42 protein-coding genes (2 of these 42 running past the window's edge) are annotated in these 57,671 nt (G+C 46.3%); 4 read left to right on the top strand and 38 right to left on the bottom strand.

Going from position 1 to position 57,671, the window contains the following annotated elements; translation table 11 throughout:
* Nucleotides 1-881: the 3' portion of an MFS transporter gene (locus tag MHH82_RS29695; protein WP_340969111.1), read on the top strand. Its footprint begins 376 nt before the window's first position; 881 of the gene's 1,257 nt are visible here — the last part of the coding sequence; its start codon lies beyond the left edge, outside the window; it ends in the stop codon at nt 879-881.
* A gap of 57 nt (nt 882-938) precedes the next feature.
* Here the strand turns inward: MHH82_RS29695 and MHH82_RS29700 are convergent, their stop codons facing one another.
* From MHH82_RS29700 to MHH82_RS29835, 28 genes are all read right to left on the bottom strand, one after another.
* Complete coding sequence (locus MHH82_RS29700) at nt 939-1,130, bottom strand: hypothetical protein (RefSeq protein WP_015737648.1); 192 nt, start codon at nt 1,128-1,130, stop codon at nt 939-941.
* Between the two features lie 187 nt (nt 1,131-1,317).
* A complete protein-coding gene (locus MHH82_RS29705) occupies nt 1,318-5,775 on the bottom strand; it encodes a S8 family serine peptidase (protein ID WP_340969112.1) in 4,458 nt (1,485 codons plus the stop codon).
* A gap of 364 nt (nt 5,776-6,139) precedes the next feature.
* Nucleotides 6,140-8,152: an NAD-dependent DNA ligase LigA gene (ligA, locus tag MHH82_RS29710; protein ID WP_340969114.1), complete on the bottom strand. Its 2,013-nt coding sequence runs from the start codon at nt 8,150-8,152 to the stop codon at nt 6,140-6,142.
* A gap of 78 nt (nt 8,153-8,230) precedes the next feature.
* Nucleotides 8,231-10,561 carry a DNA helicase PcrA gene (gene pcrA / locus MHH82_RS29715; protein WP_340969116.1) on the bottom strand — a complete coding sequence of 777 codons (2,331 nt, stop codon included), beginning with the start codon at nt 10,559-10,561 and terminating at the stop codon, nt 8,231-8,233.
* Between the two features lie 302 nt (nt 10,562-10,863).
* Nucleotides 10,864-11,553 carry a heptaprenylglyceryl phosphate synthase gene (locus MHH82_RS29720; protein ID WP_036660285.1) on the bottom strand — a complete coding sequence of 230 codons (690 nt, stop codon included), beginning with the start codon at nt 11,551-11,553 and terminating at the stop codon, nt 10,864-10,866.
* Nucleotides 11,554-11,970: 417 nt separating this feature from the next.
* Nucleotides 11,971-12,852: a phosphatidylinositol-specific phospholipase C/glycerophosphodiester phosphodiesterase family protein gene (locus tag MHH82_RS29725; protein ID WP_340969118.1), complete on the bottom strand. Its 882-nt coding sequence runs from the start codon at nt 12,850-12,852 to the stop codon at nt 11,971-11,973.
* Between the two features lie 129 nt (nt 12,853-12,981).
* Nucleotides 12,982-13,587: a class I SAM-dependent methyltransferase gene (locus MHH82_RS29730; RefSeq protein WP_340969119.1), complete on the bottom strand. Its 606-nt coding sequence runs from the start codon at nt 13,585-13,587 to the stop codon at nt 12,982-12,984.
* Nucleotides 13,588-14,037: 450 nt separating this feature from the next.
* Complete coding sequence (locus tag MHH82_RS29735) at nt 14,038-15,438, bottom strand: undecaprenyl-phosphate glucose phosphotransferase (protein ID WP_036660288.1); 1,401 nt, start codon at nt 15,436-15,438, stop codon at nt 14,038-14,040.
* On the bottom strand, nt 15,435-16,346 hold the full coding sequence (locus tag MHH82_RS29740) for a glycosyltransferase family 2 protein (protein ID WP_036660290.1): 912 nt from the start codon (nt 16,344-16,346) through the stop codon (nt 15,435-15,437). The genes MHH82_RS29735 and MHH82_RS29740 overlap by 4 nt, the downstream gene beginning before the upstream one ends.
* Before the next feature lie 110 nt (nt 16,347-16,456).
* Nucleotides 16,457-17,386, bottom strand: coding sequence for a glycosyltransferase family 2 protein (locus MHH82_RS29745; RefSeq protein ID WP_340969120.1), 930 nt, complete (start codon nt 17,384-17,386; stop codon nt 16,457-16,459).
* A 129-nt stretch (nt 17,387-17,515) separates the two neighbouring features.
* The gene (rfbD, locus tag MHH82_RS29750) at nt 17,516-18,400 is read right to left on the bottom strand and encodes a dTDP-4-dehydrorhamnose reductase (protein ID WP_340969122.1); all 885 of its coding nucleotides are present in this window, start codon (nt 18,398-18,400) and stop codon (nt 17,516-17,518) included.
* On the bottom strand, nt 18,397-19,419 hold the full coding sequence (gene rfbB / locus MHH82_RS29755; protein ID WP_340969124.1) for a dTDP-glucose 4,6-dehydratase: 1,023 nt from the start codon (nt 19,417-19,419) through the stop codon (nt 18,397-18,399). Before rfbB ends, rfbD begins: the two co-directional genes overlap by 4 nt.
* Before the next feature lie 12 nt (nt 19,420-19,431).
* On the bottom strand, nt 19,432-19,980 hold the full coding sequence (gene rfbC / locus MHH82_RS29760; RefSeq protein WP_340969126.1) for a dTDP-4-dehydrorhamnose 3,5-epimerase: 549 nt from the start codon (nt 19,978-19,980) through the stop codon (nt 19,432-19,434).
* Between the two features lie 18 nt (nt 19,981-19,998).
* Nucleotides 19,999-20,742: a sugar phosphate nucleotidyltransferase gene (locus MHH82_RS29765; protein WP_340970193.1), complete on the bottom strand. Its 744-nt coding sequence runs from the start codon at nt 20,740-20,742 to the stop codon at nt 19,999-20,001.
* Nucleotides 20,743-20,901: 159 nt separating this feature from the next.
* Nucleotides 20,902-22,236 carry a UDP-glucose dehydrogenase family protein gene (locus MHH82_RS29770; protein WP_340969127.1) on the bottom strand — a complete coding sequence of 445 codons (1,335 nt, stop codon included), beginning with the start codon at nt 22,234-22,236 and terminating at the stop codon, nt 20,902-20,904.
* Nucleotides 22,237-22,249: 13 nt separating this feature from the next.
* A complete protein-coding gene (locus tag MHH82_RS29775) occupies nt 22,250-23,260 on the bottom strand; it encodes a glycosyltransferase family 2 protein (protein WP_340969129.1) in 1,011 nt (336 codons plus the stop codon).
* 23 nt (nt 23,261-23,283) lie between these two features.
* Complete coding sequence (locus tag MHH82_RS29780; RefSeq protein WP_340969131.1) at nt 23,284-24,426, bottom strand: glycosyltransferase family 4 protein; 1,143 nt, start codon at nt 24,424-24,426, stop codon at nt 23,284-23,286.
* Nucleotides 24,416-25,345: a lysylphosphatidylglycerol synthase transmembrane domain-containing protein gene (locus tag MHH82_RS29785; RefSeq protein ID WP_340970196.1), complete on the bottom strand. Its 930-nt coding sequence runs from the start codon at nt 25,343-25,345 to the stop codon at nt 24,416-24,418. The genes MHH82_RS29780 and MHH82_RS29785 overlap by 11 nt, the downstream gene beginning before the upstream one ends.
* Before the next feature lie 82 nt (nt 25,346-25,427).
* The gene (locus MHH82_RS29790) at nt 25,428-27,563 is read right to left on the bottom strand and encodes a hypothetical protein (protein WP_340969132.1); all 2,136 of its coding nucleotides are present in this window, start codon (nt 27,561-27,563) and stop codon (nt 25,428-25,430) included.
* 75 nt (nt 27,564-27,638) lie between these two features.
* On the bottom strand, nt 27,639-28,808 hold the full coding sequence (locus MHH82_RS29795) for a glycosyltransferase family 4 protein (protein ID WP_340969133.1): 1,170 nt from the start codon (nt 28,806-28,808) through the stop codon (nt 27,639-27,641).
* Nucleotides 28,809-28,832: 24 nt separating this feature from the next.
* Nucleotides 28,833-29,903 carry a glycosyltransferase family 4 protein gene (locus MHH82_RS29800; protein ID WP_340969134.1) on the bottom strand — a complete coding sequence of 357 codons (1,071 nt, stop codon included), beginning with the start codon at nt 29,901-29,903 and terminating at the stop codon, nt 28,833-28,835.
* A gap of 29 nt (nt 29,904-29,932) precedes the next feature.
* Nucleotides 29,933-30,397, bottom strand: a complete 465-nt coding sequence (locus MHH82_RS29805; protein ID WP_340969135.1) for a hypothetical protein — start codon at nt 30,395-30,397, stop codon at nt 29,933-29,935.
* A 15-nt stretch (nt 30,398-30,412) separates the two neighbouring features.
* The gene (locus tag MHH82_RS29810) at nt 30,413-31,609 is read right to left on the bottom strand and encodes an FkbM family methyltransferase (protein ID WP_340969136.1); all 1,197 of its coding nucleotides are present in this window, start codon (nt 31,607-31,609) and stop codon (nt 30,413-30,415) included.
* A gap of 31 nt (nt 31,610-31,640) precedes the next feature.
* The gene (locus MHH82_RS29815) at nt 31,641-32,900 is read right to left on the bottom strand and encodes an ABC transporter ATP-binding protein (RefSeq protein ID WP_340969138.1); all 1,260 of its coding nucleotides are present in this window, start codon (nt 32,898-32,900) and stop codon (nt 31,641-31,643) included.
* 2 nt (nt 32,901-32,902) lie between these two features.
* Nucleotides 32,903-33,679 carry an ABC transporter permease gene (locus MHH82_RS29820; protein WP_340969139.1) on the bottom strand — a complete coding sequence of 259 codons (777 nt, stop codon included), beginning with the start codon at nt 33,677-33,679 and terminating at the stop codon, nt 32,903-32,905.
* A 108-nt stretch (nt 33,680-33,787) separates the two neighbouring features.
* The gene (gene gmd, locus MHH82_RS29825) at nt 33,788-34,756 is read right to left on the bottom strand and encodes a GDP-mannose 4,6-dehydratase (RefSeq protein WP_340969140.1); all 969 of its coding nucleotides are present in this window, start codon (nt 34,754-34,756) and stop codon (nt 33,788-33,790) included.
* A gap of 45 nt (nt 34,757-34,801) precedes the next feature.
* A complete protein-coding gene (locus MHH82_RS29830) occupies nt 34,802-35,878 on the bottom strand; it encodes a mannose-1-phosphate guanylyltransferase (protein WP_340969142.1) in 1,077 nt (358 codons plus the stop codon).
* Nucleotide 35,879: 1 nt separating this feature from the next.
* On the bottom strand, nt 35,880-37,052 hold the full coding sequence (locus MHH82_RS29835; RefSeq protein ID WP_445661983.1) for a glycosyltransferase family 4 protein: 1,173 nt from the start codon (nt 37,050-37,052) through the stop codon (nt 35,880-35,882).
* Nucleotides 37,053-37,265: 213 nt separating this feature from the next.
* Between MHH82_RS29835 and MHH82_RS29840 the strand changes: the two genes are divergently transcribed.
* Nucleotides 37,266-39,725, top strand: a complete 2,460-nt coding sequence (locus MHH82_RS29840) for an O-antigen ligase family protein (protein ID WP_340969145.1) — start codon at nt 37,266-37,268, stop codon at nt 39,723-39,725.
* A gap of 72 nt (nt 39,726-39,797) precedes the next feature.
* Here the strand turns inward: MHH82_RS29840 and galU are convergent, their stop codons facing one another.
* Entirely contained in the window at nt 39,798-40,670 is an 873-nt protein-coding gene (galU, locus tag MHH82_RS29845) for a UTP--glucose-1-phosphate uridylyltransferase GalU (RefSeq protein WP_340969147.1), read from the bottom strand.
* A gap of 413 nt (nt 40,671-41,083) precedes the next feature.
* Here galU and MHH82_RS29850 point away from each other — a divergent pair, with 413 nt between their 5' ends.
* Nucleotides 41,084-42,130, top strand: a complete 1,047-nt coding sequence (locus MHH82_RS29850; RefSeq protein ID WP_340969148.1) for an acyltransferase family protein — start codon at nt 41,084-41,086, stop codon at nt 42,128-42,130.
* Nucleotides 42,131-42,186: 56 nt separating this feature from the next.
* Here MHH82_RS29850 and MHH82_RS29855 read toward each other — a convergent pair whose 3' ends face one another.
* Both MHH82_RS29855 and MHH82_RS29860 read right to left on the bottom strand, forming a co-directional pair.
* The gene (locus tag MHH82_RS29855) at nt 42,187-44,700 is read right to left on the bottom strand and encodes a U32 family peptidase (protein WP_340969149.1); all 2,514 of its coding nucleotides are present in this window, start codon (nt 44,698-44,700) and stop codon (nt 42,187-42,189) included.
* A gap of 642 nt (nt 44,701-45,342) precedes the next feature.
* Nucleotides 45,343-46,440 carry a DNA alkylation repair protein gene (locus MHH82_RS29860; RefSeq protein ID WP_340969150.1) on the bottom strand — a complete coding sequence of 366 codons (1,098 nt, stop codon included), beginning with the start codon at nt 46,438-46,440 and terminating at the stop codon, nt 45,343-45,345.
* 527 nt (nt 46,441-46,967) lie between these two features.
* On the opposite strand from MHH82_RS29860, the gene MHH82_RS29865 reads away from it, so the two are divergent.
* Nucleotides 46,968-48,176, top strand: coding sequence for an MFS transporter (locus MHH82_RS29865; protein ID WP_090909955.1), 1,209 nt, complete (start codon nt 46,968-46,970; stop codon nt 48,174-48,176).
* A gap of 223 nt (nt 48,177-48,399) precedes the next feature.
* Here MHH82_RS29865 and MHH82_RS29870 read toward each other — a convergent pair whose 3' ends face one another.
* From MHH82_RS29870 to uvrA, 7 genes are all read right to left on the bottom strand, one after another.
* Nucleotides 48,400-50,355: a GTP-binding protein gene (locus MHH82_RS29870; protein WP_251501474.1), complete on the bottom strand. Its 1,956-nt coding sequence runs from the start codon at nt 50,353-50,355 to the stop codon at nt 48,400-48,402.
* Nucleotides 50,356-50,600: 245 nt separating this feature from the next.
* Entirely contained in the window at nt 50,601-52,532 is a 1,932-nt protein-coding gene (locus tag MHH82_RS29875) for a stalk domain-containing protein (RefSeq protein ID WP_340969152.1), read from the bottom strand.
* Nucleotides 52,533-53,609, bottom strand: coding sequence for a S1C family serine protease (locus MHH82_RS29880; RefSeq protein WP_251501469.1), 1,077 nt, complete (start codon nt 53,607-53,609; stop codon nt 52,533-52,535).
* A gap of 244 nt (nt 53,610-53,853) precedes the next feature.
* A complete protein-coding gene (locus tag MHH82_RS29885; protein WP_009594213.1) occupies nt 53,854-54,063 on the bottom strand; it encodes a hypothetical protein in 210 nt (69 codons plus the stop codon).
* 218 nt (nt 54,064-54,281) lie between these two features.
* Nucleotides 54,282-55,868: an S-layer homology domain-containing protein gene (locus tag MHH82_RS29890; protein WP_340969155.1), complete on the bottom strand. Its 1,587-nt coding sequence runs from the start codon at nt 55,866-55,868 to the stop codon at nt 54,282-54,284.
* A gap of 115 nt (nt 55,869-55,983) precedes the next feature.
* On the bottom strand, nt 55,984-56,148 hold the full coding sequence (locus tag MHH82_RS29895) for a hypothetical protein (protein WP_187293005.1): 165 nt from the start codon (nt 56,146-56,148) through the stop codon (nt 55,984-55,986).
* Between the two features lie 54 nt (nt 56,149-56,202).
* Nucleotides 56,203-57,671, bottom strand: the 3' portion of a protein-coding gene (uvrA, locus tag MHH82_RS29900; protein WP_015737681.1) for an excinuclease ABC subunit UvrA. 1,399 nt of this gene lie beyond the right edge of the window; 1,469 of the gene's 2,868 nt are visible here — the last part of the coding sequence; its start codon lies beyond the right edge, outside the window; the stop codon is at nt 56,203-56,205.

The raw sequence follows: 57,671 nt of genomic DNA on the forward strand, positions 1-57,671 counted from the left end.
TGATCGGATTAGGCTCCGCTACCTTTCATCCTGAGGGAATGCGGGTCGCTCATATGGCTGCAGGCATGCGAAAAGGGTTGTCCCAATCGATCTTTCAAGTAGGGGGCAATGCCGGGCAGTCACTGGCTCCGCTTCTGACACGATACATTTTCGTACCGTTCGGACAATTTGGCGCCATCGGCTTCACCTTCGTTGCCGCTGCTGGTATCATCGTGCAATCCTATGTTGCCCATTGGTACCACGGCATGCTGAAAGCCGGTTACACGTTTAAAAAGAAAGCGGCCGGACGCATGCTTGATCCCGCTCGCCGGAAATGCGTACGCAATGCCACGCTGGTTCTCGTCATTCTGGTGTTTATCCGCTCCTGGTATGGCGCAGCCATTAGCAGCTATTATGCCTTCTACCTCATGGATGCATACAAAATCACGATTGATAATGCTCAGATCTATATTTTTCTGTTTCTTGCATCCGGAGCCGTGGGCACCTTCTTCGGCGGTCCGCTGGCCGACCGCTTTGGCCGTCGCAACATGATCATGCTCTCCATGATCGGCACGGCGCCCATTGCGTTGATTCTCCCGTTCGCCTCCCCGTTCTGGGCGGCTGTATTGCTGCTGATCGGCGGGTTTGTTCTATTGTCCAGTTTCTCGGTCACCGTTGTGTATGCCCAAATGCTGCATCCGGGGAATATCGGTACGGTATCCGGGCTGATCACCGGGTTTGCTTTTGGCATGGGCGGGGTCGGTTCGCTTGTGCTCGGTAATCTCGGGGATGCTTGGGGAATCGGCAATGTTATGATCGCCATCGGCTTCTTGCCGTTGCTAGGTCTGCTTGCCCTGCTTCTTCCGGGTGATGACAAGCTGGATCAGTGGTCAAGGGAATAGTCGTACTATGGAAAAAGACACTCATCGGGCTGCACAATGGTGCTGGTGAGTGTCTTTTTATTTCATTTTTTTGACGAGTTTTATGAACCAGTATAGGAATATCCATGGGAGCACGTATTTAGTCACCCACTCGAAGCTCAACTGAATAGCTCCGGCTTCTGATCCCTCAACCAGATTCCCCACTACAGAAACCATAACGAAAAATAGCACGATGGCAATGGTTGCATAGAACACTGTTCTATATCTCATGTCCTCCCCCTTCATCGAATTCAGTCGTTACCAAAATATTACACACCCCAGAATGTCGAATCAACCTATTTGTTGAATGTAAATAGCAGCGAGCGTATTAAAAAGAGGAGATGCCCCGTCACGTCGATGACATGGAGCAGCTCCTCTTTAGCTCAACCAGAATTGTATTGAAGCAGCTTAGCCTTCATTAGATTTTATTCAGATAATCCAGTAAACGGTACACAATGACGGATACCTGTGCCCGAGTGGAAGTCTCGCTCGGTGCGAAGCGGTTCCCGCTCACTCCCTTCACCAGACCTTCGTTTACGGCAAAGGCTACGGCCGCTCGTGCATCCTCCGAAATCAGATTCGTGTCGCTAAATGACAAGGATGCCGTTTCGGAATCCATCTTCAACGCTTCCGCAATCATGACTACCATGTCCTCGCGGGTCAGCGGATGCTTCGCCCCCGCTTCTTTGCTGCGTGTTTCCCAATCGATGCCTGTCTCGAAAATACGATCAAGGAGCGTCGCAAATTCGGCACGGGTTACCGCATTGTTCGGCGAGAAACGTCCCGCACCGGTACCGTTCGTGATATGCTGCGAGGCAGCAACCTCAATCTCATCCTTAGCCCAGTGGCTGACGATATCGTTAAAGGTCACGTTATTCTCGGCGGCCACATAAGAGCCCGGTCCTTCGATACGGAACGTGATCGATCCGCGCTCAGCCGATTGCAGCAATCCTGCGGATTGCAGGTCACCTTTTTCCGACTGAACGTAGGCACCCACCTTGCGGGCATCCTTCACTTTGGCCGGGTCGTAGTTCAATGTCAGTAAAAGCGGATGTTTGAACTTCTCCCCGTGTTTGACCGAAACGATCGAGGATACAGCGTTCAAGGTGTTTCCAGATCCCGCTTTGCTTGCAGCTACGGAAACCGTCAGGCTGAATCCGCTGCTCGTCGTGAAATCATCCAAAGCTTCGGCAGACACCGTCAAGGTAAAACCGTTACCCGTGATAACAAGCGGTTTGCCTGATGCTTTTAGCTTATCGACGGTTGCCTTGCCGAGGGTCAGAGCTACGTCGCTGTATTTGCTGAAATCCAGCTTGGATACGTCCAGTTTCACTTCCTTACTGTCACTAGTAATTCCTGTAGTAACCGCTGCTTCAGACAAAGCTGCCGTTGCGGATTCGGTTCCATCCGCATTTTTCTTCGCCGTTACTTTGGCATCGCCCGATACTACAGGTGCAGGAGTGGACGGGGTTCCCGTGGAACCGCCGCCGGATCCTCCGCCATTACCCGGGTCCGGGTTGCCCGGTCCAGGTGCGCCTGTCAATTGCAGGTTAACCGTCGCTTTACCTTCAAGGCCTTGGCGATCCTTGACGGAAAGCTCGACGGTATAGTTGCCCGAAGCCAATCCGTCCAGTGCGATGGTAAAGTCGCCATCCTGCTCGACATCAAAGCTGCCTTCCTTCGCTACCGTTTTATTGGCTCTTTTAATCACATAAGTGGCATCCAGCCATTCGCTGACGTCAAAATCAATCGTCCATTCATCCCACATTGCTGGAACTACCGTTACATAGAGGTCATCGATCGTGCCGGTTAGTGCAGGCTTGTTCTTGCCGGAGATTTTGACATCTGCATTCGTATTAATATTAGGTGCCTTGGTTTTGACTAAGAATGGAATAGTCGCGTAATCGGAATAAACGATTCCATCCGTACCAAGAGATAAAAGCTCAACCGAGTACAGACCGTCTTTAATCAACTCATATTTTAGAGTGGTATAGTTACCGAATACACCATCCCAAGGGAGCTCGAATTCAGTGTTTGCATCAAAATCTAGTTCATCATAATATATTCGCCCAATCCGCCCGTCACCATCTGGCCCTGATTCAGGATGAAGGCTATCGTATAGATCAATTTGTACAGCTAACATAGGATTATAGAATTCAAAACCTATATTCAGTTCGCCCAGCTCTCCTTGTTCGTTCAAAGGGAAATGCGGCAGATAGTTCTCGTTCTCACTATAGACCTTCGTATATTTGACGCCGGTCATCTCGAGATTGAAGTAAGCTACGTATGGTACAGAGTAAGTGCGGGTTTCGTTTTTAAAAGTAATGTAGCCTTGCTGTTCCGAAACTCCTGATACACCTGCCGGAACTTGAAGCGTTACAACCAGTTCTTTCTCTCCATTTAGATCAAAGGAAGATTGATCCACTGTAACAGCTACTCCAGGGGTTGATTGCGTTGTAGTAACCTCGACCTCAAACCGTCCGCCAATGTCACCAATCTGTTCTACTTTTACTTTCTTCTGAACGGTTTGTTCGGTTGCTCCTGTAAAATTACCAAAGTTAATGCTTCCAGTAATATTATCCTGCTCTTTACTTGTTCCGTTCTCTTGATACGAAGTCTTGTCCAACACCTTCACCAGCGCCTCTGCCTGGATGGTCTGGAGCGCCTGTACGCGTCCGGCCCCTTGATCTGTCACATCGTAAGATTCGGTATTCAGCACTTTGGCGTTATTCATCAAGGCGACTTTGACATCGAACGGAGTCCAGTCGTTGTGCTTCTCCAGGATGAGAGCCGCAAGCCCTGCCACATGCGGGGACGCCATACTGGTGCCTGTTAAACGGTCATAGGACTGACTGTAATCTGCACCAGCAATGTCCTTCCCGTATGCCGGAACGGATGACAAAATGCTCGTACCCGGCGCTACCACGTCAGGCTTGATATCCAGTGTCTTCTTGGCTGGGCCTCTGGAGCTGGAATCGTTGATTTCATCGCCTGCGGTTCGGTTCTTAATAAAGTCCGTGAAATTCACTTTCAGATCCGGGTTGGCATCGAGCAGCGATTTGATATAATCGCCGTCTTCTTTGCTCATACTAAAGGTTGGAATGAAGGCAAAGCTGTCACCGAGCAAGACGCCAATCGGGCCAGGGTTCTGGTTGAATACGATGGCCCCCGTCGCGCCTGCTGCCTTAGCATTCGCAATTTTTTCGACGAAGGCGAGTTCACCGCGTTTAATCAATGCGATTTTGCCCGCTACGTCTTTGCCAGCGAAATCCTCTGGTTTACCCAGATCCGCATAAATCAGTCCGAAATCCCCATCCAGGACGACTTCCGGGTCCTCGGCGAGATTCCACGCCATTAATTCAAGCTTATACGTAGCATCTACCACGGTAACCGGAGCGGCATCGTCAGCTTGAGGGGCTACTTCATCGTCGGCAGATTCAACAGGCACTTCATCAGTGGCTGGCTCTTCTGCTGCGCCGTCACTCGATTGAACTGACTCCTGCTCCGGATCGACGGAAGGTGCTGTCTCATCCATAGCAGCCGCATCGTCGGTCGATGCCGCCTGGGCAGCTTCATCGAGCTGTACTTCTGCCTGCTCGTCAGGCGTGACGGATGGTGTTGGCCCTGCTCCAAGCTCAACCGTTCCCTCATTTTTTTCAATGGGCTCGCCCGGCAATTCCGCGTCCGTGAAAAAGTGCGATGTTGCCGCCATTTCGTCGCTTGGACCCGTGGAGTTTCCTACCGTAATCGGAAATGCCGCCGCCCCCGGCGATCCAACCGTCCAGCGGTTTGGTCCTGTATTGCCGCTTGCAACAACCGGCGTGACACCAGCCAGCGCAGCATTGTTAAGTGCTACGGACGTTACATAATCCGGATCATTTCGGGAATTGCCCAGGGAGAGGTTGATTATATCCATTCCGTCCTGAACGGAACGGTCAATACCTCCAAGTACCCAGCTGGAATAGCCGCTTCCGTACGGCCCAAGAACGCGGTAAGCATAGATATCCGCTTCGGGTGCAATGCCCACGACTCCATATTCGCCGGCATCGCGGGCTCCGATGGTACCCGCTACGTGCGTTCCATGATCGGTCCAATACGTGCTCCCCCTGTCATCGACCTGCGGGGGATTGGAGGGATCATTCTCCCAGTCGAGCGGAGTCGTCTCATAAGGATCATTATCATTGTCGACAAAGTCGTACCCGCCCTTATAAGCATCCTTCAAAACCGGGTGAGCGTAGTCAATACCTGTATCAATAACGCCGACTTTAATGCCTTTGCCCGTATATCCGAGATCCCAGACATCAGGAGCACCGATGAACGGCCCCGTGTCTTTCATGTATGGATTCACTTCGCCCTTCGGGCCAACCGTTACCTCCAGATCGGGATAAACGCCTAGAACGCCAGGGATATCCAGCAGCGCTTCAACCTTGCTGCCATCGATCTCCATGGACACCCCGTTGAATGCGTAGCTATATTGATCGGAGATTTCATGCGTGATGTTCTTCGTGTTCAGGCTGCGTATAAAAGTCTGCTGCTCCAATTGTACCTGTGCCTCGACCTTCGCCTCCGCGGAAGAACTAAAGGATTGGCCCTGAATCGAGGAAAGCCCTTTGGCCAAAGCCACTGGTTCGGTCGACAATTCTACGATAACCCTTGTAGGACCCCCAGCCGATCTTTGCAGGCTTTCATCAAGCGTGGGAAATTCCGCAAGCTTAGCTCGCTGTTTCAGCATATCCTTTAACTGCCTAGCTTCTTCGGCACTGAGCGGATTGTCCAGCTCGATCTGCCGTTCTGACGGAGCCGCCCCGGCCGCTGGTGCAACCAATGATAGCGTTAAAACAAAACTTAGTAGTGCAGACCATAACTTTTTACTCAAGGCTTTGCCCCTCCCATAAGATAGATTTCCCAATCAAATTAGGGTCCGGGATGTCATCAGCATATCTGTGCTGCCTAACGATGGTATCCACTCCTTTCCGCAAAAGACTGACCCGTGGTAAATTATTCTAGAATTCAAAATTAGATTCCTTCATCCTTTTCTGTATGTTTTTGTTAAATTCAGTCGAAAGTTTAGGAGCTTTTGACGAATCATCGAAAACGTCATAGATTCAAGGAAAATATGGCTTACATCGCAAGTAAGGGAGGAGAAAGGAATTCGGGAAAAAGAAAAAACCGAGGCTATCGATAGCCTCGGTTCTTAGGGAGTTGCAACTGATATTGCAAAATATATCCAGGGTATGCTGTTATTCGTTCAACAACCGCACGAACTCTTCTTCATCCTCCAGGATGTCGATGCCGAGCTGCTGGGCTTTGGCCAGCTTGCTGCCGGCTTTTTCACCTGCAATGAGGAGGTCGGTTTTCTTGGACACGCTGCCGGTGACCTTCGCGCCAAGCGCTTCCAAGCGTTCAGTTGCCTCTTCGCGGGTCAGCAGATGGAGGGTGCCTGTCAGCACGACCGTTTTGCCGCTGAAGTAGGAATCCGTGCTGACCGGCTTCGGCGCTTCCGGCGCTTTCGCTTGGACGCCCAGCGAGAGCATCTTCTGGATGCTCGCTTGGGCAAACGGGTCGGCGAAGTATCCCGCGATGCTGTCGGCCACGATGCCGCCCACGTCCGGCAGCTCGACTAATTCTTCCGCGGTCGCGGCCATCACGCGGTTCAGATCACGGTAGTGATCGGCCAGCATTTTGGTTGTGGATTTGCCGGTATTCGGTATGCCCAGTGCAAATAGGAACGATGCAAGATCCCGCTCCTTGCTCTTCTCGATGGCATCCAGCAGATTCTGGGCTTTTTTCTCGCCGAAGCGCTCCAGCTTCAGCAAGCTGTCAAACGACAGCGTATAAAGATCAGCAGGTTCTCTCACGCTCAGTTCATCATATAACTGGATCGCGGTTTTATCGCTGAACGTCTCAATGTCCATGGCGTCCCTGGAGGCAAAATGCGTGATCCGGGCCACGATTTGCGGCTTGCACCCCGTCTTGTTGTTGCAGAAGAGGTGGGCGCCGCGCTGTTCCAGCGGAAATCCGCAGGATGGACACTGTTCCGGATACAGGATCTCTTCGCCATCCTGCTCCTCCGTCACTTTGCCGAGGATCTCGGGAATGACGTCATTCGAACGGCGAATGAAGACCCGCGAACCCAGCGCGAACTTGAGATTTTTGCGCTCAATATCCCCGATATTGTTCAGCGTACAATTTTGCACCGTAACTCCGGCAAGCTCAACAGGCTCTACACGGGCTAGTGGCGTGATTTTTCCGGTCCGTCCCACATTCCAGGTAACCGACTGCAGCACGGTCGTGGTTTCTTCCGCTTCGAATTTGTAAGCGACCGCCCAGCGCGGGAACTTGTCGGTATATCCGAGCACCTCGCGGATGCGGAAATCGGTCACCTTCACAACCGCCCCGTCAATGAGGTAATCGAGCTCGGAGCGGCGTTTTTCGATATCGGCCAGCTGCTCCATCACATCATCAAACTGCTCGAAATAGAAAATGTACGGGTTGACCTTCAGCCGGTTCTCGCGCAGGAAATCCATCATTTCCTTGTGGTCGGCAAAAGTGATTCCATCCGAGTAGCCGACATTGTAGAAGTACGCGTTCAGCTTACGCTCGGCCGTCACCTTCGGATTCAGATTGCGAAGCGCTCCTGCGGCAGCATTGCGCGCGTTCTTGAGCGGCTCGGCCGCGGTTTGATTGTATTGTTCCAGCACGGACAGGTTCATGATGCCCTCGCCCTGCACTTCGATCGTGCCTTCCGCGTACGGGATCGTCATTGGCACCGACTTGATGGTCTTCACCTGAGCCAAAATGCCTTCGCCTACCGTTCCGTTCCCCCGAGTCGATGCTTGAACCAGCTTGCCGTCCTGATAGGTCAGATTCAGCGTCAGCCCGTCAAACTTCAGCTCCAGTGCATAACAAGGCGACGGCAGAGGATTGCCGGGATTCTTCGTATTATAGTCATTGACCAGCCTGACCACGCGATCATGCCAGGTACGGAGCTGCTCGATGTTCTGGGCTTTATCGAGACTCCATAACGGAGCCAAATGGCGGTGCGGGGCAAAACCCTTCAGAATCTCCCCGCCCACCCGCTGGGTCGGAGAATCCGGGAGCGTCACTCCGGTCTCTGCCTCCAACGCTACCAGCTGGTCGTACAGGGCGTCATACTCCTTGTCGCTTACAAGCGGCTGATCCAGCGTGTAGTAATGGTAATTGTAATTGTTCAGCTCCGCAATGAGCTTCTCCATCTTTTCCTTGAAATCCATGCAGGGGCAATCCTCCTTCAATATAATAAGGCCATCGTGGGTTGCGTTTCGTTATGCATATTTACCTAGTTCTATCCCTTATTCCACCTTCGTAATCGGCGCAAAGCCGGCAAGCAGGCGTTTCACGCCCACAGGCGCCGGGAATGCAATCTGCAATTCCATGTCGTTGCCGCTGCCCTTCACCGCTACGATCGTGCCAGTCCCCCATTTGCCATGGGCGACTTTGTCGCCGGCCTTAAAATCGCCGCTGCCCGAGGCAGCCGCTGGACGGGATGACCCACCGGTTGTCATCGTCACCCGGCTCTTAGGCGCGGCTTGCGCGGAAGCGGTCGATCCGCTGAGGGAGAGGTCTACGCTGCGGCTGCCGCCAAAGTTGCTGCCTCCACCGCCGCCGAAGCCGCGTCCCGCATAGGATCCGCCCACATTGCTTCCGCCGCCTCGGCGGTAGCGGTCATGCGCCATCTGGGTGTCTTCCTTCAGCTCTTCCGGGATCTCCTCCAGGAATCGCGATGGCATGTTCGCCGTCGTGCGGCCAAATAAGGTACGCATGCGCGCACAGGATAAGAACAACTGCTTCTCGGCGCGCGTGATGCCTACATAAGCAAGTCGGCGTTCTTCTTCCAGCTCCTCGTTATCCATAAAGGCACGGCTGTGCGGGAATACTCCTTCCTCCATGCCGATGATGAATACCACCGGGAACTCCAGGCCTTTGGCGCTGTGCATGGTCATGAGCACGACAGCATCGTCACGGTCTTCCTCGTCATCGTTCATCGAGTCGATGTCCGCGATCAGCGCAAGATCCGTGAGGAAGGAGACGAGCGACTTATCCTCGTTGTTCTTCTCGAACTCTTGCGTCACCGACAGGAACTCGTCGATGTTCTCGAGGCGTGATCTGGATTCGATCGTATTCTCGTTTTGCAGTTCGAGCCGGTATTCGGACATCTCGAGAATTTTTTCCGTAAGCTCTGTCACCGACAGAAACTCGACCATTCGGCTGAGCGCGGCGATCATGTCGTAGAAGCCCACCAGCGCATTGCGCGTCCGACCGGCAAAACCGAGGTCGTCCACGATTTCCAGCACGCGGAAGATCGAGATGCCCCGCTCTCCGGCTGCAGCAGCCAGCTTCGCCACGGTTGTGTCGCCGATGCTTCTTTTGGGCACGTTAATGATCCGCGTCAAGCTGATATCGTCGTCCGGGTTGGAAATCAGGCGCAGATAAGCAAGCATGTCCTTGATCTCTTTGCGATCGTAGAACTTGATGCCGCCGACGATCTGGTACGGAATATCCGACTTGATCAGAATTTCCTCGATCACCCGGGACTGCGCGTTGGTCCGATACAGAATCGCGTGGTCCTGATAGCTCTTGCCGTCCTTGATGTTCTTGCTAATTTCCGAGGTGACAAAATACCCCTCATCATGCTCCGTATCCCCGCGGAACACTTTGATCTTCGGTCCTTCGCCCTGCTCGGTCCACAGATTCTTCGGCTTGCGGCCCGTGTTCAGGCCAATAACATTGTTGGCAGCGTTCAAAATGTTCGCTGTCGAACGGTAATTCTGCTCCAGCAGAATCGTTCGCGCCTCCGGGTAATCCTGCTCAAAATTCAGGATGTTCGTGATATCCGCGCCGCGCCAGCGGTAGATCGACTGATCGCTGTCCCCGACAACGCAGATGCGGTGGTGGCTGTCCGCGAGCATGCGGCAGAGCATGTACTGCGCCCGGTTGGTATCCTGGTATTCATCCACGTGGATGTACTGGAATTTGCGCTGGTAGAAGTCGAGTACCTCCGGCACTTCCTTAAACAGCTGGATCGTGGTCATGATCAGATCGTCGAAATCAAGCGAATTGTTGCTCTTCAAGCGTTTTTGGTATTCGGTGTAAACCTTGGCTACAAGGGTTTCAAAATAGTCTCCGGCTTTCTGTTCATACTGCTGCGGGGAGATCAGTTCATTCTTCGCGGCGCTCATGGCCGCTTGAACCGCCTTCGGCTCGAATTTCTTCGGATCGATGTTGTGATGTTTCATCACGTTCCGAATTACGGACAACTGATCGGTAGAGTCCAGAATACTGAAATTCGAGGTAAAGCCAATCCGTTCAATGTCTCTGCGCAAAATCCTCACACACATGGAGTGGAATGTTGATACCCAGATGTCCTGGCCTTCCCGGCCGACCAGCTTGGATACCCGCTCCTGCATCTCGCGGGCTGCCTTATTCGTAAACGTAATCGCCAGGATGCTCCATGGTGCGGCTTTGCGCGTGGCGATCAGGTACGCGATCCGGTGCGTCAGCACCCGCGTCTTGCCGGAACCGGCTCCGGCCATAATGAGCAGCGGTCCGTCGGTTGCTTCAACGGCCTGGCGCTGCTGTGGATTGAGACGTCTGACGGCGTCGTGTATGTCAATGGAATGCATAAACATTGCCTCCTAATAGATGTAGATTTGATAAGGGATAAGCTTGGGTAAAGGTGAAACGATCAAAAAGGTTTGAGTCTGGCATATAGATTACATTAAGGAGAATGGATACGGTATAGATTGCTACGTGTCTAAGACACCGTGAATTCTGCGTTGCTTGGTTTAATGGAACAAAAATTAAAACGAAATAAAGGCATACTTAACCGTCACAAGGCAGTTGGAATAATCACACTATTATAGAGCCTGAGCTGGCTGGCTTAACGCGACACTATATTTTTCAGCAGATCAGTTAATAGGACCCATCAGCCCTTAATTGCCTTGACTGTTTCGAGCGCCTGCTCCAGATGATCGTACACCACGTTGCCCACAACGATCGTGTCCGAAATAGTTGCAGCCTTCAGCGCCTGCTCGGCATTGGTTATTCCGCCGCCGTAGAACAAACGGGCGTTATCCAGCGATCTTCGAACCGTGCGGACCGTTTCCATGTCCCCGAACGCGCCGCTGTATTCCAGATACACGATCGGCAGATTCATCAGCTTGTCCGCAATCTGGGCATAAGCGGCAGCCGCGCTCGCTTCAATCGAAGTCTCTGCACCGGTCAATTTGGCCACTGCAGCGTTCTCGTTCAACACGATATACCCCTCGGTCACGACCAGATCCCACGGGATCATGTACCCGTAGCGTTCGATTCCCTCGCGATGCCGGCCCATGATCCAGGTCGGATCCTGCGTATTCATAACCATCGGGACCATATATAGATCAAATCCGGGTACAACGGCTTCCAGATCGGATACTTCCTGCACGCACGGCAGCTCATAACGCCGAACTCGGGACAACAGATCCACGGTATTTTCATAAGTGACTCCGGTTGAGCCTCCGACCATAATGGCATCGGTTCCTGACAAGCATACCGCATCAAGGGTCTCGTCATCGATCTCCTTGTCGGGGTCCAGCTTAAACACATGCCTCCAGGATTGTATCATCTCTTTCAAGCGTCATTCCTCCACGTTCACGGGTTACTATCATACTAAAATAAGTCTATGCTAGCACGGTAAGCAAGTCAATTTATGTTCGTATAAAATACGAACATTTTTTTGGTAATTGCGGTTTATCGGTTCAGTCGATATAATAACCACGCCTCTGGAAAGAGATTTGGGCGGATACCTCGTTAAGAAAAACGTCTACCGACGTACAATCCCAGACCACATGACGCACAATCCCAGACATATAAATGGTGCCTTCTGTGATATCAAGTAGGCCAAGCTTCGAAGTTTATGCTTTCTGATAGCTTGAAAAAGCCCGCGATCTCTTATGGAGATCACGGACTTCCATGCTCAGCATTATTATGGATGCAAACTCAAACTTTTCCACATACGGACGCGATATGAGGCGTGCCTTGTAAGGTACATCTACTCCAGTCGCTTTGTCATCGTATATCTCAAGCTGTTCCGCTCCAGCTCCGGCTCTGTCAGCAGATCCGAGTAGACGCCGTACACGCCCCATTTTTCATAATTGTTCACGGTGTTCGTGTCATTGATGGTGTGGACATAGGTCACGGCTCCGGCTTGCCTTAGCTTGGCTACGAAATTCGGACTGACCTTGTACTCCGGCATGGTAACCGCGTCAATGTGGTTCTCCTGTACGAAGGCCGTGATCTCAGCGGGTGAGTCCTGCGTGGCATACAGCGTATATATAATCGATTGAAACGGGTAGATGTCCTGAACCATATCAAGCATCGGCTCATTGTAAATTTGGACGACAACCCGATCCAGAAGCTTCGGATCCCGTTCTTTAGCAGCGTTTACAATCTCCGCGAATAGGTACTGTATATCCCGCTCCTTCTGCTCCTTCGTATCCGTCACGATGTAGATATCGGGATGACGCTCCATCATATCCATAATCCCCTCAATATCCATCGGCTGGTATTGTTCCAAAATCGGCGTGTTAATAAACTCCTCATGGCTCAGGCGGGCGGCCTGCTTATCGTCCGGAAGCTTCTCCTTCTGACCCAGCTGCTGCGTCATGCTCTCCGTCCACTCATGCCTGGCTACGACTTTGCGATCCTCCGTCAGCATCAAATCAATCTCGAACACCCTGGTGCCTTTCTCATAGTTAACAACCATGGCTTCATAAGCGTTCGTATAGGGCTGTTCACCGATGCTTCCCATGGCATGGGCAATCAAGCGATAGGCGGCGAATCCTTGCGGTGCTTCCTCCTCCATCTCCAGATGAGTCAGAAGCAGTATCATAATGGCGGAAAATAATAGAAGGACAGCTGCGATCCGTTTCATGGTATCCCCACCCTTTGTTTCGTTCATTGCTGTTGCTAGGTAAATACCCGCTTAATGGAGGGGCCAAACAAAAAAACGCCACTTGGCGGCTGCCAAATGACGGAACGATTTTTATGATGCTACGGATCACTAGCTCTTGGCCTTCAAAAGGTGAATATACCATTTCAATCCCGCGTTGTGGTTAAACACGCTGACTTTATCTACGACATCAAACCCATCACAGCTTTCGATTTCGCCGATCTTATGCTCTACCATGAGAAAATCGGGATCCTGGGTGTTCTTATGTGAATATAGGGAAGATATGATGACGCCATTCGGAGTCAGGAAACGCGCATATTCCAATAGCTTGCTAGCGGTATTAGGCACGTACTGCAGCGATTCATTAAAAACGATGACGTCGTAGCTTTTATGAGGAACGTAATGATTGATGTCCGCGCGCTGAAATAAGTTCCTTGACGTTTTGCCGGATGCGATTCTGATCGCTTCCTCGGACAGGTCTACGCCGGTATAATTCGATTTTTCATCGTCCAAGAGCATGTCATACAACAGGCCGGCCCCGCATCCCATATCCAGAATGCCCTCTTCCCCAAGAAACTTTCGGATGTATCCGTACACGACCGAGTATCTGGCATATTCCGTGATGTCCGATAAATAATCCCACATGCGGGATCTGTACTCTTCGTCCCATTGCTCTTGGCTGCTTTCGATGAAATCTTGGACCTTGGCGTTTTCCATATCGATTCCTCCCATAATGCGTATTGGATGTGATCCTTCCGTTAGGCAAATGAAGCGGCAAGATAAAAACACGGTTATTTCGAAAACATTAGAAATCTCCATAAGACTGAGATTGGACCACCATAACCAACCTGCGACTCTGCGAAATGAACAAACTCTAGCAAAGCAATGACAAGTCTAACATTTCATTATAATAGTATTACAGTTATATTTTGTAAATCATTCCAGACTACTATTGTCCGCTGTGTTGTACATGCATGTTGAAGTGAGCGGAGTGGATCGAATGTCCGAAGTTTTCTCGGCTATGTCACAAACTTACAGGAAGCGACAGCATTCGGTATCTTTACAACGGGACTTGGTAAGCAGCTTTAGTCGAAATATGCTTCTAGGACAGGTAAATAAAAGACGCCATCCGGCTCAAGCCGGATGACGTCATCATTTAAATTTCAATCAATATGCGTTTTTGAATCCGTTACGGATCGTGCGCAGAATGATTTTGATATCAAACAGAATGGACCAATTCTCGATGTAGAAAATATCGTGCTTGATCCGCTCTTCAATCGAAGTATCCCCGCGCAGGCCGTTGCTCTGCGCCCACCCCGTGATGCCCGGGCGTACGTGGTGTTTCACCATGTACTTCGGAATCTCCTCTTTGAACTGTTCAACGTAATAAGGTCGTTCCGGTCTTGGGCCCACAACGCTCATATGTCCGAACAGGACATTAAAGAACTGCGGCAGCTCATCCAGACTGGTCTTCCGGAGAAACGAACCGAACTTGGTGCGGCGCGGATCATTCTCCACCGTCCAGCCCGTATCCGGCGCCCCTTCCGGCAGCGGCTTCATCGAACGGAACTTATACATATAAAAGTTTCGGCGGTTCAGCCCGACCCGCTCCTGCTTAAAAATGACAGGGCCCCGGGAGGTCAATCGGACACCGAGGTAAATCCCGATCATCACCGGCAGGGTGAGGATAATCGCCACTAACGAGAATACGATATCAAACGCCCGCTTGAACAGTCGGTTTGCCGCCAGGTCCAGCGGAATATCGCGCACGTTGATCATCGGCATACCCGCAAAGTTATCAAACACCGGCCGTGCCGGGAGGTAATCGAAAAAGTCCGGGATAATTAGCGTTCGGACACCTGCTTTTTCACAAGCAGCAATGATCTCCGGATACTTGTGGTGCGCATTTAGAGGAAGTGCTAGCACGACCTCATCGACGAGCTTTTCGTTTAGCACCTTATGTAGATCGCCGACCGAACCCAAAATGGGTTTAAGCCTTCTCGCTTCGATCTCGTCCCACTGCTGGTAATCATCCAGGAAACCGATGACTTCATACCCCAGCTCCGGATACTGCTTCAGATTTTTGAAGAAGCGCTTGCCGAGCGACCCTGCACCCACGATGAGCACGAATTGGCGGTTGTAGCCTTTTTCCCGAAAATGCTTGAGGGATTTCTTAAGGAAATAACGGTATAGGATGATGATTGCTACATTGAGAATCATGTAGATGGCGAGATACCAACGGGAGATATCCACCTCTTTAACAAAAAACATAATACTGAGGAGAATGAACATCCCGATGAAATGCATCTGGAAGATCTTCATGAACTCGTCGGCAAAGCGCTTTTTCCGCTTCGGCGAGTACAAGGTAATCATGATGCCGACAACCACCGCAACCGCTCCGTACACCAGACTCCACAAAGCATAGGTTTCGAGAGGTAGCGGCTCTTCATAGGGAAACCAGCCACTCTCGAATTTCACCCACCATGCGAGCAGAAACGCCAACTGGATAAAGGCAAAATCGGTCAACATATACAATTTGGTCAGAAAGCCCTGATTCTGGCGGATCATGATTTCACCTCCACTCCACCTGAAGATTGCGTTATCGTTGCTGGACGAATGGGCTTAAGCCGGTTCGTGAGCAGGGACAGGAGCAATTTCAGACCAACGCCCGCATACACGGCTCCATTAACGAATATGTTGTATTTCTGCCGGTAATGCTTCCGATGAAAAAGAATCATCGCCCGATGGAACTCATAAATGATCTTGAACGGCCGGCGCCGGGCGCTGCCGCCTTTATAATGGATGATCGTCGTCCGTGGATAATAGTGAATGCCCCATCCCGCCTGCTTGATGCGATAACACCAGTCGATATCCTCCCCGTACATAAAAAACGTCTCGTCCAGCCCGCCCACCTGATCAATCGTCTCGCGGCGTACCAGCATGAACGCACCGACCAAACAATCCACCGGATACTCTACGTCCGGATTCAAATACCCCAGCTGATACTGGTTAAACTCCGGCTTGTTGGGGAACAGCTTGCTGAGACCAAAGGCATAATAGAAGGACGCCGAAGGCGTTGGGAACCCTCTTTTGCAGGCCTTATCCAGGGAACCGTCCGGAAGGACGATTTTGCAGCCGGAAGCCCCTATGATCGGGTTATAGTCCATAAAAGCGACCATCGTCTGGATCGTATCCTGCTGGATCATCGTGTCGGAATTTAGCAGCAGCATATAGCGGCCTTCCGCCACTTCCATCCCCTGATTGTTGGCTTTGGCAAAGCCGGTATTTTCCGCGTTCTCGATCAGCTTGACCTGCGGAAATAACTCTCGGATGGTCTGAACGGACTCGTCCTTCGAGTTGTTATCTATCAGAATCACTTCGTATGTATATTCCGTCTCCGATGCAAACACGGATCGCAAACAGTCCACCGTCAGCTGACAGGTATTGTAGTTCACGATTAAAATGCTTAAATCCATTGCATAACGTCTCCTGACAAATATAGTAATCTATCGACATTATAGCATAGTTCGTAGGGAAATAAGGAATATCAAGGAATAAGTTTGCTCTGTCCTCTTCCATTCAACTCTCATATAAAGCCGATCAAAATAAAGAACTTGAATAACAAACTCTCTGCCTTGGATTGTCTGTACAATTTGCTCTTGCGTGCATAATGTAATCTGTCCATGAATCTTGTTCGAGTTGCAAGAAATAAATCCAGCTGCTCTTTCTGTTCTCCAGTCAATCGCGATCCATAGATTCGATCAAACTCGCTCGCTTGTTTATGCAGCAAATCTTTGCCTGTATGTCTTTTAAAACTGGCCCATTTGCTCTTCAACTTACCCACGAGGGAGTTGCTGCCCCCTACCACATTATTATTGTGCTGACGGTATAACATGGATGGCTTGTTATCGTAGATTACGGTTCCAAATGCGGATACGAGCAGGTAGAACCACCAATCGTGCATAAGAACCTTTTGACTGTCCACCGATTGACTATTGATAAACAGGTTTCTCGCCGATCGATTCATCGTGATGGTCGCGCCAATGGCAATATTTTCGTACAACGCATTAAAGAAAGAGGGCTCCTGAGCAGGAGGCTTTGGCCATGCACCTTTCCGGTTTAACTCGTCATCCGTAAGGTAGGTTGATGTAAATACCATTGCCGGCACTTCCGTATATATAGAGGAGTCTAGGCGGGCTATAGCATGCTCTACCTTATGATCAAGCCACACGTCATCCTGGTCGCAAAAACAATAATAATCAGCCTCAGCATCTGCAGCACGCAGAAGTTCAAAGAAACTGGACACAACGCCAACATTCGTTCCTTTTATGAGCTTGATCTTATCGGGGTGTGTTGTCACCCATTGGTCGAGAAGCTGTATCGTTTTATCAGTCGATCCATCGTCTCTTATCAGGATGGAGACAGCAGCATGCGTCTGATTGAGAATACTCTGGATTTGCTCGGATATATATTGTTCGCCGTTGTAGGCGGATAACAATACTTGCACTTTTTTCATACGGGAACCTCCGAAAAAACACTTGAAATCAATAATCTCGTAGACCCAATACAGCTGAGAGGTCTATAGAGAAAGAAGCTAGCTAAAAAAGGCCAGATCATACAGATCAGGCCTTTCGAGTCGCTGTATTTATTTTAAGTATAGTTCAGGGTGCTGCTTCATATCCAGCATAAACTGCTTCAGCCCCTCGCGCCAATGTGGCAAATCCTCAAATTGGTTTAGTCGGATAGCTAAATGATCCATGACCGAATTGGCCGGACGTGGAGCGGGTCTGGGAAACTCTTCAGTAGTACAAGGCTGCAATTCAGCGGTTATGGTAAGTCCCAATTGTTCACGAGCCTCTTCAAAAATGGCGCTAGTAAACTCATACCAAGTGCAAGAACCACTGTTAGAGGCATGATATATACCGTATTTTTCGGTGGAAATTAAGTTTATCAAGAACTGTGCCAGATCTACCGTGTAGGTCGGCGAACCTTTTTGGTCGTTAACCACCTTTAACAGCGGCTTTTCTTGTCCTAGACGAAGCATCGTTTTTACAAAGTTGTTGCCATGCAGGCCGAACAACCATGAAGTTCGCACAATAAACCAACGAGAGCAAAAATGTTGAACCATCTGTTCCCCTGCAAGCTTGGACTTTCCATAAACGCTTTGCGGGTCGGGAGAATCATACTCGTTATATGGCCTTTCACTCGTACCACTAAAAACGTAGTCCGTGCTAATAAATACGATCTTGGCATCGATTTTTTCAGCGGCGAGAGCCATGTTTCTAGTACCTACTGCATTCACGAGATAAGCACCGTCCATATCCGTCTCTGCAGCATCAACCGCCGTATAAGCCGCACAATGAATGATCCAGTCGGGTCGGCGAGTTGAACTTACTTGGAGGCATTGATCTAAGTCCGTTATGTTTAGTTCTTCTCTACCGTAGCTAATAACTTCATGACCAGCTAGGTTAAATATCCTTGCAATATCCTGCCCTAACTGACCATGTGCCCCTGTGATTAATACCTTCATCCGTTCCCACCCAAACGGCTGCCATACTGCTGGGTCATATAATCACGATATGCGCCGGATTGAATTCTCGTCCACCACTCTTTGTTGCTCAAATACCACTGAATCGTTTCCTTAATACCTGTTTCGAAGTTGTGCTTTGGCTTCCAGCCCAGCTCATTCATGATTTTTGTAGGATCAATGCCATAACGTCGGTCATGACCTGGACGATCTGTCACGTAAGTGATCAGTGACTCCGGCTTACCAAGCTCGTTCAAAATGGTTTTGACGATATGAACATTGGTACGTTCATTGTTGCCCCCAATATTATAAACCTCACCTATTTTCCCCTGATGAATAACCAGATCGATCGCACTGCAATGATCCTCGACATACAGCCAATCACGGATATTGAGGCCATCGCCGTAGACCGGCAAAGATTCATCATTTAGGGCACGAGAAATAATCAGTGGGATCAGCTTTTCAGGGAATTGGTATGGACCGTAATTATTCGAGCAGCGGGTAATGTTTACCGGAAGACCAAAGGTCTCATGGTAAGCCCTTACGAGCAGATCCCCGCCTGCTTTGCTGGCTGAGTAAGGACTGTTAGGAGCAAGTGGTGTCGTTTCAGAGAACAAACCGGTTTCACCCAAGGACCCATATACTTCATCCGTGGAAACTTGGACAAATTTAGTCACGCCATATTTTTTGGCTGCATCCAGAAGAACCTGTGTACCCATGACATTGGTATTCACAAAGATCTCCGGTTCCAAAATGCTGCGATCCACGTGTGATTCTGCCGCGAAATTAACAACCACATCGATACCCTGTTGGAAAATCACGTCCACCGCTGGTTTGTCAGCTATATCTGCTTGCACGAAAGAATAGTTAGGGTGGTCTTGAACGGATTTTAAGTTTTCAAGGTTGCCCGCATACGTAAGTGCATCCATGTTGATGATCTGGTAATTCGGATGCTGCTGCATCATATATAAAATAAAGTTACTGCCGATAAAACCGGCGCCGCCGGTAACAAGAAGTTTCATCCTCACTGCCCCCTAGTCAAAATTCATCTCTGCGTCTTTCAGTAGCGGGTGCCGCTGGTCTTTATCCGACAATGTCGGATTCGACGTTGGCCAATCGATCCCCAAAGCCGGATCATTCCATAATATGCCGCGGTCATTCTCGGGGGAATAATATTCGTCCACTTTATAGAGGACCTGGGTATTGGGTACAAGCGTACAAAAACCATGTGCGAAGCCCTTAGGAACAAGTAGCTGACGATGGTTATGCTCGCTCAAAATGACGCCAACCCACTGACCAAAGGTAGGGGAGCTTTTTCTAATATCTACGATCACATCGTATATAGCGCCTGTTAGGGCACGTATGAGTTTGGTTTGAGCCTTAGGGTTGAGCTGATAATGAAGACCACGCAGAACCCCAGCTTCAGCGGATAAAGATTGGTTGTCTTGGATGAAGTTATAGGTAATGCCATGTTGCTTAAATAGCAAGTCGTTGTAACTCTCCATAAAAAAACCCCGGTGATCGCCGTGGACCACCGGTTCAAGTACAAAAGCGTCTGTGAGTTTTAAAGGAGTTACGTTCATCGTTCAATTCCTCCCTAACTACAGTTTAAGTTTTCCGAAATCATCACCGAATCGAATATCTCTAGCCAACTCATTGGCCCGAGCGAGCGACGCATGCGTTCCCGCATCCGTCCACCAGCCTTGAAGCGTATCAAAGGTAAGCTCTCCTCGTTCAATATATGCATTGTTGACGTCCGTGATTTCCAATTCGCCACGAGCTGACGGTTTCAATGTCTTAATAATATCAAAAACCGTATCATCATACATATATATTCCCGTAACAGCATAATTGGACTTAGGCTGTTCCGGTTTTTCTTCAATGGAAATGATTTGGTTGCCTTGGATTTCCGGAACACCAAAACGGTTAGGATCAATCACTTCTTTAATTAGTATCTTGGCACCGGACATTTGGCTCTGGAAGTTAGCCACATATGTGGAGATGTCATCCTCAAACACGTTATCGCCGAGGATGACCGCCACTGATTCGCCATTTGCAAATTGCTCTGCAAGGTTCAACGCTTGAGCAATGCCTCCTGCTTCATCCTGCACTTTATATGTGAAGGAAACCCCCATTTCGCTACCGCTACCTAATAGGTTTACTACATCCCCCATGTGGTCCTTCCCCGTCACAATGAGTACGTCTGTAAGGCCTGCTTGGCGGAGTTTATATACCGGGTGGAAGATCATCGGATAGGCTCCGACTGGCAGAAGGTGTTTATTGGTGACTTTGGTTAAGGGATAGAGGCGTGAACCTGTTCCGCCTGCTAGGATTATGGCTTTTATAGTAGTCACCTCCATTTAAGCGATGGTTAGTAAATCTCGGGTGTATCTTAGTTCATGCTCTTCAATTAGTTTACCTCTGAACGTGAGGGTACTCAGAATATTCAAGAAATAAAGACACACTAATTAAAATTGGTGATATGATTCAGTCAATCATTGAAATTATGAGATTACTGTCATCCTTTTATATTGCTGATCTCTTCCTATACTTCTATATACTATTCCTAACCCAATAGCCTCCTGTGGATCGTAGCAATTTCTTCCATCTATAATTATAGGTTGCTTTAGTAGCCCCTTATAATTTTCCAGTCCAAACGAAACGATATCAGGCCACTCTGTAACTATAACAGCTGCATTACTATCTTGAACAGCATTAGATATTGAGGTGCAGTACTCGACTTTATTTCCTATTTCATCTCTTGTAGGGCTTATTGCTACTGGATCATATACTTTTAAGTTAAGATGGGGGTATCTAACTAACAGTTCATTAATAATTTTAATTGAAGGCGCTTCCCTTATATCATCAGTATTCGGTTTAAAGCTCAAACCTAAGATAGCAACAGAACTATAATTTAGATCCCCAAGTTCTTCTTCGAGCTTAAAAATTATTTTTTTATATTGCTTTTCATTCACATTTACTACTTCCTGCAGAATATTAAATTCTAATCCAAGATGATCCGCAATTTTTATAAGACCCTTTGTGTCCTTTGGAAAGCATGCTCCACCGAAGCCAATTCCCGCCTTTAAAAATTTATCACCTATACGGGAGTCTGAACCAATACCTGCTGCAATCTCATTAATATTCGCTCCAACAAGCTCAGCAATGTTAGCAATTTCATTAATAAAAGATATTTTCATTGCAAGAAAAGAATTAGCTGCATATTTTATTAATTCAGCACTGCGAATATCGGTTATTTGGATCATTGTATTTAATGAATTGTGGAGTTCAATAAGAGCCTCCTTAGCCTTTAATGAATTGATACCTATAACTACCCGATCAGGATTGAAAAAATCTGAAATAGCCGAACCCTCTTTAAGAAATTCTGGCAAAGAAGCTACATCAAATTCAATTCTTTTATCCTTCATATTTTCAAAAATTAGATCATGCACATTGTCAGCAGTACCCACAGGAACCGTACTCTTATTAGCAATAATTTTGTAACCATTAATATACAAGCCAATTTGTTTAGCTACAGTAAATACGTAAGTCATATCAACATTACCATCTGGCAATGCGGGAGTACCAACAGCGATTATAATTATATCACTTATTTCGACAGCTGATTGAAGATCTGTTGTAAACTTCAATCTTCCTAAATTATAATTTTTTAATACAAGTCCTTCCATTCCTGGTTCATATATTGGTACTTTACCTCGGTTAAGTTGCTCAATTTTGACTGAGTCTATATCCACACAAATGACATCGTTTCCTAATTCCGCAAAACATACTCCCGATGTTAATCCAACATAGCCCGTACCAATTACCGCCAGTTTCATTTAGGTCACCACTTTACGAGATTTGTTTTTTGTTTTCCTTAATAGATAAAATGTTATATTCATTAATATCGTCTCCGATATCATTCTTATTTAACTCTATTTTTTTCACCCGATATAACGTTTCTTCGACCAATTTACGATTATTTGAAATTAAATCCGCAATAAGACCTAATGTACCGAGTTGAAAGCCCACAATCATCAATACAGCTGCTAATATTAATGATTGAATATGTCCGTCACCAGATCCCGATAAATAAAACCAAAGAAAACGAAGACCAATCAATATCCCTATATTTACGGATATAAAACCACTAATAATGAATACTTTCATCGGACGATACATTGTATATATTCTTATGATAGTTTTAGCAGATCTTCGCATATATCCTGTGATACTCTTAAATAATCGTGAATCTCTTAATTTTTCATTTGTACCAATTTCCACATGACCAACAGCTAGTTTTTTGTGCCCAGCTTGAATAATGGTTTCTAAAGTATATGTAAATTCTGAAACTACATTTAAACGCAGTGCAGCATCACGCGAATAAGCACGGAAGCCACTTGTAGTATCGGGTACATCAGTCTGTGACAATTTTCTTACAACACTGCTTCCAAATCTTTGAAAAAACTTTTTTACTTTTGAAAAATGTGGAATATCATCAGTTTTTCTATCTCCAATAATCATTTCATAGTGCCCACTCATAATTGGTGCTATTAATTTTGGAATATCTGCCCCTTTATATTGGTTATCAGCATCCGTATTTACAATAATATCAGCACCTAATTTTAAAGAAGCATCTATCCCTGCTTTAAATGCTTCAGCAAGACCCTTGTTCTTGGAAAATCTAACAATATGATCAACGCCTAGTGACTTGGCAACCTCAATAGTTTTATCAGTACTACCATCATCAATAATTAAGATTTCGACTTTGCTGATACCCGCAATTTTTCTAGGAATATCACGAATTGTGAGAGGCAAGGTTGATTCTTCATTAAGGCACGGTATTTGAATGATTAGTTTCAAAATATTCACTCCTATGTTACTTCTTATTTCTTATTTACACATCTTTCAATTATTGCATCGAAATGTTTAGCTACGATATTATGTGAAAATTCATCTTTTGCTCTCCTATGAGCATTATGAGCTATCTCTTTAGCTAGATTATGGTTAAGAAGGATATTAATTATTTTATTTGCAATGTCTATTGTATCTGTAGGATCAACTAGGATGCCTGTCTGACTATCCCCTACGGCTTCTGGTGCTCCACCACTATTTCCACCAATCACAACTTTTTTACACGCACCTGCTTCTAAATAAACGATACCAAATCCTTCGACGCTTCCTGTACTTTCTAAATACCTACTGGGCATCACAAAAACATCACCAATGTTATAGTGATCAACAAGTGCTGAATCTTCTACTTCACCTGCGAAAACTACGTAATCTTCCACTCCATATTCAACAACCAATTGCTCCAGTCTTCTTCTATGTTCACCATCCCCAACGATCAAATATTTAACATTGGGTATTTGCTCAATAATAATGGGCAGTGATTTTATAACAATATCATGTCCTTTTCGTTCTACTAGGCGCCCAATAGTATATAATATCGAACTATTCTCTAATCTGTATTTTCTCAATAACTGAACGTTTCTTTCCTTTGGTTCAAACTTTGAATCTACCCCTGGTAATACTGCATAAATTTTATTTTGAGTTACATTTAGATTGATAACAACACTCTTTGTATATTCACTGCAAGTAATGATTGCCCTTGATTTCTTAAGATTCGTTTTGACAAGCCATCGCAAAATCGGGTTGTGAAGAAATTCCAAGGTGTCTTTTCCATAGGTGATAATTAAAAAGGGCTTATTCATAAAAAATGAAAGTATTCTACCTATGGTTGCAACTAGTACATGATTGCAAATTATTAAATCGTATTTATTATTCTTAGTTAGTCGAAATACAGCCTTCAGAAGGTTTTTACCTGATGTTAAAAAGTTCCCCGAAAGAAATTTTTCTCTAATAATTTTAAAATTTTGTTTAGAGTCGAATTGAGCTGCTTCGTTCATATCAGGTGCTAATACAGTTATCTGATGGTTAGAATATTTACATAGATTATAAACATAATTCTGTATTCCTCCAACATCTGGAGGGAAGCTCCCAGTGATAACCAACACTTTATAATTCATGTTCAGAACCCCTGTTTCTTAGTTTAATGTCAGTATTCCTGTGAAGGGAAACGTTTTTTCTTCTCGCAAATATAAATACCGTCACATAAAGCACAACCTCCACCGCTATTAACCAAAATCTAGAAAACAATGATATTAGTAGTGCATCCGCATAAGGTAGCTGAATACTTAGTAAAGCTGTCATACTACCTTCCCTTACTCCAAGGCCGCCAGGAATAGGAGAGATAAATCCGACTATCCATGAAAATATTAAAACACCAATTGAAAAGACATAATTTACTTTGATATTGAGAATAATGGTTATAAAAAGATAAAAAGTAATGCTATAGAATAACCACGCTGCTACAAAATATAAAGTCCATCGGATAAGTTGCTTTCGTGAAACGTTAAGCGACACCTCCTCCTTTTTCCATTTTTTATATAAAGCAAGTGCAGGCTTTATAACTAACTCCGGTTTATAAAACCAAATCAAAATGAGAGCTATCATTGCTACAACTACATATGCATTTAAAGATAATACCGTATACCCCGTCAAAACAATTATGATAAAACCGGCGATCATATTTAACAATATCTCTAGAAATATAGAGGTTGTCACTCTGGCAATATTCATTCCCTGACTAGTACAGAGATATACTCTACCTAAAACGTTCCACATTCCTCCAGGTAAATATTTAGCGGCTTGAGAATAGTTATGGATAATCAGACCTTTCTTCCAATCAACATCTTCTCCACAACCATTTAAAATCTTCACCCAAATAAAACTGTTTATCACATAATATGATAAGAGCATCAATGAAACAAAAATCAGATGGTAGTAATTTATTTCTAGCTGAGTAATATCAAGTTGAGACCAATATTTAGATACTTCTATGCCAAGGAATGCACAGACAATAACTCCAACAGCAATATAAATCATCCTTTTCACATAATAAGCCACCATTCATTAAATAATTATAATTTTCTAAATAATGATGGAATAGTTGATTAACTATTCCATTCTAATTTTCTATTAGTTTTATCGACTTAATCCTCAATAAAGCCCCTTCATTTGTAAAAACGCGAAATTCAATGTTCCCCACCGATTGATTTAGATTTATTGACAAATCCATCTTTAGTTGCCTTTTATCAAATGAATCACCTATAATAATCTGCCTATCTAAGATAGTGCCACCACTAACTACCTCAAAGTAACCTATCTCACCTTTTGATTCTGAGAGCAACTCAAATGATCCCGATATATTGTACTTGCCTTGGTTTAATTCCATATAGGGCCCATAAAGCAAATAATTTGAAGACCCGTCTGAATCAATATACTCAATTTCACCGATACTCCTTACCCCATTGATACTATAGAACAAGGAAAGAGGTAAATTGAATACATTCTTTTCCTGAGAGAATTCAGGAGCATTGCTCCATAAATAGTTGGATCCTGAAGCATAAATTAATGAATACTCATTTTTATAGGGAAACAGTAGCGGGTTTGGATTACTAGTAATAATATATTTTTGTCCATTGATTTGTCCTAAATCCTCTTCAGTAAGGGAAATTAACTTCCTATCCATCAATAAAAATTGAAAAAAACCTTTATTTCTATCAATATTAAAGTTATTTTCAATCAAAAAATATATTGGGCGTAATTCCTTATCATCTTTAATATACTTGACTATATTATTTGAATTTAAATTTTTTTGATGGGAAGGGGCGAGATCATTACTAATTATTCGAACACCAGCATGCAAAAATAGTATACTAAGGAGGGATAAACCTATAAAAGGAATCCATTTATATTTCTTAGCCGCAAAACTAATACAACATACCAAAGCGCAAAAGCCAGAAATTAAAATAGCAAACTTAAACTGGAATATACCAGAAATGTAATATTGTTTGATACCAATAACTGTGATTCCATTAAATGAAGGATGCTCAAGTTGATTGATACCATAATTAGCAAATATACCAGTCAAAACCAACAGAATTAAACTTATAATAGTTGATAAACTCTTTTCAATCTTTGAAAAATTAAATAAACTTATAATTCCTATCAATAATAATGGTCCGATGAGCATGTCAATATAACGTCCATACAATATATGGTCTACCCTGTTAGCATTGTTCATGAACACTACACTAATTCCAAACGTAAAAATAAATGCAATTAGAAGGAATACAAGCGCATTGAAATAACTCGAAAAGTTATTCTCAGTTCCATCGTTATGTTTTTCTATCCGCAGTCTTATGATCATTTTACTTATACTGTAAATACCAATAAAAGCCAGGATAAATGAAGCTGCACCTACATAAAACAATTGTCCGCTCAGAACTTGTAGTGTTTTAATCAAACCTTCTAAGGAAAAAAAGCTAGCAATCTTTTGGAATTGTCCGGAATAATCGTTTGTTGAAGTAACGGCGTTTCTCCATACATTTGCAATGATATTTGATTTTATATAACCATGAGCAACAAAAAAAACAACAATGGAAGATATAAAGCCCAAGAATTGCCGCCAATTAATGTATCTAAATGCCTTCATAGTAATAACAACAATTATACCTGCTAATAATACACCTAAAGTTCTTTGATGAACTGTGTAAGCATATACTAACAAGAAACCTAATAGGAGAAATTTCCATGTGTGGGAAGTGCTATTCAATCTAATAAATACCCATAGAAGTAACCAACAGAGGAATATTAACAAACTCTCACTCCATGCAATGTTAGCATACACAACATATGAAGAATATAGTGATGCACAGAATGAGGCAGATACGAGAAAGACCCAGTTGTTTTTAGTGAAAATTCTCTTCACAATATCATAAGCAATAATTGGAATACAGCTCAGTAGAATTGAATTCAACACTAAAGCTGCTCGATACATCTTAATTGGATCATCAAAAAACCAGAATATGGGGGTCAATAATATGGAATAGCCATAAGAATAATAAGCAATATGCGATGTAGAGCTTGACCAATCTATTCCTGCCAAATAGGCTGCTATACTCCAATATCCAAATTCGTCGTCCAATACGTAAATAAGGTACATATCTTTGACGTACCAGACATGAATTATAAACAATGCTATTGTAAAAGTTATCAGTACTATCCATTCACTAGTGTTATGTTTGTTACGGTAAGCCATGCTAGTATTACTCCTCGCTCATAAAGTAAGCAACTAAAACAGTCTTTATATAGAGTCCATTAAGATCAAGAGTGATCATGACTCGATTGCATTTGAAATTTTTTCAATTACGCTACCCCATTGATAATTATCGGTTATATACTTATATCCTCTTTCCCCTAAAGATGCACTTAAAACTTTATTCTCTGTCAGCAATTTCATACAGTACTCAAATTCGCTATAGTTCTCGTAATACAATCCAGAATTACCTCTCCTACAATGACCAACCAAAACATCACATTGACCGTTCACTAAAACAGGCTTCTTTAGGTACATTCCCTCTAGCAATGCAATTGAGAAACTTTCAAATTTTGAAGGCATAACCAGCAACTCAGAAGAAGCAATTGCTCCAAACTTCTCTTCCTCTGTTACAAAACCTAACGAAATTATTGAAGGATCAACAGGAACATCCATTACACTTTTTCCAACTAGGACTAATTTTATGTCTTTATCCTTCTTCTTATACTTTATAAAGTAATCTATTAATTCCCTGCATCCTTTTGACTCATCAATTCTTCCAACATATACTATGAATGGACCATCAATGTTAAATCGCTGCCTAAACTCTTCTTCTGATAGGTATCTCTGAGGAATGTCTATTCCTAATCCAACAACCTCATTAGGAATATGTTCATTCCCAAAAGTCTTATGTACGAAATCCTTCTCTTCCTCTGTTAGGAACAGAAGGATTTGTGGCAAATGAAATAATGACTTAAACATCGACAAATAAATATATGGTTCATCATGCGCTGTGGGAACAAGAATGCTCTTTTCCGGAACTTGTTGAAGACCAAAAAACGTAGTGAAATAAAGATACGTAAAGAAAATAATCTTATCATATTGATGATGTGAAGTTTCCAAATATTTAAGTAATTCAAAAGAAGCTGGTCCTTGTGCTTTCATCCATTCGAGCTCATCATAAATAGATTTATTACCATTACTAAAAAGTTTGTTATTGATTTTCGAAAATTCTATTTGGCTTCTAGGGAAATCCGTTCTAAATCTTCTTACTGTAACTCCATTTATTTTTTCCACATCCTCCGAATAGTGGTTTTCCCAAGTGACATAATCTACTGCTTTGGTAGTAATAATTTCAATATCATAATAATCTTTTAGTTTCTCAGCAATTAATCGACAACTTAATTCCGATCCTCCATTAACTTCTAATCCATATCTCTGAACAACAAGAGCAATTTTCTTCTTCATCGTTCCTCCATACTTCTATATTTCTTATCCAAGAGAATCCACTATCTCTTGTTTAATTTTTTCTTTGAAGATTCTAGTGGTATTTTGTTTGGAATAAAATTCCAATCTTTGCTGCTGATTTCTAAGAATTTTTGCCTGTAGAACTTCGTCATCAATTACAACCTTTAATAAAGATGCAACAGACCGAAAATCCTTCTCTAATACTAAAATACCACCATTGCCTAACGTTTCTGGAACAGCACATTCTTTGTAAGATATTATAGGCAATTTAAATTTCATAGCCTCTAATAAAGGCACGCAAAAGCCCTCATGTTCACTCATACTTAAAAAAATGTCTGCATTCTTATAATAAGTAAGAATATCAGCAAACGGAACGTGCCCAGTAATATATACATCTGACAATTCCAACTGTTTTATTAAATCTTGCAATTGAGAGTAATATCGCTCCATTCTCACATAAGATCCAACCAGGAAAAGTCTGGCTTCCTGATCGAAATATTTTTTATAGTAGTAAAATGTTTTAATAATATCTTCTTGCTTTTTATTTGGTGCGATTCTCCCAACAAATAAAATATCCGTGCCCTTTTTATTTTTCTTAAGACTTGACAATAAATCATAGTTACAAGGCACGTCATACTCTTCAAAATCAATCATTATCGGGGTCACTGCCGTACATTTATATCCGATATCAATGAGCTCACTTCGATTATAATCTGAGTCAGCATAAGCAATATCTATATAATCTTTTAAAAACTCCAGCTCTTCCCTCCCTCTAACACATAACTCTGCTGATTGCTCATCATAGCCTCTGAAGAAATGTGGTGGGGTAATATTATGATATAAAAGCATTCTTCTATCAGTAAATTCAGGGACTATATAAGCTAAATCGCAGCCGATGGCCATATGATAAATAACCGCTTCGTCCTTTGGAATTTTGGATGCAGGCAATACTATATGTGAGAGTTTAGGATGTATATGCTCTGCATATATTTTTGAGTTACAGCCCATATCCTGTAAGCATTTTTGCATTGTAAGGGCAGAGTTACTTACTGCATCCCCATAACTCATTGTTGGTAATAACTGATTTACATTCAAGTTTTCCACCGCTCTTTTTGATAGTAATATTATTTAGTTCTGTTTATCTGTTTTTTTAAATTTTGATTAGATAGTTTAAGCTCACTTATTTCTTTTTTCATATCTTCGATGACTGCTTCATTCAACTTTAGTTGTGTTGACATTGCATTTATTGTTCTAGTTATACTTCCGTTAAATTCATTTTGGGAATAAACTATTGGATTAATGTACCATCTTAAACATTTTCTCATTATTTTTTTCGCGAAAACTATAACTTGTCCTATAAACTTACGATGTGAGGTTATTACATGTTCCGAAGGATTGTTCCACAGCCTATTAACAATCTCCAAGTTAGACTGTAATTGTGAGAAAGATTCCGAGTTGTTATGGTCTACTCGAAGAGGTAGCATCATATCGTCTATGTTTTCTTCAATTCCGTGCGTACTTAACTCACTTTTCATTCTGTTAATAATATCCTCAACATTTACATCAGGATCATTAAATTCAATTTTCATAACATATTTACCTCTCTATATATTTTTTTCTCGCTGACTGTCCAAATACCGTCGATCAATGAAGATTGAATTAATTCCGGTGAATGCATATTCATCATAATTTTGAGTCTCCATATATTGTTTAATAGCTTGCTTTTTAGTTTTGTAAGCCAAATTAACATTATAATCTATCATTTCAATAACAATAACAACCGGTCTATAATTATCCAAATCTATAGATCTTAGAATAGCCTCATCATTACCTTCAATATCAATAGATAACAATACAGGGGCCTTACCTAAGTATTTTTCAACAATATCGTTATACGAAATTGTCTTCACTCTCTTCTGATCTACTATTTCAAGAGAAGGATTTTTTTCACACACTAATAATGCTTCATCGTAATTTGGTGTGCTCAATCCATCCCCACTTAAGATATAAAAATTCACTTCCCGTCCTGATACTACATCTACACAAAAATTTAGAATTAAATCCCTGTGACGATAAAACGTTAACTCAGGAATTAGTTTAGGGTTTGCTTCAACCAATATTCCCTTTGCCCCGTTGTTGTAAAAGAAAAAGGTATTACTCATCTCTTTAGCATGATTTGCCCCCAGGTCAATATAATCAACTTTTTCTAATGGAATCCCTACCATTTTTAGAATGTATGCCAGGATACTATCTTCCCCTGATTGAGAATAAGTAGATTTAATAAAAAAATTTTCTTGTCTTGAAAATATGCCTGTCTTCTCCAACTCAGCTAGTTTATCGTTTGCCGCATTAATGAAATCACTATGAATTTTGTTTTCATCTTGCATTTGCAATAACTTCAATTCCAATTCTTGCTGTTTTTGTTCTACTAGATCGAATTTTTCAATGTAGCATTTTTCCATCATAGCCTTTTGTTCTAACGAATTAATCACTCTTCGCTCTAATTCACTTAATTTGTTCGCGTGGATATTTAATAACTCTCTTGTTTTGCCAAATGCAGGTGTTACTGCCGCATTATATTTTTCTTGATAGTTGGTCTTCGGATCAATATACCAACCGATACACTTCTTAATCACTTTCTTAAAAAAGGATAGTCTTGTTTTCTTTTTAATATTGGCATCTATATCAGAGCCATAACGGAGCATAATTTCAATATAATTGTTGATTTCTTCAATACTACTAGTGGAGTTCATAACATGATCATCTAGAGAATTAGGCTTTTTATTATCAATATCAACCATGGATCATTCCCCATCTATAATTTTATAAAAACTATATTTCCCAGTAATGTCTAACATTCATCAGACCAACAGCTTTGATGTCCGAAACCACTTCAAAATCCAAATAATATTTTATAAAATCCAGCGCCATCTCGTCACCATCTACTATTGCGACATTTAATCTGTATTTACCAGTGAGTAATTCACATTGGGGGATTATAAATTTCATTGTTCCTGTTTTTTTAATTTCTTTTAACTTGATCTTATCCAAACGTGTATTGCTTCCATACACCAAAATATTCTCTATACTATAGAAGCCCATACCAAATATATATTCTTCTTGAGCCTTGTGTACAAAATAATCAATTTCGATTGTTATCTGATCTCCTCCGGTAACAATATTCGTTTCTTCACCATTTCTGTTGATTATTCTGGCTCCGGTAATCTCGACCTCTCTTGACCCCCATCTTATATCTTCCGAGAATATATTTTCATTGTTGTTGCTAACTATTGAGCTCTCAGCATTTTCTCCATCTTTATCTTCAACAAATTCAATATGACGTTGCTTTATGAACTCTTTATTCATATGTTGTTGGTAAAAATTCACAACTCGATCTGGCTCTCCTTGTTTTACAATAGTTCCTTTATCTAACCAGATTACTCTATCGCATATTTTCTCAACTGTCCCTAAATCATGCGTTACAATAACAATCGTACTTCCGCTATTCTTAAAACCTTCAATTTTATCGAAACACTTCTTCTGAAAGTTTGCATCCCCTACCGATAATATCTCATCTATCAGTAAAATTTCTGGATCTACATTTATTGCGACTGAAAAAGCAAGTCTCATGTACATACCAGAAGAGTAAGTTCTAACAGGATTATCTATAAAATCTCCCAATTCAGAAAATCGAATTATTTCATCTAATTTTCTATCAATTTCTTTACGAGACAACCCAAATATTGAAGCATTTGTATAGATGTTTTCGCGCCCCGTAAAGTCGGGATGAAAACCTGCTCCAAGTTCTATAAGGCTAGATATTCTGCCATTTACAACTATTTCCCCATCATCAGGATAAAGTATTTTTGTTATAAGCTTTAACAGAGTACTCTTCCCACAACCGTTATGACCGATTAAAGCCACCGTCTCTCCCTTTTTAATATCTAGACTAACTCCATTAACTGCTTTAAATATGTTAAACTCGTTACTTCTAAGCTTTAATAATTTTTCTTTAAGAGTAAGCGGTTTATCTTGATATATTTTAAAGCCCTTACTAACACTTCTAATTGAGATAGCAATTTGATCCTGCATAATTAAAGTTCCTCCGCAAAAGTTCTTTCAAATTTACGGAATATAAAGGTTCCAACTATTAGAACCACAATCCCTACAATAAAAGAATAGGATAATGAAAACCAATCAGGGGCATTACCATATAATAAAATATCCCTAAAAGCATTAATTACTGGTACCATTGGGTTGTAGCTAATAAGATCAGCAATGTGCTTAGGAAAAATATCGATACTAAAAACAATGGGGGTCAAATAGAACCAGACCATTACCAATATGCCTACGATATGCTCAAGATCTCTAAATCTCACATATAATGCAGACATAAGCATTGAAAGACCGAGAGTGAAAATAAACATGATTATTAATACGATAGGAAGCCATAAAACATTATAAGTTAAACTTACACCAGTTAATAAAAGAGCAGGGAAAACTATTACTAACCCATAGATATAATTCATCAAATTAGTACAAACTACTGATAAAGGTAGTATTGACCGAGGAAAGTATATTTTTTTCACTAGATTGGCCCCACCAACAATGCTGGTAGTGGCACCCTGTAATGATGATGAAAAGAAAATCCATGGTAACAACGCTACGAATAAAAACATAGGGTAATTCTCTTGGTTAAATCTTAATAAATACGGAAATACTATCGAATATATGGTTAATTGAAGTAATGGGTTTATAAATGTCCATAGAAAACCCATAAAGGACCCCTTATAACGTGATCGCAAGTCTTTCCTGACAATGCTAATCAACATTTGCCTATACATGTAAATGTCTCTAAGCTCATTGATCATATATACTATTACCACCTATTAGAAAATCGCCTAAAATGGATTAAGCAAGTCGCGAATGTAAAGTATACATTGCGGCTTGCTCACTTTTCACAAAACTGCCAACTTAAATTATTTTATTTTTGATTGAAGAGCCAAATCACTTTCTACCATCATTTTAACTAGTTCTTCAAATCCAACCTCAAGCTCCCAGCCTAACTTTTCTTTCGCCTTCGAGCAGTCTCCTAAGAGCAAGTCAACTTCTGCAGGACGCACAAATTTAGGATCTATGACCACATAATCTCTCCAGTTCAAACCTACATGGCCAAACGCAACTTCAACCAACTCCTCGACGGTGTGAGTCTCACCTGTCGAGATTACGAAATCTTCAGGTTTATCTTGTTGAAGCATCAACCACATAGCCTTAACATAATCGCCCGCAAAGCCCCAATCCCGCTTGGCATCTAAATTCCCCATTCTGAGTTCTCTTTGTAGTCCTAGTTTTATTCTGGCAGCAGCCGTTGTAACTTTTCGAGTAACGAATTCGATACCGCGCCGAGGTGATTCATGATTAAAAAGAATACCTGAGCAAGCATATAGGTCATAGCTTTCTCTGTAATTTACAGTAATCCAATGGCCATAAACTTTGGCAACACCATATGGGCTTCTGGGATAAAATGGTGTAGACTCTTTTTGTGGTGTTTCCACTACTTTACCGAACATCTCACTACTTGATGCCTGATAAAATTTAGCTTCAGGTTTTCTTGATCGTACAGCCTCCAATAAATTTGTTACACCGATTCCTGTAATCTGACCAGTCAGAGAAGGCTGGTCCCAGGATGTACCTACGAATGATTGCGCAGCAAGATTGTAGACTTCATCAGGATTCGAGATTTTTATTGCGTTCACTAACGAACCATGATCGAGCAAATCTCCTTCAATAAATTCAATTTCATTCTTAATGTGTTCTATATTATCCATAACGGGTGTACTCGTTCTACGTCGTAATCCATAAACCTTATATCCCTTTTCAAGTAACAAATCTGCCAGATAGGACCCATCCTGTCCTGTAATCCCTGTAACTAGTGCACTTTTAGTCATTGTCATAATCTCCTTATTCTCTTTAAATATTTAAATGTAAAAACATTATAGATACTGCTCAAGTTTTTGCATTCTCAACTCTTTTAATAACATCTTTACTTCCTGTGCCTTATCCTTGGCACATATAAGAGTGACATCTTCTGTATCTACAACGATTAGGTCTTCAATGCCTAATGTTGCAATCAACTTGCCATTACTCTCGATAATACATCTCTTGGTGTCCAGATTTAAAATATTACCTTTAATAACATTTCCGTGTTCATCCAGATCATTTATTCGTTCAAGAGCAGTCCAGCTTCCGACATCATCCCAGCCAAAAACACATGGAATGACAAATATATCACTCACTTTTTCCATAATACCATAATCAATAGATTGATCAGGCATTTTTATGAATTCACTTTCTATTATCTCATTCCGATTCGAAAATTTAAAAGCAACTTTCATTGTTTCTAACAAATCATGAACTTCTGGCATCAAAATTTTGAAATAGTTCCTGATTACCTTTGTTCTCCAGATGAAAATCCCACTATTCCAGTAGAAATTCCCCGATGCTAAATAGTACTCAGCAGTTTTATAATCAGGTTTCTCTACAAACTTGTTAACTTTATATACTTCTAGTTCATTAATCAATAATTTTTCATCTGTGCCCTCAATATACCCATAACCCGTTTCAGGATACAACGGTTGTATCCCCAAAGTCACCAAACTCTTATCATCCTGAGCTGCCTCAATACCTGTATTAAGTATTTTAATAAATCCCTCTTCATTCTGGATAATATGATCAGAAGGCAGAACCACCATCGTACTATCTGGAAACCTCTCTTCGATTATGATCGAAGCCAGCCCGATACATGGTGCAGTATTTCTGCCAACGGGTTCAATAATTATATTATCATGCGGCAAATGAGGTACTTGAGCTTTGATTAATTCTGCATAAAGTCCATTTGTAACAACAAATACCTGAGTAATATTAACTAACTTTTCTAATCGCTCTATTGACTGCTGAATCATTGATTTATTGCCTGAGATATTTAGAAATTGTTTAGGAAGATTAGTGCGGCTTTTTGGCCAAAACCTCTCACCTTTTCCACCAGCCATCAATACACAAGTAATTGTCATGTTACCCTCCGAATTTCCATTTATAAATATAGTCTAGACGTCTGTTGATTAATTGTCCGACTTCTTCGGGAGAATAGTTGGTTCTTATATATTCTCTACCTTTTTCGGCAATATGATTGTAATAGCTAGTATCTGTAACAAGCTTCTTCATAAAAAAAGCTGCATGTGTTAAATCCGGATCTGCCCACGATTGATAAGCCTTATAAGGCCCATAATCCTTTCCTACTTGAACTATGTGATAATCAACTAGACACGAATTGCTGGTATTCATAAAATCAGTGTTTGAAGACCAATTTGTTCCAATTACCGGTTTGCCCAAAAACATTGCTTCAGCAAGTCCTAATCCGAATCCCTCGCTTCGATGAAGGGATATAAAACAATCTATAATTGAAATCAAAGCATTTATATCATTGCGGCTAATAGTATCCTTTATAAGATAAATATTTTGATAATCACTAATAAGTTCATCAAGCTCGTCTAGTTCAGTTTTGCTACTATTATAAGAGTTCACCTTCAAAACCAATCCAACAGAGCTATCTTCAGGCTTAAACGCTTTTTTAAATGCTTCGATCGAGGCTTTGGGGTTCTTACGTTCTTGATAACTCTTAACATCATACATAGATAGAAACAGGAAGACTCCATCTGGCAAACCAAAAAACTCCCTGCCACGAACTTCATTTATATTAACCTGAATAGAATGTGGTATTTTCACCACAGGCACTGGACTTTTCATAGCTATTGAATCAGCCACAAATGTAGAAGGAACCCAGATTTCATCAACAAGTTCAAAAGCCTCTAACCATTCATCTGGAAAATCCGGTAACTCCCAGTGCCAAAAACCGATATTATATCGATTTTGGAACAACGAATTTCCATACTGAGCGTAGACCTCCAACATTTGTTCGGCATTAATATGAAATACATTAATGTTGTATTTAGGTTCTCCAATTTCCTTCGACGACCATGTAAGGTCAGACATTCTAGCACTATTCGTGCCCTTGAAATTAATAATTCCAAAAGGGATACCCGCGGAATCCATACTATTAGCAGCTATTCGACATGATTCTCCAATCCCCATCTCCGCTCGTGAATAGCCCAGTAGATTAACACCCTTTTCCAGGTTATTGCTGTAACTTTGATCTTGACTCTTTTCTAGAGGATAAGCTTTCTTCAAAAGCGCCCTTTTTACCCTTTGCCTAAAGCCGGGAGATAACAAGCGAGTTATAAGAGGCTTTGTTAATACTGCTAACTTATATGTAAATTGATATATTACTTTTTTAATATACAACACCACCGGATAACAAATATACGTAGAACAGGAATCTAGCCCCATTCCCCTCATTATGCTAAAATATTGTCGTATCTACAAGAAAAGGAGCTAAATACGTTGTCGAATCCAGTATACGGTAAAAAAGCCGCTGAGTCGAGGATAGAAGGAAAGAAGCCAGCTTTGTTTTGGGTATTAATATCAGGAATTATCTTATTTCTGTTTTGGACACCATTCCAAACCGCTCTATTTAACGGACAAATGTTAGTATTTGAGAAACCTATTTTCTGGGCTGCCATCTTAGCATGTCTATTGATACTTCTTTGGATTGCTCATTCCTATAAAAGCATCCAACTAAAAGATCAAAGAGATTGGCTCGCCGTGGGTGTGCTTTTACTCCCCGCAACTTACATACTTTCGCTCATTAGCGCTGCTTCTCATGTTCTTGCCATGAATATGGTCATCATTAATTGTATCTACGCCATTATGTTTATCATCGGATTATACGTGTTACGCGAGAATTTGGGGAATCGAATCATTCAAATCACGATTATGACGGTTTCTTATCTTATCGTGGGATTTGGCTTACTCAACTGGTTTGGCCAAGGCAAGATGGCGGGCGCCATTGCAAAATGGTTTTCCAATACCGTTTTAAATGGCACGTACACCCATGCCGTCATGACTGACTCTAACGGTCTGCGTCTGACTTCGGTGTTCCAGTACGCGAATACTTATGCCGCTTTTCTCATGGCATTCCTTTTCGCAGCGGTCTTTTTCATTACGACATCACGAAAATGGTACGGGCAGGCCTTTCATAGCTTCATGTTGGTACCTATCATCGTATCGCTGCTCTTGACACTGTCTCGGGGCGGTCTGGTGATGTTACCTGTTGTATTTGTTTTGTTGCTCCTATTCCTGAAGCCAGCTAAACAATTATTGTGGATCTTGTACTGCGGTATAGCAGGCGTAACTTCACTGATCATTTCCAAACCGGTAACAGAGCTGGGGTTGAAGTTAAATGAAGCCTTTAGCAGCACTGGAGCCCTTAAGGGATGGGGCATTTTGCTTGGTGCTTCCGCTATTGTAGGAATTCTCGGATGGGTTATACAAAGTTTTGTTGCTCCCAAACTTGGACGGTCTTTAGACAATTGGTCGGCTAAAAAAACCTCCAACTTATGGATTCCACTCGGTTCCGTTGCAATTGGAAGCTTGCTGATCTTCCTATTCATCGGTACCGGATTAAAAAATATACTTCCGCAAAACATCAGCGTCCGACTCGAAAATATTAACTTTAATCAGCACAGTGTTCTGGAACGCTTTACATTCTATAAAGATGCCATGAAGGTTCTGGCAGACTACCCGATCATCGGAGCCGGAGGCGGGGCATGGGCTTCACTCTATGAGCAGTATCAGAACAACCCTTATACAAGCCGTCAAGCACATAACTTCTTTTTGCAGTACTTAATTGAGGTCGGAATTGTCGGATTTGTGATATTCATGTCGTTTATCCTGTATATTTTCTACAAGTATATTCGCGGTTATATCAAAGGGAATGAAGACGAACGTAATAGTCACTTCCTTTATCTCATCATCGTCCTTTCCATTTTGATTCATAGTATTTTGGACTTTAACATGAGTTACGTGTTCATGGGGATCTTAGTTTTCCTTGGGCTTGGCGGTATGGCTGCCGCGATGGAGCATAGACCGGTTAACAAATGGAATATAAAAGATTCCACTGCTAGAGGCGCTTATAGCGTTGTGGTTGGTCTCAGTGCTGTTCTTGTCTTGATTACTTCGATTCGATATGTTCAAGCTGCCGATGCAGCTACGGAGGCTCGCAGGGTCATCCAGGTGAGTACCTCTTATGAAGAGATCAAAGCTCCTCTGGATAAAGATCTTAGTATCCGTTCGAGTCATCCAGACTCTGTTCTGCTCCTATCATCGCTCTATCAAACGGTTTATCAGCAAAACCAAGACGAAGGCTTCTATAATGCATCAGTTGATTTACTTAAAAAAGCACTAAAAGACGAACCTTATAACAAACTAATGCTGCGAAGCTTAATAAATTTATATGGAATTAAACAGCAGCCGGAGCAAGCATACGAGGTTCTGATCCAGAATGCGTATAAATTTAACTGGGACATTGAATGGCACAAGGACATCATACTGCACGGGTATGAACTCGGCATGAAAGCCCTTGGAACTGGCGATACCATTAAAAAAGACGAGTACTTTATGAACGCAACCAATGCTTTCGCCAAAGTCCAAGAAGGCATTCAGCACCTAAAGACGTTGCCAGAAGAACAACTCCAGGGGAATCCTTTTGAAAATACGCCGGACATGATCCTCCATGCAGGCAAAATGTATTACATGATGAATCAGCCAGAGCAGGCGGCCAACGCCCTCAAGATAGGCATCCTGGATGACCTATCACAGTCATCTACTCAAGAGATCGCCAGATGGTACCTCGCTGCGCTCCAGAAGCAAGGCCATGACGATGAAGTTCTGCTTGAGAAGTTAAAAAAAGTTGATCCGAATGCTGAGCAAAACGTCAAGCAACTGTCAAATCTTCAATTCTAAGTAAAATAGCGGGTGTGTTCGGTAGATGTTGACCTACCGAACACACCCGCTATTTTTTTGACTCCTATAAGACTATCTCACTTTCTCCACTACTTTACTCATATAAGCTAATAAGTCCTCTCGTAATTCCTCTCGCTGTAGCGCATAGTGAATACTAGTCTGAATAAAGCCCATTTTCTCCCCGACATCATGACGTATACCTTCAAAATTGTATGCTACAATCGGACTCCGGCGGGCTAGTACAGACAGAGCATCGGTCAGCTGGATCTCACCATTCTTGCCAGCTTCTTGATCCTTTAGTAAATCAAAAATTACCGATGGTAAAATATAACGCCCCATTATGGCCAAATTGGAGGGTGCCTCATCTCGAGAAGGTTTTTCAACGAGTCTCGATGTTTCATAGATACGTTCTGATTTCTGGAATCCATCTATGATTCCGTAACGATCGACTTCGTTCCAATCAACGGGCTGAACGCCTACAATGGCAGATTGATAGGTATCGTACACTTTCATCATCTGCTTCAGGCAAGGGACCTCAGACTCTACAATATCGTCACCGAGCAGCACGGCAAACGGCTCGTCCCCGATGAACTTGCGCGCACACCATATAGCATGTCCCAGACCTTTGGGCTCCTTCTGCCGGATATAATGGATATCGGCCATGTCCGATGGCTTCCGCACCTCTTCTAGAAGCCCCCACTTCCCCTTCTCAGCCAGATTATGTTCGAGTTCAAATGAGGAATCAAAGTGATCCTCGATCGCCCGTTTCCCTTTACCCGTGACGATAATAATATCCTCAATGCCGGAGGCTACCGCTTCCTCGATGATGTATTGGATGGTAGGTTTGTCCACAATGGGAAGCATCTCTTTCGGCATCGCTTTTGTAGCTGGCAGGAACCGCGTGCCAAGCCCCGCTGCTGGTATGATCGCTTTACGAATATTCATTTCTAACTATCGTCTCCATTTCCGCATTTTCCCGAATGATGCCATTGTAACATGTTCTGATTTGTCATTCGACATTAAAATCGGTTTTCTATCAAAAGCAAACAGCTCAGCGTAAAGGCCAGTAGCGACTCGTTGTAGTCGAAAAACGATGAGCATGGAGCACAGCAGCATGAAAGCAATGCCCCTTTGTATGGTCGTGGTCATGCTAAATATCTCTCCCATCTTAAGTCGTATTTCGAGCAGCCCAGAATGACTCCCTCGGTCTTTTATCGGTTGTCGGCACTGCTTTCACAAGCTGAATCCGATAACTCCAGATAACTAAATCCATTTTTATCCATGGAAATGACCGAGATCCCTCCGATATACTAGTACGAAACTTCGATGGACCAAAAAGCCAAAGGAGCTGGTTGCTGATGAAAGAGAGAGACGCCTATTTCGATAATCTCAAATTCATACTGATCCTGTTGGTGGTCGTGGGGCATCTCATCGAGCCGTTTAACGGCGAAGCAGCGATGGGAGCGATCTATCAGTTCATTTACTCGTTTCATATGCCGTTGTTTATTTTTGCGGTCGGTTATTTTGCCAAATGCATTCAATCTCCCAAACAATACGTCGGCCTGCTGTCGGGACTGGTCGTGCCGTATTTCATATTCGAGACGCTCTATACCCTGTTCGACTACTACATGCAAGGCTTGGATCGGTTCGACTTCACGTACTTTTACCCCAATTGGATCCTGTGGTTCCTGTTCAGCATGATGCTGTGGAAAATGCTTCTGCCGTACCTGCTGATGCTCAAATACCCGCTCGTCGTCTGTTTCGCGATGTCCATCATGCTCGGGTACTCGATCGATGTCGACTATTATGCAAGCATTTCGCGCACACTGTACTTCCTGCCCTTTTTTCTCATCGGATATGTTTTCAAAAGGGAATGGCTGGATATTATCAAGGCCCGGCCATTTCAACTGCTATCGATCATCCTGCTCTCCGCCGGATTTGTCTTGCTGTACGTCATATCGCCGATCCTGCCAACTAACTGGTTCTACGGGGCGATGCCTTACCTGGAGTTTGGCTTGGACTCGTGGTATGCAGGCCTCTACCGTATGATCACCTACGCCTTCACCGTCATCATGGGACTATGCGTCCTCTCCCTCATTCCGAGGTCGGATACGCCCTTCACGGACCGTGGGGTGAATACCATGTACGTCTTTTTGCTTCACGGGTTCATCGTCAAAACGATGCAGCATCTGAGCTGGTTCGAAGCGTTCCGGTCCACGGGAGGCAAGCTGCTGCTGATTCTGCTCGGAGCACTCTTGACCTGGCTGCTATCCTCGTCCTGGATCAAACGCGGCTTCGGGTGGATCGTCGAGCCGAACGTCGGATTTCTATTCCATTACCGATCCAAGCACCGCCATGAACGAGCTGAAACGAAGCGTTCCGACGCAAAAAGGAGTGATGCCTAACTTGGCATCACTCCTTCATATTATCTCGGCATAAACGCAATCCGCGTGCTGCTTCCTTACTTCACCAACTGCCCCCGCGTTACACCAAGCTGGTTGGTCGCCTTCAGCTTCTTCCACACCTGGGTGCCGCTGATCTCGCCGCGCAAGGCGCGGTTGTAGAGATCGATGACCTCGTGGACTTGCTCCGGCGTTTCCTCGAGAAACTCTACGCGGTAGCTGGATACGCCCAGCTCCATGAAGTTGGCCAGGTACTCGGCGCCGGATTGCTCGATGGCGTTGTACACGGTGTTCCGGCAGCCTTCGTCGACCCGTACCGGGTGGGACATTCCGATCCGGTCCTGCAGGGAGACGCGGCTCTCTTCGCACGGACGACCGCAGTTCGTGAAGTCCGTTCCTTCGCTGAGGAAGGTACAGTACACGCAGTGCTCCGTATGGAACATCGGCAGATGCTGATGGATGACGATCTCCATCTTGGATGTGTCGGCCTTCCCGAGAAGATCCACCATCTGCTGGATGTTCAGATCATAGGAAGGCGTGACGGCGTCGCATCCGGCTTCGACGAACAGGTCAACCGCCTTGTGGTTGGCAATGTTCAGAGAGAAGTCGCCGATCAGCCGGGGATGCTTCGCCCCCGGGTTCTCCATCCGGTGGCGCAGGTAGAAATACAGCGCACCGGTGTTGCGCACCAGCACGGCATCCGGCTGGAGGCGCAGAATGTTGTTGTGGTAGCCGTTCTCGCCCGGCATGTGAATGCGCGGCGTTGCCAGCGCAATCTGCTTGCCGGCTGCACGCACGGCTTCCACCGCTGCCGGGAACTGCTTGATGAACTCGAAGTCGGCGTAAATCATCTCGACGCCGGCCGCAAGTGCAGCCTCAACCTGCGGGAGGCTGCGGCACAACGCGGTGAGCTTCGCCTCACCGCGGGCCACGGGCGCTGCGGGCGCAGCCGCATCGCCATACACCGACACCGCCCGTTTCACGTACACGGGCGGCTTCGGCCGCTCGCCGGCGAGCAGCTCCACCGCACGGCGGCGGATGCTGTTGAGCTCGCGAATCGGCACGATGACGTCGCCATACAGGTCGACGTCGAGTGCCTCAAGCTGGAACACCGTTCCGCCCAGGCGGCCAAGCTGCTCCTCCAGGATCTCCTGGGTGAGCGGCCGCTTCTGGGCGATCTCCAGTTCCAGCTCCGAATCCACCTGGACCGTCGTGCCCTTCTGCACATCGGTCCACCAGGTCGACAGCGGCTGTCCGGGACGGCCGCTGACGCGCACATGTACCGGGAATACCCGGTACGGCTTCTCCGTCTCGTACGTCTGACGGAGGCGCTTATCCAGCGCCGGATCGTTCGTCTTCCAGATCCGGTCGCCAACGTGCAGCTTGCGCAGGTCCACGTCGCTCCGGCCGGGAACGATATCGACGATCCAGCCTTCCTGCGCCTCGCCCTCCAGCTTGACGCCTTTGCGGCGCACGTCGTAGACGCGACCGCCTTCTTCTTTTTTCGTTGGGTCGCCGGCATCAAACACGATACCGTCCCCGCGCTTCAGCGGCGCATCCAGCTTGCAGACGACGCCGTCGCGCAGAATCTGCTCCACCCGGCCGAGGTACACGCCGCGGCTTTTCGGGAACGTGCCTTCGACCAGCTTTTTATTGTTCGTTCCATCCAGGAAACCATGGGTGAAGCCGCGGGAGAAGCTCTGCTGCAGCTCACGCACCTCTTCCTTGCTCGGTCTCGCATCCTCGCCGTCAAAATACCGATCGATCGCCTTCCGGTACTTGCTCACGACGTTAGCCACGTATTCCGGGCTCTTCAAACGGCCCTCGATCTTGAACGAGGTGACGCCCGCTTCAATCAGCTCCGGCATCAGATCGATCGCGGCAAGATCTTTTGGCGAGAGCAAGTAGGCAACGTCGCCCATCGGCTTCTGCTCGCCATCCACGATCAGATCGTACGGCAGACGGCAGGCCTGCGCGCACTCTCCGCGATTGGCGGACCGGCCGCCCCACATTTCGGAAGTGAGGCATTGGCCCGAGTAGGATACGCATAGCGCACCGTGCACGAATACCTCCATCGGCAGCTTCGCCTGCTCCCCGATCTTCTGGATTTGCTTCAGATTGTTCTCGCGTCCTAGAACAACGCGTTCCATGTTAAACGGCTTCGTAAACTCGACGGCCTCCGGCGACGTAATCGTCATCTGCGTTGAGCCGTGGATCGGGAAATCCGGAGAAATCTCGCGAATCATTTTCACCAGACCCAGATCCTGCACGATCACCGCGTCCACGCCGGCATCCACGCAGGCATCGATCAGCTCCTTGGCATCCTCCAGTTCGTTCTCGAACACGAGTATATTGAAGGTCAGGAACCCCTTAACCCCATAACTGTGCAAAAAGGCCATAATTTCGGACAGCTCGTCCATCCGGAAATTGTTCGCCCGTGCGCGCGCATTAAATTTTTCGACCCCAAAAAAGATCGCGTCCGCCCCGTTCGCCACCGCGGCCCGCATGCAATCCCAATCCCCTGCCGGCGCCAGCAGCTCCACGTCTTCTCTTCGTAGTGCTTTCGTGTCCATCTATATCCTCCCAGACCGGTCCAAGCCGGCGTGCTGTGTACTACTATTCTTCCATTGAAACCTGCTAGCCATACTCTATGTTCATAGAACAGGGCATCCGACATCTATATCAATTGTTTGTAAACCATTTGAAAGCTTTTCAACTTATCTAGTGTACCAAAAGTCCGGCTTCTCTTCTACCTGCTAACTTGATTTCCACACATTTGATAGTGTTGCCATAATCCGCATGGCACTCGGTTTTGTACAATAACAAAAACAAGCCCTCCATCGGAAAGCTTGCCTCACATTATCCTCTGTGGCTGTTACTGGCGCATGATCACCGTGCGGGGCTAGTGCTCTTCACTCTCTTTTCTCTGCCTAAGGAGATTACTTTCCCTTTCCTTTATACAGGGATACCGCATTGGGATTTCAAAATCCTGTAGTCAGAATCTCCTTAACATCTCAGCGGTCGACAGCCATTCAAGAATGTCCCAACGACCACGCACCGTGCGCACAGGGAGCAGTGCACACGATGTACAAAACTTTAGATCGGAATCGTCCCGTACCGTCACCTGGTTCCAGGATTCCTCCATTACAGGTTTGTCTGTGCACGACCTGCCCCCAGGTTTGCCACTACATCGTCCTGCACAACGCCCCTACTCCTTACTCAGCACCCTCCAGCACAAAATCCATGCTCGCCAACCGTTTGCCGTTCACGACGATGTGAAGGCGGTGATCGCCGGAATAGAAACGGCGGGTGGAGATCGGCTTAAACGATTGCTTCTTCTCCACCTTCCAGCATCCCGGCGCATAAATCTTGTCCGAGCATTTATAGCGTTTCGGCGCAAGCTTGCCGCTTGCCTTCATATAATCGATCTCGTAATCGATGCGGAGCGCCATCGGATAGCCGGTTTCGTTGACTAACTGAAAAGCGAACTCCAAATCGTCCCCCATCGTAATCACGGAACGTTTGATGCGCAGCTCGCGCACCTCCAGTCCTTCCAGCTTCTCAAGCTCCTCGTATCCGAAAATAGCCAGTGCCCGGATATCCCCTTTTCGCAGCAGCGAACGCAGCGCATGACGTACGATCCAATCCGTTAGCGGATGGCGGCCATACCATTTGGCTGCGATCTCCAGCACTAGCTCCGGGTGATCCTTGGAGATATCGTTCAAGTGATTGGCGACGCTTTTTCTAACATACAAGGAGGAGTCCTCTTTCAGCTGCTCCAGAATCGGCAGCGCCGGGCGCGGATCCTTGATCAGGGCCGGCAGCTGCGGCGCCCAAGGCAGGCGCGGTCTGCAGCCTTCACTCGCCAATCGGCGCAGATGCTCGTCATCGGACTGCGCCCATGCCATCATCTGGGCCAGCATCCCATCCTGGTCCCGGATGATAAAAGGCCGGACGGCAAACTCCGCCGTGGAAGAATGCGTGAATACCGCCAAAGCTTCCATCGACGTCTCCAGATCATCCATGCCGTTCACCTCGACATAATCGGGAAAAAACACGTATTCCACGCCTCTGAAATGCGGAGCCACCTGCTTCAGGATCCCGACGGCTTCCCGGTAAGAAGCAGGCAGCGTGTCCGTTAAGGCCAGTGTAATATGCCGGATGCGCTGCTTGAACTCCTCCTGCTCCCAGGCTTCAATATGAATCAGCGTCATGAACCGGTCCGCATCGAATGCCGGATAAGCCTCCTTCAGCCGGTCGGTCACTTGCTGGAACAACGTATTCGAATATAGATCCTTCAGCGTTTCTCTCATATCAGTTCTCCCCAAAAAATAATTTTTACGATCTTGCATCCACGTCTCATGGAATCCTGAAAGCCCTTTATTCATGCGATAAACCGGCGGTTCCGCCTCATCCCCAAACGAGCCGCCGACCGCTCTATCCCCATTCCCCGCCTCTTCCCAATCCAAAACATGTGGTGTAGGATGAAGTTGCACGCCTTTCGCTTTAGTGCGGTAGTCTGGTTGATTCCAGTTTACCAAATTGGGGGGGCGTTTTGCTTTATCCGCATCCGGATTGCCCTGTTGGGACCTCAGCCGATGCACGGATGGACTGAACACCAATCGAGACCGCAAAGTCATACGTTTATCGACGTACTTACTCCAATGAAAGATCCACATGTAAAGGAAGCAGTTCTTCCAAAAATAAGGCGGGTAAGCCCATGAAGCTTACACTTTCTTATTTCTGATACATGTAATACATACACCATTACTTATTTAAAAAGACAGGAGGCGAAGCTCGAAGGAGTACAACAAATCGCACATCAGGAGATGAAGAAGACATGGAAAGTTGGAAAAAGAATTTATGGATACTATGGTTCGGCTCATTTATCGTTTCATCAAGCTTCTCGATGGTCATACCATTTCTCCCGCTTTTTCTGATTGAGCTCGGCGTTACCAAGCATACGGAATTGTGGTCGGGACTGCTGTTCAGTTCCGCTTTTTTTGCGGGCGCCTTGTCCTCTCCCTTCTGGGGAGCCGTCGGCGATAAATATGGACGCAAACCGATGATTATCCGCGCGGGCTTAGTGCTCTTTGTCATCTATGTACTGATGGCATTCGTCACGAACGAGTATCAAGTGCTGATTCTCCGCCTGCTGCAAGGCCTGCTCTCCGGCTTTATTCCGGGCGCGATCGCGATCGTAGGCACCAATACCCCCGAGAAAAAAGTCGGCTACGCCCTCTCCATGATGTCCACGGCCACCGCAACCGGCGGCATCATGGGCCCGATGATCGGAGGCACCCTGGCCTCCCTGTTCAGCAACCGGATGGCATTCGGATTGGCAGGGATGCTGTGCTTCGCAGCCACGCTGCTCGTCATATTCTGGGTCAAAGAAGAGAAATTCGTACCCAGCAAAGAGCGCGTCTCCGTCATGAACACGTTTAAGGTCGCCGGACACAACAAGGCGCTGATGACCGTGCTCATGCTTACGGTACTGACGCAGTTCTCCGTCATGACGATCGAGCCCGTACTGCCGCTGTATATCGCTCAGATCGGCGGCTCTTCATCGCATACCTCGATGATTGCCGGCTTTGTGTTCTCCATCGTCGGGATCGCCAGCATCCTGTTTGCGGCCCGCTGGGGACGCCTGGCCGATAAAATCGGGTTCCAAAAGGTGCTGCTGATCGGCCTGCTCGCCAGCGGAATCGGATCGCTCGCCCAGATCCTGTTCAGCAACATTTGGGCATTCTCGGCCATCCGCTTTGCTTACGGCGCGTTCTTTTGTGCCGTGTTCCCGGCACTCAACGGCCTTGTGGTCAAACATACGCCTAGCGAATTCCGCGGGCGCGCGTTCAGCCTCAACCAAACCGCCAACCAAATCGGCGGAATGGCCGGGCCGCTCGCGGGCGGCATGATCAGCGGCATCTTTAATATTCACTCGGTATTCTTAATGACAGGCGTCTTAATGCTGATTACGACCGCCATTACGTATTGGACGATGCGGCCGTCTCGCGGGCAGCCTGTAGAAAAAGGCTCTCTTTCTTCATAAATGTCTCCCGTATGCGCACGCGTTAAGTTTTGATATGACGCGTGCGTTATTCATTACGGATATCAATAAACCCTCTCCCACGTTCTTTCCGAGAAGCTCTTTTTCATGAACCAGCATGTACATACACGAATCCCACAGCTATCTTCAATCACACTTTATTGAATCCCTCGTCTCCCTTACAACCGCGAACCTCTTGCGTAACAACTTGGTCTCTTCCACCGCTTCACACATGCATGTGACGATCCGCTTCATCCCAAGGCACCGCATAACCGCTGCCCTTGGCGCAGAATATCGAAGAGGAGCTGTATTCCGGGTCTGCGTTCTTGTCGTATCCTTTGCGTTCAATGACCTCTGCCTCGTTATGGCACCGGTCATATCCGCCGTATACCAGCGATATCGTTCCTCTTCCTTTGGTGTACGCCGCTAATTCCATTCCATATTTCATCATGGTGGATACGGGTGCCGATCCCGTGACCGTTACCTTGTCTCCCACCGTTTCCGGAGGATCGAAGCTTGCTTTGGCCTGGGTCAAATCCGACATTAACCGTCCGATAAACTCGGCATCCACCTTTACCTTGAAATGATAGTATGGCTCCAACAGCAGACTGGTTGTTTTCTCCAGCCCCTGTCGCAAAGCGCGATACGTGGCTTCCCTGAAATCGCCGCCATGCGTATGCTTGTTGTGCGCCCGTCCCTTCAGCAGGGTAATTTTCATATCAGTGACCGGCGAACCTGTAAGCAGCCCGTGATGATCCCTCTCGCCAACATGCTGGGCAACCAGATGCTGATAATTAACCGGCAGCATATCCGGATGGCACGCATTGGCAAACAAGATTCCGCTGTTCCGCTCTCCCGGCTCCAGCCGGAGGTGCACCTCCGCGTAATGCTTCAGCGGTTCAAAATGGCCGCTTCCCACAACCGCCTCCGTTATGGTCTCTTTATATAAAATCTCCGGCTCGCCGAACGCAATGCGGTAACCGAACCGCTCAAACACGATTCGTTCCAGCACTTCAAGCTGAATGATGCCCATCACATGAATATGAATCGCCTGTGCCGGCTCGTCCCACTGCACGGACAGGGAAGGATCTTCCGCATCCAGCAGCCGGAAGCAGCGCAGCATATCCTTGGGATGAATCGAGGACTCGAATTGCACCTTGGACTTCAGCGTCGGCACCAGCTCGTATACCGTCCGGCCGCTAAGATCCCCCATCCCGACTCCTGCCGCAGCAGCGGAAATGCCGGTAACCGCAAACAGGTCGCCCGCATGCACACGGTCAACAGGGGTTGCCCGTCCCCCATTGATCAAGCGGATATGCGTCACCTTTTCCGTGATCGTCTCCGTTCCGGAGACATACGTGATTTCATCCCGCACCTGCAGCGTGCCGCCAGTGGCCTTGATATAGGTCAGCCGGGCGCCCTGTTCATCATGGCGAATCTTATAAGCCCTCCCGGCAAATGCCGCCTCGGGATCGTAATCCGTTACCGTCAGCAGATCCAACTGATGCATGAAATGGGTTACGCCCACGTTCTGCAGGGCGGATCCGCTGAAGCACGGAAACAGCTCCCCCTTCCGCACCATTGCGGTCATCGCATCCAGCCACCGCGAAGCCTCATATCCCTCTCCCATATAGAGCTCCAGCAGCTTCTCGTTCCGCTCCGCAATAAACTCAATGAGCGAAGACTGCATCAGGCCTTCATGCAGCACATCCTCCTCGGTTAGCAAACAGACGTCTTCGGCAAGCTCGCTGCGAATCTCCGCCAGCACGCGCGGCACGTCTGCGCCTACCCGGTCGATTTTATTGATAAATAGGAACGTCGGCACGCCATGCTTGCGCAGTAACTGCCACACCGTCTCCGTATGCCCCTCGACACCTTCCACGGCGCTGATGACGACAACGGCGGCATCCATGACTTGTATGGCCCGCTCCATTTCCGGCGAGAAGTCGACGTGACCCGGCGTATCGATTAAATAATACGTGGAACCGTTAAAATGCATGGTGGCCTGATCGGCAAATACGGTAATGCCCCGTTCTTTTTCAATGTCATGTCGATCCAGATATGCGCTCTGGTGATCCACCCGGCCGCGCTCCTGAATCGTATGGGTCGTATATAACAATTGCTCCGCCAGCGTGGTCTTGCCCGCATCCACGTGGGCGAACATGCCTATCGTTTTTTTCATCCGCTTATCCCTCTTCTGTAAGCCGGTTTCATGAATGATCCATTTGCTCTCACTTTTTAATTTTAACATATCAGGCTCCCTGATCGGCACGTATGTTCTACATTATTCGGATGAGGGCCCGTCATTCCGCTGCCTAAACCAAAATAGCTGCCCATCCGCACCATGAGTGCAGCAGGACAGCTATCGGTGTTATCAAACATTCGCTTTATTCCATATGATGTGAGTTCATAATTCCATTCTGCGGGTTATTTCACGAGCTCAAACGAGGAGAGCGTACGCGCCAGCGCCGCTTGCTGCACTTCCGTTGCATTGGCATCATTCAGCGTGGTCATGATCGTGTACGCGATATCCCCGCTTTCAAAGACGATCTCCTCGGTCGTATAACCAACGCCGTTCTTCACCTGATGCACCTTGAACGACACCGCAGGCACGCCGGCAAACGTGATCTTATCGACGCCCAGCAATTTCACCGTCGAAGCTGCGCTGGCCTCGTTATAATACCGTTTCAGATTGCTGACGATGACTTCGGCTGTTGTATCCTTTTGGGCGGTAATTTCAAAGCCGCCCCCGGCAAAGCCGTACTCCACGATTCCCTGCTCGAACTGATCGTTCAGCGGCTCCCAGTACCTTGGAATATCGATATGATAACGGTACGTCTCGGAGCTTTTGCTTCGCATCTTGGTTTTATCGGTCAGGTAGCCCTCTTCGCCGATGCGGCCGAAATTCGCCGGTACCACATCGTAATCGATCTCGATCGATTCGAGAACCTTTTTCCAGTTGGAAGCCGTCCGTTCCTGCCCATCCGGTATCGCATACTCCAGATAATAGCGGTAGCCGTTCTTCTGGACCATCACTTCATATTCCGTTATCCATTTATTCCCGAAGTTGTAGCGCACCTCTTGAATCTGCCCTTTGACGCCGGAAATCTCCACAGGCGTAAGTCCGATGTATTCGTACGATTCCTCGACAAAGGATTCGGCCAGCCAGTCTTTAAGGCGCTGCCCCCAAGCGGCGAGGGTACCATCGGCCCCCGTTGGAGCGGATGTCACCGAGACGGACAGATAGCCCTCTCCTTCGCTGCCGTATAACATATCCTTGTTGTTGATTTCCCAGCCTGCCGGAATGCCGAACCATATGCCGTATTCTTCGTTCCCTGCTTCGCGGAACCCATCTACGATGGAGGATACGTCTTTTACCGATTTGTCTCCTGCCCGATAGGCCGTTCTGAAAGAGCCCAGCAAGCTCGCGTGTTGGTCCATATCTTTATAGTGAACCGCTTCGGCATCGGCAAAATACAGTTCATAGACGCGGTCGTTGGCATAGTACTGCCGACCTTCCCACAAGACGCCGTCGACATCGCGGGAGACCACTCTGGCATACGGAACCGCTGCGCTTGTGACCGTCTCTTGGTGAAGCACAACGTCTCCGGAGTCGCCCACTTCCTTCAGGAGCCGTTCCAGCAGATCATCTGGACTCAGCTTCACCTTGTGGGAGGATGCATGCACCTCCAGGTAATAGCGGCCCGTAGCATCATTGAAAGCCGAACCGCTCTCATCGTCCGTGCCTCTTCCAACCATCATCCAGGAGGGATAATTCAAACTCCATTCATAATAGCTGTTCCCGATTCGGGTCTTCCCGGTTGTATTGTTGATTTCGCCCTCGTCCTGCTTCTCTTCCTTATCCGTGACCATGAGGCTGATGGCCAGCTTGCCCTGGGAGGAGCTTACCTTGGCGCCGATTCCCGCCGCAACCGGGCGCAGCGGCACCATCAGCGTACCGGACACCATGGTCGGTTCCACCGGCAGTTGCACCTTTTTCCCGTCGATCCATGCCGTCTTGTTGTCCATGACGAGCACGACCGTATGCGGCCCTTGCAGCAGCCGTATCCGGTTCTCGCCCTCCAGCCTGATCTCGCTGCCAAACGCTTTCTTGAATACGCCCAGCGGCACCATCAGTACGCCCTGCTTCAGCTGCGGCTTGGCAATCGTGTAGGAAGTGCCATTGACGGAAGCTGTGCTGCTGCCGTTTTGCACGGTCAGTATACGCTTCTCCGGCACAACCGCTTCATCTCCCCATGCGGGAAGCGACAACGTCGTAAATAACATCAGCGCCGATAAGGTCCCTGCTGTCACCTGCCGCAGGCGCCGGCTAGTTTCCGTTCTTTCTCTCTTGTCCATTTACTCGGCCTCCCCAACGCTTGACGAAGCAGCTCCGTTACCGTCCTGGCTGAGCGTCAGTTTTACGTTCACGATATCCCCATCCCGCTGCATCAGCAGCTGAACCTGCTGACCGGGTATATAAGGCTTTAACCGTTCGTTGATATCAACAACGGAATAAATGCGCTTGCCGTTAATCGCATATAATACGTCATCCTCTTGAATACCGGCCTGCTTGGCCTGCTCGGACAACACCTTTGTAACGGTCAACGGATCGTCCGAAGGGAGACCCACGATGGCGGACCAGCTTTCCTCCAGCTCCAATCCGAGGCCAGCCCTAATAACCTCGCCGTATTTCAATAAATGGCCCACAACGTAGCGGACCGTTTCCGCAGGTATGGAGAAGCCCATATTTTCAATGCCGACGGCGGCGAACTTCTTGCTGTTGATCCCGATGACCTCGCCCTTCAAGTTGACGAGCGGACCCCCGCTGTTGCCCGGGTTAATGGCGGTATCGGTTTGAATCAGGCGATAAGAGCCGTCTACGCTCCGGTTTAGCCCGCTTACCACGCCCACCGAGGCCGAGTTTCGCAACGAGAACGAGATCGGCGTGCCAATGGCAACAACCGTTTCCCCGACCAGCGCATGCTGCGCTGTTGCCGCAAATTTGGCCGGCTTCAGGGACTTGGCATTGATTTTGACCAATGCAATATCGCTCTTGGGATCGCTGTATACGCCCTTGGCTTTATAGGATTTGCCGTCTGCGGTCACGACCGTGATTCCGGTAAGCCCGTCCACCACATGGGCGTTCGTCACGATCCAGCCGTCCGACTTCCAGATGACTCCTGTGCCATGCGCCAGATTGTATCTGTCGTCCACTTCGCCGCTTCCTTGAGCGGCCTTCCCGATAATGCCGACCACCGACGGCGACATCCGGCTGATGACTTGAGGCACTTCGTTCTGCTCATATGTATTCTTAGGCTTCGCGCTTGCTGCACCCGCAACCTCTGCCTGTGTGAGCATGCCGCTGCTTCCTGCCAAAATGACGGTCCCCAGCAGCATGGCCGCGGATCTTTTTTGCCATTGTATCTTTTTCAATTGGTATGTTCCTCCCCCGGTTCCATCCTCTACCCAACTTGTACTCCTCAATTTATCATGTTTTTCCATTTGTAACCATTGCTGATAGACCTATTTCTTTTACGTTTTTCCTGCGGATCGTGTAACTTGCCCTCGAAGAAACAAAAAGACGCCTTCACACTGCAGGTAGCAGAAGGGCGTCTTGTTTGTATGTATTTCATTTCATTCGTCATGAAGCCGCTTTAATAGCGTGCATCACGCCAACCTAATTGTTAAACCATCCTGTAATCATGGCATAGTCAGAATACAAGAACACAAATAAGCTGACGAGACCGAAAGCGATTGCGAATTTATTTTTTTGACGGGCCATCAACAGGCGAACCACGCCAACAAAGATCAGAATCGTAAACAAAATCATGAAAATATCAAATGTCTTAAATGTCGCGGTCGCATCCGATGCTGCTGCAAGGATCATGAAACGTACCTCCTCGTGGGTTTCTTCTCGGGCAAATTTACATATCTTCTTCTATGTTATCCATGTGCCCGTCCAGATGCAAGCCCCCCGCCCCTAAAAATGAAAAAAAGTCATAGAAATTTCTCATTTTTAACCAAATTGTCAGACATTAGCATGACTTTCATCATGGCAGGGACTAAATCAAGCTTACGAAATGGAGCCTAACACAGGTTGTTCCGTTATCCAAGAGGTACCCGGGTGGGATCGAGAATGGGATCCTCATACTCCTCCTGATCCTCCTGATCCTTTTGTTCCTCTGGAGCCGACTCCTGCTCGGTTACCGTCTCCTCCGCCAGATCCTCGCTTGGCAAAGCGACGGAAGGATCCATGATCGTGATCCGATCCACGGGGTCCTTTCTGACATCCAAAGCAACCTCGTTGGACGGTTCGCTGCGGATATGCCATTCGTTCACTGCGACCACATGGATCGTATACCGGCCGGGCAGACCTGCCAGCATATGGAGATTCGGAATGAGATAGGCCGGACTCTCTAACGGTTCATCGTTCAAACGTGCCCCCGCTCCGTCGGGTCCTGTGTAGTATACATGATAGGTTACGCCTTCCTGTGCATCTGACCAGGTTAAAGCAATGGATTCATCTTCCTCATTTAGGATGGCCTGAAGGCCCGACACTTTATTCGGGCGGCTCGAAACTTCGTTAGAGTAACCGCTCTTGCCGAAGCTGTTCACAGCCTCGATCACATAGTAAGAAGGCTCTTGAAAACGTACATCCGATATGGCATAAGAACCTGCGTCCACATTCGATCCCTCAGCTAATAAGGCATACCCCGCTCCCGATTGTCCGCTGGAATAGATATTGTAGGTTACGCCCTGCTGATGCGTCCAGGTTAATTGAGCCTGCCCCTTCACATTGTGGAACCTCAGATCATTCGGAGCTGATGGTGCCGTTGTTGGCAAAGCCTCCGATACGGCAGCTGAAGGTCCCGTCTCTGTCGGAGATTGTGCTGGTTCGGAATGATTAGGAGTTGCCGAGGCTGACCCTGAGGAAGTAGCAACGACGCCATGAATGACCGGAAGAGGGCTTTTCGGCGGTGTTTCCGTTTCGCCCACGGCAGCATTCAAATCGATTGACTCCACGGATTCCAGCCATTTGGCTGTAGCCCAGACAGCTTCTTCTCGAGTGACGGTACCCTTGGGGTTCAAACTGTCCGTGCCGGATTCCCGAAACAGTCCTAATTCCAAGGCCAGTGCCATAGCTTCCTTGGCATCATTGCTGGAGGACCCCTCCTGTAAATTCTGCTGAGAAGGTTCCGCGCCGGATCCGATCTTATCGGAAATCCCTCGCAGAGCTCTTTGATACAGCATCGCCATATCCTGGCGCGTCAGCGGCAATCCAAGCCCGAATCTCCCGTTGCCGACCCCTTTTACCAGCCCTTCCTGAACCGCAGCTTCGATTGCGGTGAAGGCAAAATGATCCTTAGGCACATCCTTAAAGGTAATGACTTCCGGAGGACTATCCGCATTCAGGTTTAACGTATGGACGATGAATATGACAAAATCCTGCCGGCTTATAGCCTCTGTCGAGCTAGACTCCCCCTGTCCGTCTAGGGGAAGGAACCCTTTATTTAATCGGGTAAGGGCTTCCTGTGCATCGAAGTGTTTCACACCCGAAACGGATACCCCCATCTCTGCCTGCACGCGATCCGAAACGGGTATCCCTACCTCTGCCTGTACACCGTCGGTTGAGTTTATGTATAAAGCACTTGCTGCCAAAACGATCAGAATGGAACAGGTGATCCTCTTCATACAATCCCTCCGTTTTATCGAAATCACCAAGATCATACCATATCCTGGAATGCGAGGATATTGGAGGATAGCATGAAAATAACACCGGACATAGGTGCATTCCTTGAAGGTTTCTCTAAATGACTTGCTCGCACCACTCCCTGTCCGCAGGGCTCGTGGTCCGGGGCATGCTTCGATGGCTGTCGACCATCACAAAAAAAGAGCCCCTGGCAATTCCGCCAGGGACTCCTCTCATTTTTATACCGATACCGGCATTGAAAATGGCAATGCGCCATTCCATGGCTAGGCAATTCCCATGCCGACAAGGAACAGATTCACGTCCGCTGACGTTTATTTAGCGGGCTGCTTCCACCTTGTTCAATTCCTCGGTTCGCTTCGTATCGCGTTCCAGAATCGGCTTCAGATATTTGCCTGTGTAAGACTCAGGCACCTTGACCAGATCCTCAGGCGTTCCCGTAGCGATAATGGTACCGCCGCCGCTGCCGCCCTCCGGACCCAGGTCGATCAGATAATCCGCGGTCTTAATGACATCGAGATTATGCTCGATGACGAGGACGGACTCCCCGGATTCCACCAGGCGGTGAAGCACGACGAGCAGACGATCGATATCGTCCACGTGCAGGCCGGTGGTCGGCTCATCCAGGATATACATCGTTTTGCCTGTGCTGCGGCGGTACAGCTCGGAAGCCAGCTTCACGCGCTGCGCCTCGCCGCCGGACAGCGTGGTGGCAGGCTGACCCAGCGTAATGTAGCCCAGGCCCACATCCATCAGCGTCTGCATCTTACGGTGAATTTTCGGAATGTTCTGGAAGAACTCCGTTGCATTCTCCACCGTCATCTCCAGGACTTCGGCGATGTTCTTGCCTTTATATTTGACTTCCAGCGTTTCGCGGTTGTAACGCTTGCCCTTGCACACTTCGCAAGGCACGTAGATATCCGGCAGGAAGTGCATCTCAATCTTGATAATACCGTCTCCGCGGCAGGCCTCGCAGCGTCCGCCCTTCACGTTAAAGCTGAAGCGGCCTTTCTTGTATCCGCGAATCTTCGCTTCATTCGTCTGGGAATAGATATCCCGGATATCGTCGAAGACGCCTGTATAGGTTGCAGGGTTGGAACGCGGCGTACGGCCGATCGGAGACTGGTCGATGTCGATGACCTTCTCGATGTGCTCCAGACCTTTCATTTCACGGTATTGCCCCGGACGTACCTTCGCCCTGTTCAAATCCCGAGCGAGCGTCTTGTACAGGATCTCGTTGACCAGCGTCGACTTGCCGGATCCGGATACGCCCGTTACCGCCGTGAACACGCCAATCGGAATTTTCACGTTAATATTCTTCAGATTGTTTTCCTTCGCGCCCTTAATCTCCAGCCAGCGTCCATCGGTCTTGCGGCGCTTGCTGCTGACCGGAATGAACTTACGGCCGCTCAGGTATTGGCCCGTCAGCGAGTTGGGGTCGTTCATAATCTCCTTCGGGGTTCCTTCCGCAATGACCTGGCCGCCATGAATGCCTGCGCCCGGACCGATATCGATGATATAGTCCGCAGCCATCATCGTGTCTTCGTCATGCTCGACCACAATCAGCGTGTTGCCCAAATTCCGCATATGCTCCAGCGTCGAGATCAGGCGGTCGTTATCCCGCTGATGCAGCCCGATGCTCGGCTCGTCCAGAATGTACAGCACGCCCATGAGGCTCGACCCGATCTGCGTGGCTAACCGGATCCGCTGCGCTTCGCCGCCGGACAGCGTTCCCGCCGAACGGCTGAGGGTCAGGTAATCCAGCCCGACATTAACCAGGAAGCCCA

The organism is Bacillus sp. FSL K6-6540 (genome assembly GCF_038007545.1).

Excerpts from the sequence above, each read along its gene's own strand:
- MHH82_RS29700 (WP_015737648.1), bottom strand. The coding sequence starts at position 1,130 with ATGAGATATAGAACAGTGTTCTATGCAACCATTGCCATCGTGCTATTT.
- ligA (WP_340969114.1), bottom strand. The coding sequence starts at position 8,152 with ATGGATTTCAAGGAAAAGATGGAGAAGCTCATTGCGGAGCTGAACAAT.
- pcrA (WP_340969116.1), bottom strand. The coding sequence starts at position 10,561 with ATGCATTCCATTGACATACACGACGCCGTCAGACGTCTCAATCCACAG.
- MHH82_RS29725 (WP_340969118.1), bottom strand. The coding sequence starts at position 12,852 with ATGAAACGGATCGCAGCTGTCCTTCTATTATTTTCCGCCATTATGATA.
- MHH82_RS29730 (WP_340969119.1), bottom strand. The coding sequence starts at position 13,587 with ATGGAAAACGCCAAGGTCCAAGATTTCATCGAAAGCAGCCAAGAGCAA.
- MHH82_RS29735 (WP_036660288.1), bottom strand. The coding sequence starts at position 15,438 with ATGATCCGCCAGAATCAGGGCTTTCTGACCAAATTGTATATGTTGACC.
- MHH82_RS29740 (WP_036660290.1), bottom strand. The coding sequence starts at position 16,346 with ATGGATTTAAGCATTTTAATCGTGAACTACAATACCTGTCAGCTGACG.
- MHH82_RS29745 (WP_340969120.1), bottom strand. The coding sequence starts at position 17,386 with ATGAAAAAAGTGCAAGTATTGTTATCCGCCTACAACGGCGAACAATAT.
- rfbD (WP_340969122.1), bottom strand. The coding sequence starts at position 18,400 with ATGAAGGTATTAATCACAGGGGCACATGGTCAGTTAGGGCAGGATATT.
- rfbB (WP_340969124.1), bottom strand. The coding sequence starts at position 19,419 with ATGAAACTTCTTGTTACCGGCGGCGCCGGTTTTATCGGCAGTAACTTT.
- rfbC (WP_340969126.1), bottom strand. The coding sequence starts at position 19,980 with ATGAACGTAACTCCTTTAAAACTCACAGACGCTTTTGTACTTGAACCG.
- MHH82_RS29770 (WP_340969127.1), bottom strand. The coding sequence starts at position 22,236 with ATGAAACTGGCGGTAATTGGTACGGGCTATGTTGGATTAACATCGGGA.
- MHH82_RS29780 (WP_340969131.1), bottom strand. The coding sequence starts at position 24,426 with ATGAATTATAAAGTGTTGGTTATCACTGGGAGCTTCCCTCCAGATGTT.
- MHH82_RS29785 (WP_340970196.1), bottom strand. The coding sequence starts at position 25,345 with ATGATTTATATTGCTGTTGGAGTTATTGTCTGTGCATTCCTTGGCATA.
- MHH82_RS29790 (WP_340969132.1), bottom strand. The coding sequence starts at position 27,563 with ATGGCTTACCGTAACAAACATAACACTAGTGAATGGATAGTACTGATA.
- MHH82_RS29795 (WP_340969133.1), bottom strand. The coding sequence starts at position 28,808 with ATGAAGAAGAAAATTGCTCTTGTTGTTCAGAGATATGGATTAGAAGTT.
- MHH82_RS29805 (WP_340969135.1), bottom strand. The coding sequence starts at position 30,397 with ATGAAAATTGAATTTAATGATCCTGATGTAAATGTTGAGGATATTATT.
- MHH82_RS29810 (WP_340969136.1), bottom strand. The coding sequence starts at position 31,609 with ATGGTTGATATTGATAATAAAAAGCCTAATTCTCTAGATGATCATGTT.
- MHH82_RS29815 (WP_340969138.1), bottom strand. The coding sequence starts at position 32,900 with ATGCAGGATCAAATTGCTATCTCAATTAGAAGTGTTAGTAAGGGCTTT.
- MHH82_RS29820 (WP_340969139.1), bottom strand. The coding sequence starts at position 33,679 with ATGATCAATGAGCTTAGAGACATTTACATGTATAGGCAAATGTTGATT.
- gmd (WP_340969140.1), bottom strand. The coding sequence starts at position 34,756 with ATGACTAAAAGTGCACTAGTTACAGGGATTACAGGACAGGATGGGTCC.
- MHH82_RS29830 (WP_340969142.1), bottom strand. The coding sequence starts at position 35,878 with ATGACAATTACTTGTGTATTGATGGCTGGTGGAAAAGGTGAGAGGTTT.
- galU (WP_340969147.1), bottom strand. The coding sequence starts at position 40,670 with ATGAATATTCGTAAAGCGATCATACCAGCAGCGGGGCTTGGCACGCGG.
- MHH82_RS29850 (WP_340969148.1), top strand. The coding sequence starts at position 41,084 with ATGAAAGAGAGAGACGCCTATTTCGATAATCTCAAATTCATACTGATC.
- MHH82_RS29855 (WP_340969149.1), bottom strand. The coding sequence starts at position 44,700 with ATGGACACGAAAGCACTACGAAGAGAAGACGTGGAGCTGCTGGCGCCG.
- MHH82_RS29860 (WP_340969150.1), bottom strand. The coding sequence starts at position 46,440 with ATGAGAGAAACGCTGAAGGATCTATATTCGAATACGTTGTTCCAGCAA.
- MHH82_RS29865 (WP_090909955.1), top strand. The coding sequence starts at position 46,968 with ATGGAAAGTTGGAAAAAGAATTTATGGATACTATGGTTCGGCTCATTT.
- MHH82_RS29870 (WP_251501474.1), bottom strand. The coding sequence starts at position 50,355 with ATGAAAAAAACGATAGGCATGTTCGCCCACGTGGATGCGGGCAAGACC.
- MHH82_RS29875 (WP_340969152.1), bottom strand. The coding sequence starts at position 52,532 with ATGGACAAGAGAGAAAGAACGGAAACTAGCCGGCGCCTGCGGCAGGTG.
- MHH82_RS29885 (WP_009594213.1), bottom strand. The coding sequence starts at position 54,063 with ATGATCCTTGCAGCAGCATCGGATGCGACCGCGACATTTAAGACATTT.
- MHH82_RS29890 (WP_340969155.1), bottom strand. The coding sequence starts at position 55,868 with ATGAAGAGGATCACCTGTTCCATTCTGATCGTTTTGGCAGCAAGTGCT.
- MHH82_RS29895 (WP_187293005.1), bottom strand. The coding sequence starts at position 56,148 with ATGGAATGGCGCATTGCCATTTTCAATGCCGGTATCGGTATAAAAATG.